Origin of the sequence: Marinomonas sp. NPDC078689, assembly GCF_044542435.1 — a bacterium.
In the GTDB taxonomy this organism is placed as follows: Bacteria; Pseudomonadota; Gammaproteobacteria; order Pseudomonadales; family Marinomonadaceae; genus Marinomonas; species Marinomonas arenicola.
In genome coordinates this window covers 216,307-273,977 of the sequence record NZ_JBITUJ010000004.1, presented here as the reverse complement: position 1 = coordinate 273,977, position 57,671 = coordinate 216,307, and the positions used below count along the sequence as shown (strand labels likewise).

Here is a 57,671-nt window from a genome sequence, read left to right as displayed (position 1 = left end):
CCTGATGTAAAAAGAGCCATGCTAACCTGTGGTTAGCATGGCTCTTGAGAGGGTTTGATGTGCTGTAGAGGGGGTGTTATTCGGCGGCGCTGTGTTTGCGAGCTCGAACATCTGATTGTGCGCTACGGTAAAATTTCCCCTGAGGTTTGGATTTGGCTTTGATGCCATCGTCAGTCTCTGCAGAGCGCAACAATAGAAAACTGGCCACTCGGGCTTCTTCCAAACGGCCTTGGGTGACGGCCTTGGCGATCGCACAACCAGGCTCACCTTGATGTTGGCAATCACTAAATCGGCAAGCTTCTGCAAGAGATAGAATGTCCGCAAAGCTTTCGATTTTACTGCCATTGTATTGGGCAACTTGTAAATCGCGCAGGCCTTGGGTATCCAGCAGAATCGCCCCTTTGGGCATGGGTTGTAAGGTATTGGATGTGCCGATTTTCGCGGATTGAGTGTCGCCGTTCTGCATCAAAGTGTTGATCAGAGAAGATTTCCCTGCCCCTTTTGTGCCTAGCAAAGCAATGGTTTTGCCTTTTTTAAGCCAAGGAGACAGGCATGCTGTGCTGTCTGAATCTAATGCATTGACGGTTTCAACGATCAAAATAGGGTCTAGTCGTTCTACTTGAGCGCGTTTTTCCTGAGGATCTTCACAGGCGTCAGCTTTTGTGAGTATGACCACCGCATCGGCTTGGGCTTCATGCACCAACTCAAGGTAGCGCTTGATCAGCCCCAGATTGAAATCGTGATCCAACGCGCAAACGATAAACACAGTATCGACATTTGCTGCGGTGTTTTCGAACACAGAGGTGCGGTCTAAACGACGTAAAAAGACATGTTCAGCATCGGTAATGACCCAATCACCCACCGTCATATCAGGCCTATCAGATTGCTCTGGTAGGTTAAACAAACCTGATTCGTCAATTAACTCGTATGTGTTGTTTTGATGGGAACAAATACGTGCAATGCGGTTAGATTCTAAGTCATCCAATGACAACTGTTGTTGAAAATAAGGCTGCCAGCCTAAATCCAATAAAGTGAACGTGGAATCCATTGATATTACCCTAGGCGTAAAACGCTATTATTTAAATAAGGAGCAAAACACCCTAATCAGTTTAATCGAGCGATAGCAAAGACCTTTCTTTGGTCGCTCTGGTCTAACAAGGGCCTAACAAAACACGCGTGATGTCCGAACGATGACATAACGACTTTTGCGAGATTAGCACAGAGAAGAGGAGGGACAAATCATTATATTGCTCTATAAAACGCTTTTTTTTAATAATAATTATGGGGCTGAAAGGGACGGGGCAATTAAACCAAAAAAACCATTTCTCAATGCCGTAAAGAGCGCTGAGAAATGGTTTGAATGGAGGCTATTTAAAGCATTTTTTATCGACATGCTTTGCCTACATAAGGGTGCCTAAAGGCGCTTAGGAACCTGCTGAGTGATGCAGTGAATGTTACCGCCGCCTAGGAGAATCTCTCTGGCCGGTACCCCAATGAGCGTATGGTTAGGGAAAGCGCTGGCTAGGATCTGTTGTGCCTGCGGATCGGTTTTTGTGTCCAATAAGGGAAAGATAACACTCTGATTACTAATCAGAAAGTTCGCATAAGACGCGGCCAATCGCTCTCCTGCGTGTCGTTCCATGGTCTCTGTTTGTTGAATGCCTTGGCTTTCTGTTTCGCTCATATAAAGCGGGCCAGGCATTGGCAGCTTAATGACCTCAATGGCACGGCCTTGGGCGTCCGTCGTTTGGCTTAGTACGTCATAGGCGGCACGGCTGATGGCATATTGAGGGTCGTTTTTATCGTCACACCAAGTGAGCGCAACAACGCCTGGGCGAATCACGTGCAGAATGTTGTCTATGTGGCCGTTGGTTTCATCGTTAAACAAACCGTCTTTTAACCAAACTACTTTTTTGATGCTCAAGTAATTGTCTAACAGTGTCTCGATTTCTTGCTTGCTTAAGTCTGGGTTACGGCTAGGGTGCAGTAAGCATTCTTCTGTGGTGTATAGGGTGCCTTCGCCATCGCAATGAATGGAACCGCCTTCTAAGAAAAGCGGCGCTTGGTAATAGTCGTCACCCGTGATGTTGGCCATTTGAGGCGCCATGGCATCGTCTAAATCCCATGGCGAATACAGGCCAGCCAGCTCGCCTCCCCACGCATTAAACTGCCAGCTTACGGCTCGGCGTTCGCCCTTGTTGTTCACCACATAAGAACCGCCGATGTCGCGCATCCAGCAATCGTTATAAGGGATTTCAAGCACACGAATGTGCTCGTCGAGAGATTGGCGGGCAATGTCGTAATGGCTATTAGGCACTACGACAGTCACTTGGGCAGATTGAGCAATGGCCAAAGCCACTGCGGTAAAGGCCTGTTGAGCGGGTTTACCAGACTCTCGCCAATTATCCCCTCGTATTGGCCAAGCAAGCCAAACCTGTTCTTGGGGTTCGTGTTCACCCGGCATACGAAAGCCATCTTGTTTTGGTGTTGAGTCCAGTTTATTGCTCATAATCAGTCCTATTTTTTACTCGCTAATGGAATTATCAAATTCACCGGAGTTACGAGTTTGCCGGCGTTTTTCCATCCAGTGTTTGAAGGGTTTGGTAATGGGTTGGGCGACGATCGCGATACAAGCCCCATGCTTGGCGTTGGAATTCCAAATGCGCTAAATCGAATTCATGCACCAATACTCCTTCGGTTGTGCGATCCGCTTCGGCAACTTTTGCCCCTGTGTCGTCGGTAATAAAAGACGAGCCATAGAAGGTCAAAGACAAGTCGCGGTATTTTGCGTTCTCGGTGCCAATGCGGTTAGACGCGATGACGGGAGTTTGGTTAGCGGCCGCATGCCCCTGCATAACACGTTGCCAATGTGGTTGGCTGTCTAATTCTGGCTGGCTTGGCTCACTGCCGATGGCGGTTGGGAAGAACAAAAGTTCTGCGCCTTGCAATGCCATACTGCGAGCCGTCTCTGGGAACCATTGATCCCAGCAGATGCCTACGCCAATTTTGGCGTAGCGGGTTTCCCACACTTTAAAGCCGGTATCGCCAGGGCTAAAGTAGTATTTTTCTAGATAGCCATCGCTGTCTGGAATGTGTGTCTTGCGGTAAGTGCCCATTAAGCTGCCGTCGGCATCGATCATGGCCACTGTGTTGTAACGCACGTTACCGGCTTTTTCGAACCAGCTAAATGGCAGCACGACTTCGAGTTCTTTGGCCAGCGCAGAAAGACGCTTAAAGGCGACGTTGCTCTCTAGCGTAGTGGCTAGGGCGTGATAAGACTCGCTGATCTCGATGCAAAAGTAAGGGGTTTCGAACAACTCTTGCAGCAGAATAATTTGCGCACCTTGTTCTGCTGCTTGCCTTACTAAGCGCTCAGCCGTGTCTAGGTTTTCTTCAATGTTCCAAGAACACGCCATTTGGGTCGCTGCAACCGTTACTTTTCTCATAGCATCTGTCTCTTTCGTCGATGATGTTAGTGGATTGTGTGTCATCAATATGCCCAGCAGGGCATGCCTCTGTGGCGCTAGTATAACAATATCTTATTTGTACGCGGAATTAGGTTATTATGGAAATGTAATATTTCGTTTGTTATATGAGAGATTTCGATAACCTATGGACATAGACATCAGCCAGCTACGTTTGCTCGTGGTGCTGGAGCGTGAACGAAGTTTGTCACGCGCAGCCAAGACCTTGCATTTGAGTCAGTCTGCGGCAAGTCATGTATTGGCAAAGCTACGGACCCGTTTCGATGACCCCTTGTTTGTTAAAACCAAATTAGGCATGGAGCCAACGCCAACAGCCCTGGCGTTGATCCCAGATGTGCGCAAAGGGCTGAGTGCATTGGATTTGGCGTTTAATAAAGTGAAGCCTTTTAATCCGCGCACTGAAGCCAAGACCTTTTACATTGGTGCGGTCGATTATTTTGAGTTTTATGCCTTGCCTAAGCTGGCGAGCCGGTTGCAAGAGGAGGCGCCTAATATCCGCATCGCCATTGATATCTTGCCGGAGAATTTGCGCATGGATCGAGTTGAAGAAGGGCGCTTAGATCTTTTTCTAGGGGTCGATAACTTGCAGTCTGTGCCAAGGTATTACCATCGTCAGCATTGGTTAACGGATCAATACGTAGGCATTGTGCGAAAAGGGCACAGCTTGCCAGATCAGCTTAGTCTGCATGCTTTTTTAGCGACACCGCACATTCATTTGCCACTGGTTAACTCAGGCGCGGACCCCATCGATCAATGGTTAATAGAGCAGCATCAATCGAGACAAATTTCGATGATAGTGCAGAGTTATGCGATTGGTGGCATGGTCGCCGCCAAGTCGGACAGCTTGATGTGTGTGCCGGCGAATATTGCCAAAGAGTTAACGGCCATGTTGCCGGTGCGAACTGTGTTGTTGCCGAAAGGTGTGCCTGAACTGTCGCTGAGCATTTTTTCACACCAACTTTACGATAGCCAAGAAAGCATCCAGTGGTTGATTGAAAAGATCCAGCAATGTGTGCCACCCTCTCAATAGGAGTAACCCCCCCGCGCGAAATGGGCTGTGTTTTATCTGCGTGATGTATCCTCCTAGTCAGGGCACAGTATAGTAGCGGGTGAACTTATGCTTTGTACCACCTTGGGGATATGGTTTTCTCAGTGTGGATTTTGTAGCTTGGCAGTATCTTTTATACGTCGTTTTGCAGAATAAGAAAGTCTCCTAATATTCGACGATTTACTCAAGGAAATTATCATGAATAGTTACGAACAATGGAAAGCGCAGGCCGCCTCCCTTTCTTTTCCAAGTCAGGCGTATATTAATGGTGAGTTTGTTCCTGCCGTGAGCGGCGAGACCTTTGACTGCATTAACCCAACCACGGAAGCCCTGCTCACCAAGGTGGCCAGTTGTGATAGCGCGGATGTGGATGTGGCGGTTGCGGCGGCAAAAAAAGCCTTTAAAAGTGGTGTGTGGTCAACCATGGCTCCCCGTGAGCGAAAAAATATCATGCTTAAATGGGCGCAATTGATTGAAGAGCATAAAGACGAGTTTGCGCTGCTAGACACTTTAGACATGGGCAAATCCATTTCTGAAATGGTCGGCATTGATATTCCAGATTCCATTGATTGCTTCCGCTGGACGGCAGAAGGCATAGACAAACTGTACGGTGAAATCGCACCAACAGGTGGGCCAAATCTTGCGTTGATCAGCCATGAGCCTATTGGCGTGATTGCGGCGATTACACCGTGGAATTACCCTTTGATGATGGCCTCTTGGAAAGTGGCGCCAGCGCTTGCTGCGGGCAATAGCGTGATTTTAAAACCGTCTGAAAAATCACCATTAAGTGTGTTGCGTTTGGCTGAACTAGCAACACAAGCGGGTGTGCCAGATGGTGTCTTTAACGTTCTGCCAGGCTTTGGTCATACTGCCGGTAAAGCGCTTGCTTTGCATAATGACGTACAGGTCATCGCCTTCACTGGTTCAAGTCGCGTCGCTGGCATGTTGATGGAATATTCAGGTCAATCGAACTTGAAGCGTGTCTGGATTGAAGCTGGTGGCAAATCCCCTTGTTTGGTGTTTGACGACTGCGAAGACATTACTGCGGCGGCAAAAGGCGCGGCGTCGTCTATTTTTACCAATCAAGGCGAAGTTTGCATTGCTTGCTCTCGTTTGTACGTGCAAAGCGGCATTAAAGACAAATTTATGGTGGCCTTGATAGAAGCGGCGAAAGGCTATGTGGCGGGAGATCCATTGAATCCGGCAACCAATATGGGGCCAATGGTAGACAAGACTCAGCTTGATACCGTTACGCGCTTTATCAATAGTGCGCAAGCGGACGGCGCGACATTGGTGCATGGTGGCGTACCTGAGTATCAACAAGGGAAAGGCTTTTACGCAAAACCAACGATCTTTGCTGACGCGAAAAACAGCATGGAATTTGTACGAGAAGAAATTTTCGGTCCTGTGCTTGCGGTTGCCACCTTTGAGACAGAAGAAGAAGGTGTTGCCTTGGCGAACGATTCTAAATATGGCTTAGGCGCTGCTATTTGGACAAGCAATTTGTCACGTGCTCATCGTGTTAGCCGCCAATTAGAAAGCGGAATGGTATGGGTTAATACTTGGGGAGATGGTGATTCAACCGTGCCATTTGGTGGTGTTAAAGCGTCTGGTAATGGTCGTGATAAATCGCTTCATGCGATGGAAAAATACACCGAAGTGAAAAACGTGTGGATTCGTCTATAACATCATAAGCGACAGCGCCTTTGCTGCTGCTTTTTATAGGGTTGCCATTTTTGCGTCATAGACGCACGCACACTGGCTGCGCTTGATCTTGTCTGATCATGATCAAGCGCAGACTCGCTGGCTAGCATCTCAATACTTTCTTTTCTCTGCTGCTTCCTTGTTTCTCTTTTCTGCCATTTCTGTGATACCCCTCGTGGCCAGTAGGTGTGCCAGTCGTTTTGATCTTTGCTTCTTGTCTACTGGATTTTGCCTTGAGTCAGTGACAAAAGCGTTGTGATTGCGTTGTGATAGGTTATCGATCGAAAATTTTTTCATTAGAATACGACCAAATGCACAAAAAATAATGAATATGAGAAGCGTTCTTGTTAAGATGTTTTAAACCGACATTAACGTGTGTGCTTGTGCTTTTTCAAATAACGTAATGAGAAGCATGCACGAACGGTATCAAACTAACGCATTGGATTCGTAAATGCGTTGGCTAAACGTAAGGAAGGGGCGAGTTCGTCGTCTCTGCTCCAATTGCTTAATCTATTATGGCTGGATGTTTTCAATGAAGTTGATCGGTATTTTCTTTCTTTCCCTGTTTTTTGCCCTGACGACAATGAAAGTGTGGGCAGCAGAGGGTGGCTCTCAAAGTAGCACTCAAAAGGATGCTAATGGCTTCAGTCAGCAAATACATGACCCTCGTTATACTAAATTACCCACTTACCTGATTGAAATTAAAGACGGTGAGTTGATTCCTGCGGAGTTGATTGTTCCTGCTAAAACGAGATTCCGCCTAGTGGTAAAAAACATTGGCAGCAAGCCAGCAGAGTTTGAAAGTAACCAGCTGCGCCAAGAAAAAGTATTGTTTATGGGCGCGAATACCAGCCTGGTTATTACGCCGTTGGATGTTGGCTCGTATGATTATTACGACGATTTTGCACCGACTGCTCGCGGAAAAATTACTGTTAAGGCTCAGGATTAAACAATGGGACAGATTATTTTTGTTGTTTGTCGTGAGAGTGTGGAAGCGCTCTTAGTGATAGGAATTTTATACGCCTGGATGAATGGCCGCCCAGACGCGCGACAAGGAAAAATTTGGTTGTTGGCTGGGATATTAGGCGGGTTTGCTCTGGCGGGTTTGCTGACGCTTACTTTGATCGGAGTGACCGATATTTTAGGTGGAGCTGGTCGCGATTGGTTTGAAATCGGCATGCTGACGTTTGCCAGTGCATTGATTGTGCAGATGGTGATGTGGATGCGTGCCCATGGCCGCACGATGAAAAAAGACCTTGAAAGTGGGCTAGAAGAAAGCGCCAAATCCTCCAACTGGTGGGGAGTGTTCTTCCTGGCGATGATCGCGGTTGGGCGTGAAGGTTCTGAAACCGTTATGTTTCTTTATGGCTCCTTGTTGCAGCTGGACTCGTTTGGCTCCTATGTGAACTTCTTTGTGGCGGCGGCCATTGGTTTGGCGCTGGCAATGATTCTGTTCTTCTTGCTGCAAATTGGCGGCAAATACATTTCTTGGAAATGGTTTTTCCGAGTCACGGAAACCATGTTGCTTTTCTTGGGCTCAGCCCTCTTTTTAACCGCCGCGGGCAAATTATTAGGTGGTCCACTGGCGGCAACAGATTTACCTGCTTGGCTGTACAGCACAGTATGGGATGTGTCTGGTGTGCTGAGTGACAGTTCTGTATTTGGTGGTTTGTTGGCGTCGCTTTTTGCTTATCGCTCACAGCCTATTGGTTGGGATTTGGTTATGGTTGCCATTTATTGGGCGTTGGTACTCTTGGTACTTAGATGGCAATTGCGTGGGCGACCACAGCGCACACAGAGATTAGAAACGGCAACAGAAACGCATTAATACAATGGATGATCAGGGTTTGCCCTAGCATTAGGGTAGATCCGCTATTTTAAAAAAAACACATTAGGAGTAAATAATAGTGAGAACGATTCTAAATACCCTCATCGTAGGCGCTACACTTAGCTTTTCTTTGCCAGCGATGTCTGCCGTCTCTCAGAGTGTGCAACGTGCCACCTTGAACACTTATGCAACGATTGCGACAGCGAACTATCAAGACGCATTAGAAGGTGCGAAAGCCCTTAAAGTCGCGATTGATACCTTTGCGAAAAACCCAACAGCAGAAACCTTACAAGCCGCAAAAAATGCTTGGTTAGCCTCTCGTGAAAGCTACGGAACAACAGAAATTTTCCGTCTATCTAACGGCCCTATCGATGCAGAAGATGGCTGGGTAGCAGAAGCTTACGGTGGATTAGAAGGTCAGATCAACGCTTGGCCGTTGGATGAAAACCTAATCGACTACACGGAAGACGCAAACTACCAGCGTACCAGTGGCAATATCATTGATACGAAAGGGGTATTTACTCCAGGTGGTGAAGACGCAGAGCCAGTAAATGTGGCCAAGATCACCCCTGAAGTGCTCACTGAATTAAACGAAAATGGCGGTGACGCCAACGTAGCAAGTGGTTACCACGCCATTGAATTTTTGTTGTGGGGCCAAGATCAAGACTACAACAACATGATCGAAGACAAGATCACGCACGGCCCAATGACCGCAGGCCAGCGTCCATTGTCTGATTTTACAACAGACAAATTGAAGCAACGTCGCTTGGATTACCTAAGAGCGGCAACAGACAAGTTGGTTTACGACCTAGCCAAAGTGTCTAGCGCGTGGAATACCAAGGTGATCGGCAATAACGGCCTTTACCGTGCCGCTTTATTGGATCAATTGACGGGCGCTGAAAAAGACAAAAACATCGCAACAGCGACGTCTTTGAAACAGATTTTCTCTGCAATGGGCGTGTTCTCTAAATCTGAATTGGCCAATGAGCGTATTGCGGTAGCCGTATTAACGCCAAGTGAAGAAGATGAGCATTCTTGTTTCTCTGACAATACTCACCGTGACATTGACTTGAACTACCAAGGCATCAAAAACGTCTTGATGGGCGAGTACAAAGGCAAAAAAGTCGGACCTGCTTTCTTTGACAACTTGCCAACTGAAGAGCAAGCGAAGATCAAAGCATTGATGGCTGACATTGAAATGCGCATCGCTAAGATCAACAAATTGGCGACAACAACGATGCATTTTGATTACCAGATTCACCCAGAAAACGAAGCCAGCGTACAGAACATTGTTACCTTGAAAAATGAACTACGTCGTTTGGGTGACCAAATGGTGAATGTTGCGAACGCTTACGGTATTTCATTGACTACGAATGATGTAACAGACGCTGAAGAAACTCAGATCTAAGTCAAGCAATAGGCAATAAGCGGATAGGAGCACGTTACCTTATAGTGTGAAATAAGGTAACGTGTCTTTCTTTTTTAATGGGTGCGAACTAGTCAAAATAGAGAACTATGAAAAGTAACGGTCGACGCGTCGCGAAAAGGATTTTTCGAGGCGCTTTTGTGTTTCTAATATGGCCTAGTTTGGTTCACAGCGCCGCGATTGAAATGTCTGGTACTGCTGATAGCGAGTTGTTTACTAATTCAAAAAGCAGCAAGCCTTTTTCGCAACCGCGAAACATGACAGACGCTGAATACGATCAGTTTATTCTCGGTCGCTCCTTTTTTTCTATTCCTTGGGTGGAGGCCCCCAGTGCCACAACGGCACGTGATGGTTTAGGCCCTCATTTCAATGCCAATACCTGTACCAGTTGTCATGTGGACAGCGGTGGTGCGCCGACCCTCAGTAAAGATGGGCAGCCGTTGCGCTCGCTGGTGTTTAAATTGACCCAGCCAAGTAAGCATGGGTTACGTTGGCAGTTAAACAATATCGATGCACCGGCGCACGACAGCGTGCCGGACCCAGTGTATGGGGTGCAGGTCGCCATTAACGGTAATGGCAAAGTGCTACCTGAAGCGCGCACTCGTTTGCGCATTGAATCGCTGCCTTTTACCTACCCAGATGGGCAAACCATTCTCTTGTCTAAATTTGACCCTTATTTAGATCAATTGGCTTATGGCCCGTTAGCGGATGATACGGTAATTTCCTTACGCCAGCCTCCCGCGTTGGTTGGCTTGGGCTTACTGGAGCAAGTGCCAGAGAGTGAGATTTTAGCCTGGGCGGACCCATCAGATCGCAATGGAGATGGTATTAGTGGGCGCCCGAATTGGTTAAATTCACCAGAACAGCAACAAAAAGTATTGGGACGCTTTAATTGGAAGGCGTCGGAAGCTAGTATTGTCAACCAATCCGCCAATGCGGCAGCCCATGACCTTGGTTTAACCAACCCAGCTTACCCTGAAGAGTTGTGTCAACCTGCGCAGTTGGATTGCTTAGCAGCGCCCCGGGGACGGCAATCACCCCATGGCCTTTTGGATCTTCCTGAGTTCCGATTACAAGCCATAGCTGCCTACATTCGTGGCCATAAAGTGCCACAACCTGTTGCTCTGGATGAGGAAGCTCAAAAAGGGCAAAAGCTCTTTCATGAGGCGGGGTGTGGCGGTTGCCATCGGTCAACATTAACGACCGAGAAAGGCCAAGTCTTTCACCCCTACAGCGACCTGTTGCTTCATGACATGGGTGCATCGCTAAAAGATGGACGGCCGGAGTTTTTGGCCAGTGAGCGCGAGTATCGTACCGCCCCTTTGTGGGGGATAGGTGGTCGTGTTCGTGCAGGAGAGCGCTTTTTGCACGATGCTCGGGCAGCAACGCCAGAAGAAGCGATTCTCTGGCATGGTGGTGAGGCACAAGCCGCCAAATCGACATTTATTGAACTGGGTCGCGCTCAGCGTGCGGCCTTGCTACATTTTCTGGAGCAACTATGAAAGCTTTTACTGGTCTGTCACTCATGCTACTGCTGGGCGCTCCTGCGCTGAGCCAAGCGGCAGAACAAGACCCTTATGCGGTTATTTATGACACTGTTATTCAGGCGAACGCGAACAATGCGGTGACCTATTGTGGAGATCTAAAACAGGCACTAGACAACCCATCGAGTGAGCAGCGGCATCAGGCTTTTGCGCAACTGACAGAAGGTTGGGGGCGTGTACAGGCGAGCTATATTCTAGGTGCGTATGACATGGACGCGATGGACTATCCCTTGATGGTGGATTATTTCCACATGGGCAAAGAAGACATTCATGAAAGCCTAGGTCGCATCATGAAGGGGGATCTTGCCGCCTCCAAAGCCTTGTATAAAAACTCTTATAAAACCTTGGGCGCATTGGACGATGTTATGTTCAGCGGCCCTTGGACAGAGCGTCGCAAAGAAATGGCCGAGGTCATTAGTTCGAACGTTTGTAAGCGCTTGACTCAGGTGCGTGATGGTTACCAAGAGCACCGTGCCGACTTCCTTGATGATCACGATAAAGCCTTGTCTTTGTTGATCAACGCAGAAATCGAAAACATTTATAAAACCCGTGATTGGCGCATTGCGCAAATCAGTGGTTTGACGAAGGCCACACTGGGTCAACCAAAGCCTGAGCATCAACAATACCCTTACAGCAAAGCGTCATGGGGCTTTATTGGCGCGATTTTAGAAACCAATAAGCAGCTTCTTGCTGACGATCAGCAGCCGAATGTCGCCACCATAGTGTATGCAAAACACGGCGAGGAAGGCATGGCTGCGGTTCAAGAGGCGCTCACGGCTTCTTGGGTGGCGTATCAAGGCGCACCGGCGGAGCACAATTACAACACAGGTGACATGATTCCTTTGTTTCAAGGCTTGTTGGATTTACAGAAAGCCTTTTACCGTCAATTGGTTGGCAGTATCGGTGTGACCGCGACTCTGATCGACGCTGATGGCGATTAGTTCACCGTTAGAGGCTTTTTTAAACGGCAGTGAGCGGGTCTTTTGGGGCTATTTATTGGTCAGCGCCATCATCGCATTGGTGTGGTACGTAAGGCAGGGTAATACCTTGTCTTGGGTACAGCTAAAACGATATTGGTGGAGTCTTGATGCGAGATTAGACTATCGCTATTTCTTGGTTAATTGGTTGATCAAGACACTGCTGATTTTGCCGGTGTTACTGTCGGGACAGACGGTGGCGTTATGGACGTTAAGTGCCTTGAATGCGGTTGCCGACCCTCTGTTTCTGCCTTGGTACTACCGAGACATTGTGTTGCTTTATACCTTGAGTCTGTTTGTGCTGGAAGACTTAAGTCGCTATGCCTTGCACCGCTGGATGCACAGTAATCCTTGGTTATGGAAAATCCATCAGGTTCATCATAGCGCTGAAGCGTTGAACCCACTGACTTTTTATCGATTGCACCCGCTGGAAAATATCCTCTTTGCACTGCGTCATGCGGTGGTTGCTGGCATGGTAACTGGGGTGTTTATTTTCTGTTTCGGTGCTCGGGTCAATCTGTATACGGTGTTGGGCGGCAACTTGTTCATCGTGAGCTTGTTTGCTTTTACAGGAAACCTACGCCATAGCCATATTCGTTTAGGCTATGGGCGCTGGTTAGAGCGTGTATTGATTTCGCCAGCACAACATCAAGTCCATCATCAAAGGCGCCATATGCGACATAACTTTGGCAGTGCGCTAGCCATATGGGATGGCTTGTTTGGCACGCTTAAAGTGTCTAGAGAAGCGCCCGATGATCGTAGCTTTGGTTTGGGTGACGGTAAGAGACGGCACTTTGACAGTGTGCGAAAGCTCTTAATGCAGCCATTTTTTAGTATTTATTCAAGTATCCGACGGACATTAAAATGATTAAGAATTTTGTTTTTCTGGTTGCCGTATCGCTTATTAGTAGCCAAGTCGTGGCGGGCGAAGGTCTCACTGAAGCACAATTAGGGCAGGTGCTGTTTTTCGATCCTGTCTTCTCTGTGAACGGCACTATGTCGTGTGCAACCTGTCATGCGCCTGATCAAGGTTTTACGGACCACCGTCTTACTCGCGCCAATGGCTTTGTCTCATTGGGCGACGATGGGCATGCTCTGGGGTCGCGCAATACGCCGATGGCCGCTTACGCAAGCACTTCCCCTGATTTCCATTTTGATGAAGCGCTAAAAGAATACGTTGGTGGACAGTTTTGGGATGGGCGGGCCAATTCATTGGCAGATCAAGCATTAGGCCCACCATTGAATCCAGTAGAAATGGGCTTATCGAATGAAGAGCAGGTGGTTAAAAAACTACAGCAAAACCCACTTTATCATGCGACTTTCACCCGTCTTTATGGTGCCAATGTGTTTGCCAATCAAGCATTGAAAGAGGGGGCCGTTGCCCCTGCGTATGCGGCCTTTGGTAAGGCGCTGCAAGCGTTTGAAAGCACCGCAGCGTTTAGCAGTTACGACAGCAAATACGATCGATTCCTGAAAGGGGAATATCAGCTTACGGTATTGGAGGATTTAGGTCGGACACTCTTTTTCTCTAACAATAATGTCAACTGCAACAGCTGCCACCGCTTGAAAACAGAAGACAGTGAGAAAGAGCCTTTTACCAATCACCAATACCGCAATATTGGTGTTCCTGCTAACACAGCTTTGCTGGCGTTAGGGCATTTAAAAGCCGATTTTATTGATCATGGTTTGTTGGACAATCCAGCGGTCACAGATCCGAAATACGACGGTAAATTCAAGAATCCATCGTTACGAAATGTGGCGGTAACGGCGCCTTATATGCACAACGGCGTGTTCAAAAATTTGCGTACCGTGGTGGAATTCTACGATCATTATAACAACCCGAAGCGTTCAATTAACCCAGAAACAGGCAAGCCTTGGCGTGCTCCTGAAGTACCAGGAACCGTCGACAAAGAAGATCTAAAGGCGCATGCCTTATCGGAGCGTAAGATTGATGCCTTGGTTGCCTTTATGAAAACGCTAACGGATAAGCGTTATGAGCCTCTGCTTAAAGCTCAAGAGCAAGCGGCGGCGAAATAAGTTCGTATTGATGGCTTTGTCTATGAGTGACATTGGTGGCGAGTAAGCCACCAATGTTGTTCTTTCCCTTCTTAATTTCTGTCCTTGTCCATCTCATCTAAGTGATTCAAAAACAGCGTAAATATCTCAGATTGTGTTGAGGTATCGAGGCGCGCATGGATGTTTTTTCTGTGTACTTTTACCGTTCCCGCACTAATGCCAAGCGTTTCGGCAATGGCTTTGGAAGAGTGGCCACGAAGGATTAATCCCAGTATTTCCTGCTCCCTTTGGGTTAACACCCCACAAGCAAAGGTTTTCAACGCATATTGAATGGGACCATGGGAAGGCACGTATTCTAGGTAGTCGCGAGACTGTGCGAGCCAGAACTGTTTGATTAAGGCTTCTAAAAGAGGGTAAACGGCTTTGAGCTTGATCATTTCGCCACGTTTGATTGACCCCATGAGCCTTTTTCGGCCTAAAGAGATGGCGCATGTGGTGCTGTCGTCCAGTGCAATCGTTAGGTTTATCTCGTCCACTAGGTCAAATTTTTTATAGCAGGTTTGGTAATACTCAGTGTCTTCAAAGGAATCAGGCGCCATATCCGCCAAGCGACTAATATTGGGCGTAGTGCCTTGTTGGATGCTGTTAAATAAAGGATCGAGTATGTACGCCTGATTAATGTACATATTCAGTGTAGGGCTGTGTTCTGAGCGGTTTTTAGGGTGAAGGATAATGGGTTTAAAGGATTTTTTGTAAGTCACCATAATAATGGTGTCAAAATGACAAAGTCCACTTAGGAAGTTTTCGAGCATGTTTGGAAAGCTGGGGACACGTAAGTGGTTGACTAGAATGGCAAGTTCTTTAAACGTCTCAGGAGATATTAACTCAGTATTTGCTTTGCTGGCCACCATGGACGTTTTCCTCATCTTAGTCATCGGCTTTAATTGCACAGTGATTTTTGTGATCACAAAAATGCAATTTATCATCTTCTTTCCTCGGTCGCCAATAATTAATCAGCGGCTCAAATTACCAAGGCGTTTTGTCTTTTAGCCGAAAAGCTGAAAAAGTAAGCTGAGTTTTTATTCGGTTTGATCTTAACTTTTAAGAATTAGAGGATGCTTCGATAAATTGATGTAATAATTCTGGAGTGCCAGCGAAAGCAATCCCTTCTCTAATGTCTGCTGCGATGGCCAGTTGCAGCGCTAAGGTATCTTTGTTTTTTATCGCTAAGAGGGCTTCTTGGTGGCGATCAACAATGTAGTGTTCTTCTAGCTGGCTGTTGGCAAGGCGTAAGAAGGGCCCGAGTTGTAACCATAAGCTTTCGATCAATGGCAGGCTTACCTGATGAGGGTTAGCAGAGTAAAGGCGGCGATGAAAAGCTTGGTTGCTCTGAATGGTCGCTTCAGCGTTTTTCATAGCACGAGCGTGATCAATCGCTAAATCCAGCGTTTTCAGCTCTTCTAATAGGGTATCCGTCATGTAAGGTAGGGCACGGACTGCCGCGTGGGACTCAAGTGCAATCCGCGTATCACACAATTCATTGAACTTCATAGCCGTCATTTTCGGCACCATTATACGGCGATTCTCCCTGACTTCTAACGCACGCTCCGTGCCAAGCTTTTTTAACGCCTCTCGTATTGGCATCGAGCTTACATTAAGTACTGCAGCCAATTCGCGGATAGTAAGGCTTCTTCCGGGCAGGATCTGACCGCTCATAACCGCATTGCGTAATACTTCATATACCCACTCGGTGATAGTTACACCGTCCTTTCTGTCGGTTAAGGTAATGTCTAAAGGTGAAGGATTGTTCAATTAAATGCCCTTTTCTAAAAATTATAGAGTTAAAGCGTCCTTTTTCTTGCAAAAAACTGGCTGTCATTGTTTGATCACAATATGGATTAGCTCATATTGATAATACGGCTCAAAAGAAAAATCAAAGATTATCGAAAATTATATAAATTTCTTTTGTGATCACAAAAGAGGTTGGACGTTTTAGAGCAAATAACACAATAAGTAACACAAATTATCACGAGAGTACTGGTTATGCCGGATCATGGAACAAGCAATAAAGAATTCGATCTTTTTATTACCGATTTAAATGGCAACTTACGAGGCAAACGCATTCCGGCGTCTGGTTTGAAAGGGGTTTTAAAAGACGGTGTGAAACTTCCTCAATCCGTTATCGGTTTTGATAACTGGGGCGATGATGTTTTAGAAAATGGTTTAGTGTTTGAAACGGGTGACAGTGATGGCGTTTGTTTGCCCGTTCATCCAACACCGATACCGGTTCCTTGGTCTGAATCTCCGCGAGACCAAATTCTTGCCATGATGTACAACCCAGACGGCACACCTTTCTTTCCTGATCCACGCCAAATTTTAGCCAATATTGTTGAACGATTTAAAGCGCTTGGCTATACCCCAGTAGTGGCAACCGAATTAGAGTTTTATCTATTAGATGGCGAATCTGAAGCAAAACAACGCCCAGAAGAGCCGTTAATGACAGAAGGCAATGGTCGTCGATTGACGGACACGGATTGCTATTCAATTGAAGAAATGGATGGCTTATCGAACTTTTTTGCGGATGTTCGAAGTGCGTGTGAAGTGCAAGGCATTCCTGCTGACACCATTATTTCAGAATTAGGCCCCGGCCAATTTGAAATCAACATGAAGCACGTAGACGACGCCATGCTGGCCGCCGATCATGCCAATATGTTTAAGCGTTTGGTAAAAGGCGTAGCGCGCAATTATGAATACGGTGCGACCTTTATGGCGAAACCATACGCTCAAAAAAGCGGTAATGGTTTCCATGTTCACTTTAGCTTGCTCGATAAAGACGGCGTCAATGTCTTTGATAATGGTGGCGAAGAAGGGACACCTTTATTGAAGCACGCAGTGGCTGGCTTGTTGGCTAATATGGCTGACAGTATGTTGGTATTGGCGCCACACCTTAACTCTTATCGCCGTTTTCAAAATGGGGCCCATGCGCCAACGTTTGCAAGCTGGGGTTATGAGAACCGTACTGTTGCGGTACGTATTCCTGAAAGCCCAACGGTTGCTCGTCGTATTGAACATCGCGTAGCAGGCGCTGATGCTAACCCTTACTTGGTGTTGGCTGCGGTATTAGGCGGTGCATTGGATGGTATTGAGCGAGGGCTTGAGCCGCCAGCACCAATCGAAGGCGATGCTTACTCGGTCAGTGACGATTTCCCAATATTGCCAAACCGCTGGGAAGCGGCGACCGAGGTTTTCAAAGAAAGCCGTTTCATGCGCGATTATTTGGGCGATGCGTTCGTAAAAGTATTTAGTGCGGTCAAAGCGCAAGAGCAAGAAAGAATTTATGGGCGTATTTCGGATGTTGAGTACGAAGCCTATTTATAGCGAAAGAGTAGAGCGAGAAACCATCACAAGAAAGTTCCGTTAGAAGCAATAAAATTATAACAAGCAATACAATAAAAATGCCCCAATGAGGGCATTAAGAAAACACAAAAGAATGTCATTTATCACGGGATTTATAATCCAAGGGGAACACAGAATGAAAATTAGTCATGCTTGCTTATCAGCCGTTTGCGCTGCCGTTATCTCTGGTAGCGTTGTGGCAGAAGATAAGGTCCTGAATATTTATAATTGGTCTGATTACGTCTCGCCAGATACCGTTGCGAATTTTGAGAAAGAGACCGGTATCAAGGTGAATTATGATGTATACGACAGTAACGAAGCACTAGAAGCAAAATTGATGGCAGGCTCATCAGGTTATGACTTAGTGTTTCCTTCTAACTCTTTTTTCGAGCGCCAAGTGAAGGCTGGTGCGTATCAAGCAATCGATAAAAGTAAGTTGTCGAACTACAAAAATATCGATCAGCAATTGGCCGGCAAAGTAGCCCGTCACGATGAAGGCAATAAGCACAACGTGCCTTATGCTTGGGGAACCGTCGGTATAGGTTATAACGTAGACATGGTGAAAGCGCGTCTAGGTGAAGATTTCCAACTAGATTCTTTGGACATGCTGCTAAAACCTGAAGTGGCGGCCAAATTACAAGACTGTGGTATTGCCGTGTTGGACTCGCCTGCGGAAGTCATGTCGATTGTTAATAATTACATTGGCGAAGACCCAAATTCAGAAAGCATGAGTGACCTAAAAGCCAGCGCCAAAGTACTTGCAGAGGCGCGTCCGTACTACAAATACTTCCATTCTAGTCAATACATTTCCGATTTAGCGAATGGCGATATTTGTGTTGCATTAGGGTATAACGGCGACCTTTTACAAGCCAAAGATCGTGCTGCAGAAGCAGGACAAGGGGTCAACATCAGCTTCTCAATTCCTAAAGAAGGGACCTTGCTGTGGTTTGATTTAATGGCCATTCCAGCGGATGCGCCTCATCCTGAAGCGGCAATGCAATACATCAACTACATTCTACGCGGTGATGTCGCTGCGTCCTTGTCCAACTATGTGTTTTACGCGGTACCGAACACGGCAGCAACGCCTATGTTAGATGCAGAAATCTCTGAAAACAAAGGCATCTATCCAATACAAGCGGTGAAAGATAAGCTCTTCATTCAAGTGGCACACACGCCTAAATTTGACCGTTCTTTAACTCGAGCTTGGTCAAATATTAAGACAGGCCGCTAGAAACTGGGCCCACTAAGTCATCTCGATTTAGTGGGTCTACAGCTTTAATCTGGGGTGACTTTGTTCTCTATATGGAATCGCTCAGTCTTTCCCCCCGTGATGTATTTAGAAAAGGGTAGAGTATGTCTACGACTTCAACCTTGGCTCAGCCAAAATCCATTGCCGTTCCCTCTTGGCGTGAAGAAGGTGCGCAGCCTTTTGTTCAAATTGATCAATTAACCAAGCAATTTGGCGATTTTACCGCCGTGAATTCGGTGTCATTGGACATTTATAAAAACGAACTGTTTTGTCTTTTAGGTGGTTCTGGTTCCGGTAAAAGTACTTTGTTGCGAATGCTGGCGGGTTTTGAACAGCCGACCAGCGGTCGAATTTTGATCGATGGTGTTGATATGGCAAACATTCAGCCATGGGAACGCCCGGTTAATATGATGTTTCAATCTTATGCCTTGTTTCCGCACCTATCGGTAGAAGCAAACGTGGCGTTTGGTTTACGCCGTGAAGGCATCAAATCGAGTGAAGTGAAAAAACGTGTTGCCGACATGCTTGATATGGTGCAAATGGGACATTTAGCAAAACGTAAGCCGCATATGCTGTCTGGCGGCCAGCGTCAACGTGTTGCGCTAGCTCGTTCCTTGGTGAAGCGTCCTAAGTTGTTGCTATTGGATGAGCCATTAGGCGCATTGGATAAAAAACTCAGAGAAGAAACTCAGTTTGAATTGATTAATATCCAAGATGAGTTAGGTGTGACCTTTGTTGTGGTAACCCATGACCAAGAAGAAGCGATGACATTGGCCACCCGAATCGGTGTGATGGATCAAGGCATCATCACGCAGATAGACGAGCCGCATCAAGTGTATGAATACCCAAATAGCCGTTTTGTGGCGGAGTTTATTGGTAATGTAAACTTGTTCGAAGGCACCGTCATGGGTGACGAAAGAGACAGCGTAACGATTCACTGTCCAGACACAAATAGTATGATTCGAGCGGATCATGGTATTAGCTGCACTCCAAATCAAACGGTTTACGCGGCAATACGCCCTGAAAAAATTCGCATATCGCGTGAAAAACCCGTTGAGGAAACAAACTCTACTTGTGGTGTGATCGCTGAAATCGCCTACATGGGAAGCCAGTCTATCTTCAAGGTGCGTTTGGCCAGTGGCAAAGAAGTGCGTATCACGCAACCAAACTTTGCCCGCGATATGGGCGACCGATTAACCTGGGATGAGACGGTTTATTTATCATGGGATGCTGACAGCAGCGTGGTATTAATATCATGAATAATCCAGCCTCTCCTCAGCAAACACCAAGGCCTGTCACGCCAGGAAAGGCGAGTCGTTTATCGCGATTATGGAACCGCTTGAGAACCATTAATATTGGTCGTGGAGCGGTGATTACTATTCCTTCTTTATGGTTGGGGATTTTCTTCTTCATCCCCTTCTTGGTGGTGTTTAAGATTTCATTGTCCGATGCGGCGATTGCGATTCCACCTTATTCTGCGATGTTTGATTGGAACCCAGAAGAGGCCTACCTCTCGATCAAAGCGTCATTTAGTAACTATTTGTTTTTGTTCCAGAATGACTTTTACTTAGACGCTTATTTAAGCTCTATCCGCATTGCCGCGGTGTCGACGGTATTCACCTTGATCTTAGGGTTTCCCATTGCCTACATGATTGCCCGTAGTCAGCCAACAATGCGTACTTTGTTGTTGTCTTTGGTCATTCTGCCTTTTTGGACTTCTTTCTTATTGCGGGTGTATGCCTGGATTGGCTTGCTCAAGAAAAACGGTGTAATCAATGACTTTTTGATGAGCACAGGGTTGATTGACCATCCTATAACCATGCTACAAACCGACTTTGCTGTGTACATCGGGATTGTCTACACCTACCTTCCTTTTATGGTGCTACCGCTTTACACCACGTTGGAAAAAATGGATTTGACCTTGTTGGAAGCCTCAGAAGATTTAGGCGCCAAACCTTATCAAACCTTCTTTCTTGTGACCTTACCTTTGGCAATGCCAGGGATTGTTGCAGGCTGTTTGTTGGTGTTTATTCCGGCGGTCGGTGAATTCGTTATTCCGTCTTTGTTAGGTGGTTCAGATACTCTGATGATAGGTCGAGTGCTGTGGGACGAGTTCTTCTTAAACCGTGATTGGCCGATGGCATCTGCGGTCGCGATCGTCATGTTAATTGTATTGGTCGGCCCCATTATGTTTATGCGTAGCCGTAACAAGCAGGAGGATGTGTGATGAAGCGACGTTCTTGGTTTCTTAAAGGTTCTGCTTTATTTGGCTTTCTCTTTTTGTATGCGCCAATATTATCTCTAATTATCTACAGCTTTAATGAATCTAAGCTGGTGACCGTGTGGGGAGGCTGGTCACTAAAGTGGTACAGCTCTTTGTTCCAAAATGATCAGATTATGGACGCAGCACTGCTAAGCTTTAAAATCGCCATTATTAGCGCCACATTGGCGGCCGTTTTAGGGACCATGGCAGGCTTTGTGTTAAGTCGTATGGGGCCATTTCGCGGCAAAACCATTTTAGGTGGTTGGGTAACCGCTCCTTTGGTGATGCCTGAAGTTATCACCGGTTTGTCCTTGTTGCTGTTGTTTGTGGCCATGGAAAGTCTCTTTGGTTGGCCTGCTGGGCGTGGTGAAATTACCATTATCATTGCTCACACGACCTTCTGCCTCGCTTATGTGGCTGTGGTTGTGCAATCGCGCTTGTCGTCGATGGATGAAACCTTAGAAGAGGCGGCAATGGATCTGGGGGCCAAACCTGGCACCTTGTTCTTCTTGGTGACCTTGCCATTGATTGCCCCTGCGATTATTTCGGGCTGGTTGTTGTCTTTTACCTTGTCGCTAGATGATCTGGTCATCGCAAGTTTCGTATCGGGTCCTGGTAACAGCACATTGCCGATGGTTATTTTCTCTAAGGTGCGCTTAGGCGTAACCCCTGAGGTGAATGCCTTGGCAACCTTGATGATTCTGGCAGTGTCCATTGCGGTGATCGCGGCGATTGTGATCATGCGCCGACAAACAAAGTTTCAGCAACCGTAAGTCTCTAACCTCGAGTCGCTTAGTAGGTTAGTGCTGTGTTCTTTTTAGGTTTCCCCCAAACCCTTCATTTGAAGGGTTTTTTATTGCCTGTGTGTTACCAACTCTTTGCCGTGCGGTCACATTATTTGCGTCTTTACATTTATCCGACGGAAACGATTACCTGCCGACTTTGTAAGAATTTCTTGTTTAGCCTTTAAAAAAGCGCGCTTAAAAATCACTATCAAATAAAAACGCCTTAAAAATCAGTGGTTTACTATCTTCTTTACAAACTGGCACGACCTTCGCAATACCATTAGGGAAGACAATGAAAACGATGAAAATACGTTAAGGAGAATAGCATGTTGGTTTGGACCGTTATCTTTCTAATGATTGCATTGGTTGCCGCTGTACTGGGCTTTACTGGTATTGCAGGCGCAGCGGCAGGGATCGCTAAAATCATCTTTTTCATTTTTATTGTTTTACTACTGATTTCTTTGGTTGCGAACGCCCTACGTGGCAAATCACCAAGAAAATAATCTAAACTGAATGGAGATTATCTTTATGAATATGAAACGTGTATTACTAAAAAGCGCATTGGTTATGGTCGTTGCTGGTTCATTGGCAGCGTGTAATGACGAAACATCAAACAGTGCAGATGACACGGCTTCAAAAGTGGGTGATCAGGTTGAGCAGACCATGGACAAAGCCGGTGACGCTATGGATGACGCAGGTGATGCGATTTCAGATCAGGCGACGGATATGGGTAACGCAATTGAAGATACCTGTGAGAAAGCCAAAGAAGGCGTGAACGCCGAAGACACAGATTGCTAGTCACAGCGTTTTATTACTTTGCCCAGATCTCGTATAGATTTCTGGGCAAAGTAAGTGCTATGTTGATTGAATAGCGTTGCTTTTGAGGACAGTGTTGGTTTTCTGGATGATGTTAGTTTATTAAGATGAGTTGAGTTTTAGTAGAGTGACGAGGAGGCGTGCCTTTGTTTCAGCCACAATATTATTTCTACATCACAGTGGTGTTAGCACTGCTGACAACATTGACTTCTAACGTCTATTTTAAGTTGGCATTGGCGTGGTTTACCTTGTCCTATCTGGCTGTCAGCTTGGCGTATTTATTAAACAACCCCACCATTTTTCGAAAACGCTCCGACGGCAGTGTGCCCGTGTATATCCGCTGGGTATTTCATCCTTTCCTATGGACGACTCAGCTGTACAATTCTTGGCAACGTAGCCGTGATACCGTGCCAGCCTTGCAAAAAATCGACGAAGGTTTGTACCTTGCCCGTCGTCTTTTCCCTTCTGATGTGCATCACCTTAAAAGTGAGAATATAGCGGCGATCCTTGATGTGACCGCTGAATTTACTTCGTTGAATTGGGTGTCCAGTCAACAGCATGTGGATTATCTAAATATTCCTGTGTTGGATCATTCGACGCCCTCTAACGTGCAAATATACAAAGCCTTAAACTGGATACACACACATCGAAAAACAGGCCGTTCGGTGATGATTCATTGTGCGTTAGGTCGCGGACGTTCGGTTTTTGTTATGGCGGCGTATTTATTGAGCCAAAATCCAAACTGCTCACCCGACGACGTGATGGAAAAAATTCGCACCATTCGTCAAACGGCACGCCTGAATAAACGTCAGTTTAAGGCGCTAAAGCGCGCCCATAAAAATGGTTTACTCACGGTGCGTAATACCGCTTGGCTGATTGCTAACCCCGTTGCAGGAAAGCGCCAATGGGAAGCTGAAAAAGCGTTTATTTTGCGTTATCTGAGTGCCTATTATGATGTGACTGTGAAAATAACGTCCCCTGAGAATAATGGGACGGTTTATGCCAAAGAGGCGGTAAACGCTTCTCCAGACCTTGTTATTGCTTGCGGAGGAGACGGTACCGTGGCGGAAGTGGCGAGCGCGCTGGTGGGCAGTGATATCAAGCTGGGTATCATTCCTTTTGGTACCGCAAATGCGTTGAGCCATGTGTTGTGCGGCGTCTTGTCCAAAGTGGCGCCAGTGGAAACCGCGTGCATTAATTTAGTGGAAGGGTGTGAGCAAAAAATTGATACCGCCGAGTGCAATGGTGAGCTAATGCTGCTTATGGTTGGTGTGGGCTTTGAACAACAAATGATTGAAAAAGCGGACCGTGAGAAGAAAAACACCAGTGGGCAACTTGCTTATTTACAAGGTTTACGAGAAGCCATCAGCCAAAATGATGTGCATGAGTTTCAGGTGTCATTAGACGATGAAGAGACGTTTATGATTAAGACACCGAGTCTCACAATAGCCAATGCCGCTCCCATCACTACCTTGTTGGCGCAAGGTAGGGGAATGCCAAATATTATGGACGGTGAGTTGGATTTAACCTGGCTTGATCCACATCGTTTTCAATTGTTGAATTTGGCGGAATTGGCTTTGTTAGGGTTAGGGGATGCCAACGCTGATAATGGGTCAGAGCATGACGAAGAGGCGCGAGAGTCAGGGGTGTTCCATCGTGCGGCTCGACAAGTCACCGTCGATATTAGTCAGGTAGGGCGCTATGTGATTGACGGCGAGGAGCGAGAGGCTGATACGATTAATATTAAGGTCAATCCAAATTCACTGAATGTGGTGGTGCCTGAGTCTGCTTTAAACAATGCGCTAAAAGAAAACTCTGGCACCAAAGAGGCTCAAAAAACAGCGCAATGAGTACTTTCTCTGCGGTCTCCTGATCTACTGAGCAGACGGAGACTCGCCATAGTACATCGAAGGTTGGTTAATTAGAGTTGTCGTATTTGTCCAGTTTGTTATAAAGCGTTTTCACACTGATGCCGAGCTGTTGAGCGGTATCTGTTTTATTGCCCGCGTTTTCTTTTAAGGTTTCGGTGATGGCAATTTTTTCGATGTCATCGAGGCGCATACCGACGGGCACTTTTTGACTGTCATCGGCTTGGTCATCGTCTCCTAGGCTATTGATAATCAAATGTTCTGGCTTAATCACATCATTTGCCAGTATGCAGGCGCGTTCAATGGTGTGCTTTAATTCGCGCACATTACCAGGCCAAGAATAGCTTTGTATTTTATCAAGGGTGCTTTTTGAGAGGCTTTTATGGGTGTTATCTTGGGCATTACGATACGCCAAGAAGTGTTGCGCTAGGCCGCTAGCGTCTTCTTCACGGTCTCGCAGTGGCGGAACGCTAATAGGGAATTGAGCCAATCGAAAATACAGATCTTCTCGGAAGGTTTCCTCTTTGATTGCATCGCTAAGGCAGCGGTTGGTCGCCGCAATGATACGCACATCTGCGATTTTGACGTTTTGTCCTCCAACGGGTTTGTATTCCCCGCTCTCTAGTACCCGCAGTAATTTTACCTGATGTTCGTAAGGCATCTCGGTGATTTCGTCTAGAAACAGAGTGCCTCCTTCGGCTTGTTCAAAAACCCCTTCATGGTCCTTGTAGGCGCCAGTAAAAGAGCCTTTTACGTGACCAAACAATTCACTGTCAATAAGTTCTGGGCTTAAGGCGCCGCAGTTGATGGCGACAAATGGCGCTTCAGAGCGCTCGCTAAAGATATGCAATGTGTTGGCCACTAGCTCTTTACCAGAGCCGCTTTCGCCAATAATAAAGGCGTTGGTTTTGGTGGCGGCGACTTTGCGAATGGTGCGGTACAAAGAGTGCATAGCGAGGGAAGAGCCCACTAATTGACCAAACTGGTCTAAATTACTGGTGTTGCTTAATGCGCTGCTTTTGCTATCACTGAGTTCGATAAAAGACTCTCGTAACGAGGCTTCGATTAATGAGTAATTAAAGGGTGCGCGATAATGGAACCCAGCCCCTTTATGCATCAGCTCATCCAACAAGGTGTCGGGTTTGCCTTGGCTGAAAAATGAAAATTCAATGCAGTTCAATAATTCGCTATTTTGCAAGGCGAGGAAAGAGGCTTTTTCTACGCCGTCAACTTCAATTATGGCGACCTGACATTGCGAGTGTGTTAGTTGTTCTAACCAGCATTCAGCTTGGTTACTTATCATTAGCTCAAATTGTCGAACGCTGTCTAAAGACAATAGAGCAGAGGCTAATGATGGATCACGAGTGTGTATAAAAAGCTTTGGTGATGGCATGTTAGCTCTCCTTAAGAATCCTGTTGAATCATCTTACGCTGTGTAAGGCTGACAAGATAACGTGTAATTTCTTCCTGTTTTCATCCAGTTTTCACCCAGTTGAAACATCAAATTGCTAGGTTAGCTCCTATAACATCACAGGTTGGCTAAGTTGGCATAGCCTTTGTAAGAGACTTTTCAGTAAACAGATTCGTTTTATAGGTTATTTACACAAAACACGCCATATCGAGAGGGGATAAATCATGCAACCGAGTAACAATAATACCAAGGCCTATTGTGACGCCGACTCGCGACTGATGGTTGATATTCTTTCTATTAGTTTCGATGGCAGTGTTGCCAATTCCAATCTCTATAAGCGCGCGACCAATACGGCAGAGCAGCATTTTTTCCAGCGGGTGTCTACTCAGTATCGAACGCTATGTGACAGCTTGTTGGTAAGCTTAGCACCATTGCCGAAAGACAGTGGTACGATGAATTTAGAGGCAGGTTACATTGCGAAGGCGTATTTGATGGCTTTAAAGTCCTCTGACAAACATGCACCAAGTCGAGTCATGAGTGTAAATCGCCAAGCGCTAAAAAGAATCAGAAGGATGGTGGAGCGAATTAGCGACCGTCTCTTTGCCAGTTGGATTAGCCAGTACCTAGCGTGGATTCAAATGACGTTGGATCATGTTCAGCAGCAGCGTTCCGCCATGCTAACCCTAGAACCAGGTTGTGGGAACCGAGAACAGCTGAGTCAGCATTAAACGAAGCACGCTGGATGTGCTTCGTTCTTGCCGTAGCCGTGTTGCTAACCATGTTTGTTATAACAGCGCATTGCGAGGGGCAATGATGCGTTAGTGGCTGCCAGTTACTTGGCGGTAATCTAAAGAGCCGATAATGGTGCCATTGTTTTCGCTGGTATCAACGTCAAATGTGGCATGGCTTTTCTCGTTGTTAGGATTAACAATACTGATCACCTTATCATTGACCAACAACTGATAGCTTTCTGAGTAAGTGATGCGCAGATCTTCAGAGTGTTGAGCGTCGAATAATAAACCATCTTTCAAGCGGATAACTCGACTTTCGCCGCGAACCCATTGGCCTATTAACGGTTGTGTGACAAAGCTGGAATCGGCCAGTGTGATGTTCGTTTTAGACACCAATATTTGAATGATGTCTCCTGGTAAGGCGGCTTTTTTACGTTGCTCTACGCGGCTGTCGATGGCCATAAGTTGCTCACTGGTCTGATCGTTGTAAGCACGCAGTTGTTGAATGGCTTCAGAGGTAAGCAGCTGTGTGGTCATACACTCTTTGTCTATGGATGGAATGCTGGGCGCTGTCCCAGAGCGAGCCAGAAGCTCTGAATGATGAGCTGCGGCTTGTTTCATTTCCTCGTCAAGTGTCTCAAGCAGGGCTTGCGAACGCTCACCACTTGTTTGTGAAGACGTAACGGCTTGCTCTTTTGAGCTTGCTTGATGTGTTGTTTGTTCAGTCTCTGATGGCGTTGTTTTGTGCAAAATAGGTAAGGAGCATGCACTGATGAAAAGCGGCAAAAGTAAAAAGCCTGCACGGAATAGCGACATTGAATAATCCTAAGATTAGATATAAAAATAAGTGCAGCTAGTATGCGGCATGGACCCGGTGATGTCGAGATCTCGTGCTCGAATCATCTGCGTCAATACTATCAAAAGAACTGTAAAAGGACTGTCTGAAGAAGCAAATGTTTGTTTGAAGGTTTTGTCGGTTTGTCTCTGACTGAAATGCCCTTAAATTAAGCACTTGATGAATTAAGATGCCTTCATTGGTGTGGTGATTGAAGGCATCTTGAACGAGTCATGTCGGCATCATAGAAGCAAAAAAGGTTAGGCTTTAGTCTGATTCCAAAGGATGCATTCGTCTAAGGTAATTCCTTGTCCGCCGAAGATATCAAGCGCGCTGCCAATGGTCAGATCTACCTTGCCATTAGAGAGTTGATTGACGCGTTTTAAATCGTCTAACGAGCGCGCGCCGCCAGCGTAAGTCACGGCAACCGGACAACCTTGGCCAAGCAGTGTCACCAGCTCTTCATCAATACCACTTTGTAAACCTTCGACATCGGCCGCATGAATCAGAAACTCATCGCAATGGTCAGCAAGTTCAATAAGGTTGGCACTATTCACTTCTGTGGAGGTAATGGTTTGCCAACGATCAGTGGCAATGTACCAGCCATTGGCAGTACGGCGGCAGCTGAGATCAAGAACCAAGCGATCTACGCCTGTTTCACGTTTTACTTTATCGAGACGATCCCAAGAGAATTCACCGTTTTCAAACAAATACGATGTAACAATAACGTGTGATGCGCCGGCTTCAAGATAGCTTTGTGCATTGCGTGCGGTTACGCCACCGCCAAATTGAAGACCATTTGGGTAGGTTTTTAGCGCGCTGATCGCTTCGTTATGATTGCCTTTCCCCAATGCAATAACATGACCGCCAGTTAAATTGTGTTCACGGTATAGGGCGGCATAATGCGCTGCGTCGTAATCACTAATAAAGTTTTCTTTGGCGCCTTTGTCATTGAGGCTGCCGCCGACGATTTGCTTAACTTTGCCTTGGTGTAAATCAATACAAGGACGAAACTGAGTCACGAAAAACTCCCTACTTAATCTGAGACAAGAGACGGATTGTAACTGATAATGTAGCTTGAAACGATCCATCAAAGCAAAGCCTGACTAAGACTGTTACAATCTTGGCCAGATTAAGCTGACGAGTTATAAAATTATCCCAATGTTGCAAATTTCCATTGCTGTTTCCATTCCCGATCACGAAATTGAATTAACAGCTATTCGAGCCCAAGGCGCGGGCGGTCAAAACGTTAACAAAGTCTCATCGGCGATCCATTTGCGCTTTAATGTTGCCAACTCTTCCTTGCCTGACTTCCATAAAGAACGTCTGCTGGCGTTGAGTGACAGCCGTCTAACGAAAGAGGGTGATATTGTCATCAAGGCGCAGCAACATAGAACCCAAGAGTTAAACCGAGAGGATGCTTTAGCGCGCTTAAAAACGCTTATTCTTGACGCCATTAAAGTGCAAAAAGCGCGTCGAGCGACCAAACCTTCGCGCTCTTCACAAAAGAAACGCGTCGACAAGAAAAAACAAAAAGGTCAGATTAAAAGCTTACGAAAAAGCAATTGGGATTAACAAACGCGAAGTCGACGAGTTACTCCTAAAGGGCTAATTCGTTGCGTATATCTGACGAGGGTATTCTTTTTGCAGTTGTAAAATGAGTGTGCCTAACACCTCAAGGCCTTTTTCTATTTTGTCTTCAGGTATCGCCGAGAACCCCAGTCGTATGTAATTCTGTGGAGAAGGCGCTTGGGCAAAAAGGCTGTCTCCCGATTCCACTAAAATACTGTAATTAGACGCTAAACGAACTAAGTCTGAGCTTTTTAAGGGGCTGGGCAATTTTATCCAAAAGCAGAAGCTACCTTGGGTTTCTGTTATCTCACATTGTGCTAAGTGTTTTTTCAACCCACGAGACATCAGTCCCCATTTTGTTTCATACAAGGTTTTCATCCGGCGCAAATGGCTGTCGTAGTACCCCTGACTAATAAAGAGCGCGGCCACGGTTTGGTTGTTAGCGGGCGGATGGCGATATTGCAAACGACGCAGCTCTCTGAGTTCTTTGATTAATTCCGCGTCCGCCACTAAATAACCTAACCTAAGTCCCGGTGATAAAGACTTTGATAAACTGCCTGCGTAAATAACCCTGCCTTTATCATCCATGCTTTTTAACGATGGCAAAGGGCGCTCATGGAAATTCACTTCGCTTTCATAATCGTCTTCGATAATGATGAAATCGTCTGTTGATGCTTGCTCTAATAGTGCGATACGCCTATCCAATGGCATGGTGACCGTCGTGGGGTATTGATGGCTTGGGGTCACGCAAACATAATCACAGGGGCTAAGCTGTGGTCCTGTGACCACGCCTTGATCATCGAGTTGCAAAAAGGTGAGTTGTGAACGCGAGGCATGAAAAATATGGCGTTGGTCTGGATAGCCAGGGTCTTCTAATCCAACCAAGGTGTCTTCATTGGTGAGTAAACCAGCCAAAAGAGAAAACGAATTTTGCGTGCCCATGGTGAGAAGTATCTGGTCGGCACTGGCGGTGATGCCGCGTTTGGGCAAAATATTTTGACGTATTTGGCTGATTAGTGCCTTTGAGTCCACATCCACATAGTCTTCAATCCACTCATGAACATTCCCGCGACTCTGCGCAATGCGAGTGCATTCACGCCATTGATAAAGCGGAAAGTGCATGGGCTCTATTTGGCCGTAAATAAATGGATATGAGTAGGTGATCCAATTTTTGTCCTTGTTCAAGGTGTTAAAAGAAGAGGGGATTTTTTTGAGTCTTTTGCTCCAGCCTAGGTCACTTTCTGGCGTCTTCTTTAAAAGGTGCACTGTATCGGGGAGTTGATCGTCTAGTTCCGGGTTCACAAAGTAGCCACTGCGCTCTTTAGAAATTAAAAAGCGTTCATCAACCAAGCCTTCGTACACCAGCATAACGGTATTTCTGGACACGCCTAACAGCTGAGCCATCTTACGGCTGGAAGGTAAACTAGATTCGCCAAAATAATCTTTCTTAATTAAATCAACGAGTTTCTCTCTTATTTGTTGTTGAAAGCTTTTGCCAGGTTGGAATTCAACATTAATTAGACAGTCCGTCATTGTTATTACCTTTCTCGAATTAGCACAGGACTTGAAAATCTAGTGTTCATTTATGCAAAAAATACTCCATGTTTTCTTATGTTTTTCTCTGGACCATAAAATTTGTGGGTTGGCTCTATGGCTTTGGAGGTCAGATAAGTAACTTGAATAACAAGATTTAACGAATTGCCTTACACGTCGTGAGATGAGTTAGGCAGAACAGGAGTGGAAAAATGAATACATTAGACATTCGGGATGTATCGGTAGTTTACCCTTCCTCTCAAGGGGGAGAAGCGGTCACAGCGCTGTCTGATATCAATTTGACGATAGAGCAAGGAGACCTAGTGGTTGCCTTAGGCGCTTCAGGTTGCGGTAAAACCACTTTATTAAGTTTGATTGCAGGATTTATTGCCCCTAGCAAAGGGTATTTAACATTGGGTGATAGCTCAATAAAGGGCTACCCACGCATTGCTTGTGGTTTGGATCTGGGCGATGAAGTGATTGGTCCTGGAGCAGATCGTGGTGTGGTGTTTCAAAAGCACGCGTTGTTGCCTTGGCTTGATGTGATTGAGAACACGGAATTTGGTCTTAAGCTACAAGGTGTTGGCAAAAAAGAGCGTCGTGAAAAAGCCGCAGAATTTCTAAAGCTGGTGGGGTTAGAAGACTTTCATCATCACCGCGTTTATCAATTGTCTGGTGGCATGCAGCAGCGTGTGGGGATTGCCAGAGCGTTGGCGAATAATCCAGAAATGCTACTTCTTGATGAGCCTTTAGGAGCCCTAGACGCTTTGACACGAGAGTCCTTGCAAGAGCTGTTATTAGATGTCTGGCAAGAGACCAATAAAATGATGTTTTTCATCACACACAGTGTGGATGAAGCCTTGTTGTTAGCCACTCGTCTGATTGTGATGTCACCTCGTCCAGGGCGTATTACTCACCAGTTTGATCTGAACTTTAATAGAGAGTTTTTGGCGTGTCGTGACGCTCGTAAAGTGAAATCTAGCGAAGCATTTATCAGTACAAGAGAAAAGATACTATCGATCATTCATGGCGATGAAACGGGTCAAGAAGGGGCTTAATATGAACATTAAATCAACCACAGCTTTAGCTGATACAAATGCAAAAAACGAGTCGAAAGCACCGGTTTTAGCAAACAAAGAGTTCACCCCATTAATACAAAAACTCATGCTTTATTCGAAATTGAAAATCAGCAAACCTTCGATTAAAAGTGGTGAGTTCTATGGCGCGCCTGGGGCAGGCGACAGCCGCCTTATTTCTGTCGTGTCGACGCTTTTGTTTATTGGCATTTGGGCTTTGGTCACCGAGATGGGGTTTATTGATCCTTTGTTCTTACCGTCGCCGTTTGATGTGTTTCAAAAGTTTCTCGACATTGCCAATAACGGGTTTGCTGGTGCGACGCTAATAGAGCATTTATCGGCCAGTTTGACGCGAATTTTCGGTGCCTTTTTCTTTGCCTGTTTGATTGGTATTCCGCTCGGGATTTTAATCGGTTGCAGCTACATCTTACGCGGTATTTTTGATCCACTGATCGAGTTCTATCGCCCATTACCACCATTGGCTTACTTACCGCTCATCATTATTTGGTTGGGGATTGATGAAAGCAGCAAGATGACGTTGATCTTTCTGGCCATGCTCGCGCCGATTATTTTGAGCGCTCGTGCTGGCGTAACCTCGGTGCGTATCGAGCAAATTCAAGTGGCTTACTCTATGGGGGCGAGTCGTTGGCAGGTAATAACCCAAGTGATTGCGAAAGGTGCGTTACCTGATGTGTTAACAGGCATGCGCATCGCAATTGGTTTTGGGTGGACAACCTTGGTGGCGGCAGAAATGGTCGCGGCGCAACGAGGTATTGGTTTTATGGTGTTAAACGCGTCTGAGTTCTTACGTACCGATGTGGTCATTGCTGGGATCATAGTGATTGGTGTGATTGCGTATTGCTTTGATCTACTGATGCGTTATTTGGAAAGAAAGCTTGTTCCATGGAAAGGTCATAACTAATAACAGGGCGACTGAGTTATAGGTTGAAAACACATAATTCATTAAAACTATTAAACTATCATGCAAGGAATAACTATGAAATTTGTGAAAAAAGTAGCTTTGTTCGCGGGCGCTATGGCGATTTCATTTAGCGCTATGTCAGAAGAAATCACCATAGGTTACCAAGGGATTTTTAACCCTTATAAAAAGGTAATTGATGAAAAAATCATAGAGAAAAAGTTGGGTGTGACCATCAATTGGCGGCGTTTTGATTCCGGTGCGAAAGCCATGACCGCATTGGCATCAGGCAGTGTAGACATTGCGACTGCAGGCTCTAGTCCTATTGCTGCGGCGGTGAGTAATGGTGTGAAAGCAGAGGTCTTTTGGATTTTAGAAAACATTGGTGATGCCGAGGCTATGGTGGTTCGTAATGGCTCCGACATTATGAAACCCTCTGATCTGAAAGGTAAAACCATTGCCGTCCCGTTTGTCTCGACAACGCATTTTCATATGATGTTTGCCTTAGAGCAATTTGGCATTAAGCCAAGTGAAGTGAAACTGTTGAACATGCAGCCGAGCGCTATCGCTGCTGCTTGGCGTCGTGGTGATATTGATGCCGCGTTTATTTGGGATCCAGTGTTAGGCCAAATCAAGCAAAATGGACATGTGCTTATTACCTCGAAAACATTAAGCTCTTGGGGCAAACCAACGTTTGATGGGTTGGTGGCAAACAAGAAGTTTTCGGAAACCCATAAGCAATTTCTAGTCGATTTTGTCAAAATTGTGGCCGCGGTAGACAAAGAATACAACGATCATAAAACAAGCTTTACAACGGACAACCCGATGGCCAAATCCATCAGTAAAATCACTGGTGGTGATATCAATACTGTGCCAAGTGTGATGGCGCTATACGAATACCCAACGCTTAAAGAGCAAGGGTCTTGCGCTTGGTTAGGCTGTGGTGACAAAGGGGGCGTTGTTTCGGCTCTGAAAGCCACGTCTGAGTTCTTATTGGAGCAGAAAAAAATCAGTGGTTTAAAAGAGGATTATTCTGTCTTTGTGAACCCTGAGTATGTGAAAGCAGCGATGCAATAAGCGCTATCGATTTACGTAATCGTATCTTTTAAACCGCTCGTTCTTCTCAACCAAAGCCAATGCTTAAAGCGTTGGCTTTTTTATGCCCAGACGGTCTTCAGAATAGCGCTGGGCTTCTAGGTGATATTATTTTGGGAATATTAGAGCGAGGTGTTTTAGTGTCGTTTAATCCGAATGTCAGCCGCTGCTAAAGCCTCGGTAACACAGGGGAATACGTGGTTTCGTGATTGACCATATACGGACATAAGGGTGGGACAAAGGAGTGAAGGGCGACAGTAGAAAGGGGCGTGTCAGCGCAGCATAGTACCTCACTTAATGAGGTTACTTACTCCGCGCTGTTTTTTTACATAGAACGAAAGGCTTGGCTAAACCCAACGACCGCAACGAGGACCATTAACGGTAGAGAGATGGACTTAAAGGATGTTGGAGGGCGTTTGTTAAAAAAGAATTGACCAATTTTAACGCCTATCATAGTGGGCACTAACAAGCATGCGATAGTAAGATACACCTCATTACTGGAGGATTGGCTTAACCCTAGGCCAATTAGCGCAACCAATTCACTGACGATAAAAAATAAAATCATGGTAGCCCGCTGTGCTCTGACATTCAGAGGGCTGGATAAAATGTAATAAAGGATCATAGGGCCACCAATAGAGGCACTAGAAGTGCCAACGCCTGAAGCGACTCCTGTTAATAATTTTTTACCGAATGAATCGTTCTGAGACGGTTTGGCTTTTTTGATTAATAGCATCACCAGTATCAAGACAAAGGAACAGATCGCCAGTTTCAACCAGATAGCAGGCAGTAAATACAATAATAAGAGGCCAATTGGAATGCCTAATATTGAGCCACTAGCCAAAATGCGAAACGTTTTTTTATCCGCGTGTTTAGTCGCTTCTCTAATCAGGCTGATGCTGCAAATGAAATCCAGTGCTAACACAATAGGCACGCTTTTAATCGGGTCTAGAAATAGGTTTAAGCCAATAACAGCAATCACGGCAAAGCCAAAGCCAGCATAGCCGCGAACAATACCGGCAAAAAAAACAATAGGAACTAAATAGACTAGATTTTCCATAGAGCACAGCTTCCTAAAAAGTAAATAGGGCAGAAGTATGCTGCCTAGAGCGCACTCTGAGTAGAGCCAGTTAAGACTCCCCATAGCGCCAGGTATCGAGTGAGTAAAATTATTGGCTATTGCTACCTTGTGGCTGCTGGATCTTCGTTTGGCTGTCGTCAATGGCATAAACTCAGGCCTTAATAAGGCTCTATGCTCCCTGCTAAGGTGTTGTTTGATGATTCGGTGTCGCTCGCCCATTCATTCCTCATTTTAATTTCTTCTGTTGCGCTTCTTTCCCTCTCTTTTGTTGTCCGATTTGTGTGTTTTTCTTCTAAGTAAGCGTTTTTATCTGGGTGGCAAGGAAGCCATCGAATAAAAAGCCAAAGAGCCTTCATGGAATAATGAAAAAAAATAGCAAGAAAGTAGCATGTTGGTCTTGCAATCACGTGTTTTTTAGTGGCTAAAAAAGCGTTTTTAATGGTAAAGGAACTGTAACGATGTGTATAAGGTGATTAAGGTATCTGTAAACATTAACCGATTGTTTAATTTTTTTTCAAACGTTGTGCTTGCTCTATGTGGTTTTATGTTTACCTCATGTTTACATTTTGTTCTTCTTTGTGACCTTTTGTAAGTCTTTGTTATGGCATCAGAAAAGCCAGAAATCTTGATTTTTTGTTTATCTCTTAATTTATTTAGTTATGAAAATATTTAGTTGTAAATGTTGGTGTATTTAAATGATACGGCTTTATTCGATATGAAAGTAAGCAAATAGAAACGTACTAAACAGATTTTTATTATCTAGGATCAAATGGTGTTAGCGAGGCTGGCAAAAGGAAGTAAAGGAAATGAGAAAAAGTATTGCAATTATATTATCTGCCTACGCCTTCAATGCTTATAGTAGTGATGACGTAAGTTTAACATTAATTGGGTATATTCCTGAAAAATGTGGCTTTACAGCAGAGAGCAATAACTTGTCTCTTTCTAATAATGGTTTAGCTAGCACAGAACTGGTGATTGATTGTAATTCACCCATGCGAGTATCGATGCAATCTGAGAATGGTGGTTTGCGCCATCAGAAAGGTACTCAAATAAATGATTATAGCGTGACATTGTCGATAGCGGATGCAAATTACAGTACGTCTGTATTGGCGCATCAACTAAAAAACACAAAGATGTTTAACGTAAATGAGATTTTATTTAAAAGCATAGCGACATTACAGCTTAAACTAGTGGACCCTTTGATTTATGCGGGGAATTACCAGGACGTTATTCGCATAGAAATGACCCCATCAGCAATATCCGGTGGAGTATGGTAAAGCATTAATTTTTAGATATTAAATATTATATAAGGAATATCAAGATGAAAAAGTTAATAGTATTATCAGCAATCGCAGCCCTTACTTCTGGTGTCGCATTCGCAAGTGATGTAGCAGTGGGTGGTCATGTACCATCTGTTTGTAAAGTCATGCCAGGTAGCGAGTCCTCTGTTACTTTCCCAGACTTAATTGACGGTGAACAAAGCACTTTTGGCTTTAAAATCAAATGTAATGATTATGATGGAGCGACTGTAACATTAACGTCTTCAGAAGGTCATATGCAAACCGTTGATGGCTTGGATGCAACAGGTGTTGGCTATACTGCGGCGTTAACTGCATTACCATATAACTTCACCCTAAGTGCAACTACTGGTGTTGATGATTTGAGTATGTCTCAAAGCGAGCCTGGTTCTACAGACTTGGCTACTGGCATTCCTGGAACGGTTACACTTACTGTTGTAGGTAATCCAACTTTCTCAGGTTTCTATACTGATCAATTAAGCTTAACAATTGCAGCTAACTAATATTTAAATGAAAAAAGGCAGTGCTATCACTGCCTTTTTTATTAGGAAGAATATTATGAAATATATTATCAGTTTTCTTTTGTTCGTTGTTTCTTATTCAGTATTTGCATTTGAAGTTAGGCCGATGGTCTCAGAAATAAAGCCATCTGGCAGTCAATCTCAACAAACTATGCGGGTTTATAATAGTACTAAAGATCCGTTGACTATTGAGATAGAAGCGTTTGATTTGTTGATAGATGCTAATGGTAAAGAAAGCTTAAAAATAAATGGAGAAGATTTTTTAATTATCCCTATAACCAGTATTGTTCAGCCTGGAAAGAGTCAGTCTATTATTGTTCGTTATATTGGTGATCCTGTATTGTCCTCCTCTAAAGCTTACCGAATTGCGATTAATCAAATACCCTTGTCGTTAGATTCCTCTTCAAGTTCTGGGGTAACTATGGCTATGAATTTTCATACACTATTAAATGTGGTTCCTGACAATGCAGAGGCAAATGTTTCTATTAAAGGGAAAAAGCAAGTTTCTAAAGGGGTTTGGAGTGTCGATTTAGAGAATACAGGGAATAAATTTATTCGCCTGACTCAATCGAAATGGAAGATACATAATAAAGATGGAGAATTTGTCTTAGAAGGTAAGGAGCTTAGCCAGTCTTTAAGTGGGAAGATTATGCTCCCTAATTCAAAAAGTACCGTTTTGGTTAGAGTGCCATCACAATTTAATGCCTCTGATAGTGATTTGGAAGTGACTTTATAATGTTGTGGCGAATTGTAATGACATTATTCCTGTATAGCCTGGTGACAGCACCAGTTTATGCAGTAGAAGTAACGCCCATGGTCATTACTTTTTCGCCTTATGATTCGGTAAGAACCCCCTTTAGTTTGGTTTACAACCAGCTACCCAGAGACATTGCTTTTGATATTCAAATTTATGAAGTGGATTTTGATCCAACTGGTGCCACCGAGCCTAAATTGATCCCTGTGGATGATGCTCCGTTATGGGTTTTTCCGCCGTCTTTGTATTTAAAAGCAGGAAAAAGCCAACGAATACAATTTAGATGGGTTGGTAAGAATGTCCCCTCTGTCGATAAAACTTATCAAGTCAGTTTGATTGAACAGCCTATTGCGAATTTACCGATAGAAAAACAGTCGAAGTTAACCATCCTATTGGACGTTAATTTGATTGTTCATATTGACCAAGCGGTACTTACTCCAGACATAAGCGTAGGACCATCTAATATAAAAAATGGCGTCTTAATCGCTAAGGTAATGAATAAAGGCGCTGGGGCGAGCCGATTAAGTGATTACGATATTGATATTGTTGAAGATGGCGTCGAGTTAAAGCACATTGCCAAACAGGAATTAAAGTCTCAGGGCTACGACGTTTTTTTTCCGCCTAAGAGCGCTATGTTCGTAAAAATCCCTGTGTCAGATCTAATAAAAAAGAATAAAAACAATGTAAAACTAGAGCTGATGGAATAGTTATGCGAATTTTTTTATGTCTAATATTGTTTTTTTTTCGACATTGAGTATGGCGAAAATCAACCCATCTAATCGAACTATTGATTTGAGAGTGGAGGCTGAGTTGAATAAAACCTCGATAGGTCAGCTGACATTAAGCGTAACACCAGAAGACGCGTTATTGCTCAAATGGAGCGAGTTAGAACCCAGCCTTGTGAAAATGTTGTACCCAAGCGCATTAACTTCGCTTAAAAGCGAGTTAGATGGGGAACTAATTTCGCAACAATCATTGGAGTCCCAAGGTTTTTCCGTCACGTTCGATTTAAGCGACTTTAGTTTAAAAATGTCTGCACCATTAGAGCTAATTCGTCCTCAAACCTTAAGTGTCAGAACGGATAGCGCAAGACCTAAAAGTGATCAACCTGCAGACATCAGTGGTTATTTAAACTTGTATTCGAGTTATTTGTACCAGCGTGATGAGGTGGAAGAAACCATCAGTGAACAATTGGATATTCGCTCTGAAATGGTGATGAACTGGCAAGGTTGGGTAATAGAAAACGAGAATGAATACAGCTCAGTCAGTGCCGCTGGTGAGTCTAGTATTACGCGAACTGGATCACGCTTAGTCCATGATTTACCCCTAGATGGCGCCCGCATAGAGATTGGTGATAATTACAGTTTTGGCAGTTATTTTCAGTCTTCAACTCGCATGCTAGGGGTGTCGATTACCCATGATTATTCATTGGTATCAGATCGTATTATTCAGCCCAGTGCATCCAGAAGTTTTACCTTAACCAGCCCATCGTCAGTTGAAGTGCTGGTAGACGATCAAGTTATCAGACGATTGAATTTAGCTTCGGGCGTTTATTCCTTAAATGATATCCCGCTTAATGAAGGCAGTAACGATATCACTTTGCGCATTACCGACAATGTGGGTGTGGTGACGTATGTGAATTTTGATGTCACAACGGGGTTGGATTTATTTGCGAAAGGGGAGTTTGAATATGAGCTTCATGTGGGCGTGCCCGCCGAGCTGCAAGATCAGCTAGAGTATCAATATAGTGAACCCTTTATCAGTGGTTATTTAGACTATGGTGTGACAACGGATTGGACGGTAGGCGCCAATGCCCAAGCGGATGAATTTGTGCAGCAGGTGGGGCTTAAAAATATTTACGCTTCGCCCATTGGGCAAATTGCCTTTGAAAATGCCTTTAGTAGCAGTGATGAAAATGGCCAAGCCTATCGAGTGGTATACAGCAGTTTTACCGATAATAGTCCAGCCCACAAAGACTTTAGTTTGGGCTATGAGCACGCCACACGATATTTTAGGCGGTTAGGCTATCGACCTGATACAGATGATACAACTGTGAACAGTGAACACCAGATTTTAGCCAACTACAGTTTTTTTGTTACGCCCACTTTCCAGACCTCTTTATCCGCCAACTTATCTAGAAATTATGACCAAGAAGAGCTCAATAAATCGTTTGCAGTACTCTTCTCTCAGGACTTGGCAAAGGGGCAGTTTCGTTACAGCGTAGGGGGGCAATGGGAAGAAAACCAAGGAGAAGATGATTGGAGTGTTAGCTTGTCTTTGAGTTATAAACTGTCGAGTCAGAGAAAAGTGAAATTATCCCACCAGTCTTCTCGAGATAGCACGCGTCTGGAATTTAGCCAAGAGAATGACCAGAGGTATGTGGGTGCTTTAAATGTACGAGCCGGTATTGAAAAGAACGATGAAAACGAAGCCGCATTGGACTTAACGACGCTGTATAACGGCAACCGTTTTACCGCGAGCTTTGACCAAGCCAGTTATTACGACCAGCTTAATGCTCAATCCGCCCAGCATCAAAGCCGCTTAAGCCTTTCGTCCAGTGTGGCATTTGCCGGTGGCCATTGGGCGGTCGGAAAAACCATCGATGACAGCTTTGCGGTGGTGGATGCGCACCCAACATTAGGGGATAAAACCATCGTATTAGGCAGTTATGACGATGAGTATCGGGCGAGTAACAAGGACTTTGACAGTATTTTAATCAACGACTTAAGCTCATACAGTTATTCATCCGTTACTGTGGATGTGAATGATTTAGCACCAGGCTATGACATTGGCTCAGGTGTCTTATCTTTCTATCCGTCTTACCGCAGTGGTTATGGGGTTGTGGTGGGAACTGAAGCCAATATCTCTGTTATCGCCACTTTATTAGATGAGAATAAAGAGCCATTGGCATTACAAGTAGGTACCGCGGTTTGTACTACGGACAGCAATAAAAAAGAGAGCACATTCTTTACTAATAGGTCTGGGCGATTTGCCATTACAGGTTTAAAGCCTTGCCTCTACGAAGTCACCCTAAAAGACGCTAAAAGCTCCTCCTTTAAAATTGATGTGAAAAAAGGCGAGCAACTGCAAAGGAAAGGAGAAATTTATGTACACTAAAAAGCTATCTCTATGGATTGCGGGTGTTGTTTTCTTAGGTTTGTCTCAAATGACTTATGCAAACTGTAACGCAAAAATTGGCACTATTAAGCATTTGTCCGATGATTTTGAACATTATCATGCGCAGCAGCCCAATGATGCTAAAAAACGTTTGCATATTAGTGTTCGTGACACACAAGACTGCCAATTGTATATGGTGCTCACCAGTAACAATCAAAACCAACTGAAAGGCCAATTTCAGGCCATTCCTTATTATGTTAAAAGTGATATCCAGCAAACGATTAGCTCCTCTGTGACCCGCTTGAATTTTGTGGACTCCTCTGCCGACATTGAGTTACGGATTCGAGCCGGAACGCCAGTAAAAGCGGGAGAGTATTCAGATCGACTAGAGCTAAAACTCTATGACATAAATAACAGTTTATTGGATGAGCGAGAGTTCGAAATTAAAGAAACGATCCTACCAAGAACCAGTTTGTCTGTCGTTGGGTACAGCTCTAGCTCAAATGTAATTAACCTTGGCGAACTCGTTTCGGGCAAAGAGTACAATATGTTGCCGACCTTTAAAGTGGTCACAAACGCCGATGTTCAACTCAGTGTGAACTCAGAAAATAGAGGCCGATTAATCCATTCCTTATATAAAAATAAATACACCATTGATTATTTTTTAAGCTTGGACGGCGACAGAGTGAATTTAATAGGCGAATCAAAAAGAACCTTTGCGTATAAAGGACAAACGGTTTTCTTATTGAGATTAGGCATGCAATTAGGTGAATTTCAAAGGCAGGCGGCAGGTGAATACAGTGACACGATTCGATTTCATGTGACACCGCTTAACTATTAGATAAATAAAATAGAACTCTAAAATAGACAACGGAATGAGATCTGAAAAGCAGAGGAAATAGCGGAATAACCGTTGAACTCTGTGTTATTGGCAGGAACCTTATCAAGGTTCGTTGTTAAACTTACTGAGATTTTGTTTGCACCATTCTCGTGCTTGTTGTTTATTTTTCACTTCAATTTTGTGGTAGATTTTGTGCAGATGGACCCGAACGGTCGCTTCACTGATAAAAAGATTGTCGGCAATAGCGCTGGATTCTAAACCAGAGAAAAGCAGGTTTAGTACTTTCACTTCTTTACGAGTAAGGTTATTAGAGCGCAACATACTTTGTTGCTCATGGTGAAGCATTTGTCGCATCCAACAATCCGTTACCGCTCTAGGAAACCATAACTCTCCACTGTTGATGGCTTCAAAACCTTTTTGAAACAAAGCTTCATCAGCATCGTCATAAAAAATGCCTTTGAGATTAGGCCATTCTTTAAGCGCTAAGATATCACCGTCTTTAGGAACATCAAAAATGACGAGTCCTTGGTGATCTTGCTCTTGCATGAACTGATTAATGAATTCGTAATTTGTTATGCCATTAAGCGTCTTATAATTAATGAGTAATAAATTATAGTGATTCACAACATACAGTAGTGGGCTGTAGCTATTTTGGCTTAAAAACTCGATGTGCTTATTTGCTGAATCTTCAATGCTCATAGAACTTTACCTACAATGTAATACCTTTACATAATAGTACATTTTTTGCACACACTTTGACACATATTTACGCTTTTTCTCGCCGTTTTTTGTACCAAAAAATCGATTAATTCTTCAACTCTATATTGAAAAATCAAATCAGTAAAATAGCGCTGAAGCGCAGTCTTTATGCCGTGATTGGCCTAAAAAGGCAGTGCTGGGGTAAGTCGTGTTTATCGTGATTTTATGGCGTTAGGAAAAGCGAAAATAGCAAATTAAATAATGGTTTTTTTATGACAAAGAAAAGATAAAAAAATACCCCCTAATGGTTAGGAGGTACATTGTGTTTTTGCGCTAGAAAGCACGTTTTTTGGGCGTGCAGTACGTCGCTTATTTAGGCTGCCAAGCGAACTGTTCAAAGACAGAATCAACAGGCGTTTCTGCTAGATGGTTTGTGTAATTACTCATTACTTTTTGAGATAGACCTAAAACAATTTCCAGCAATTGACGCTGAGCATAACCCGCTTCAAAGAAGCGTGTTATTTCTTCTTGAGTTAGAAAACCACGATTGCGAGTCATCGCCAATGTGGTTTCATGCAGCACTTGTAATTTCTCTGTCGGCATCGCTTCTTGATTACGCAATGCTTCGGTTAATGCTGGGTCTACCTTCATCATATGCGCAATGCCGGTATGGGCAGGAACACAGTAATGGCAAGCATGTTCAACGTTAATGGTTTGCCAAACAACGGTCAGTTCTTCTGCGTTGAAAGAAGACTCGGTGAACAATTTGTGCAATACCTGATAGCCTTCAAGTAGCCCTGGTGCTTCCGCCATTACACCGTGTAAACCAGGTAAAAAACCATTGCCTTTTATAGAGGCCTCAACGGCTTCTTTGCTCGCTTCTGGTGCGCTTTCTAGAGTATGGATGGTAAATTCGCTCATGGTATATCCTATTAAACAATGGATGATTTTGGTGGCTGATTGTTCGGCCTTGTTTTCAATAAAACGAATAATAAGTGGTTTTGAACGTTCGTTCAAGTTAAAATTGAGCGATCGTTCAAAAAGTTTTTTTATAGAAGAGTGACAATGAGAAAAAATGCCAAGTTTGACCGCGATCAGGTGGTGAATAAAGCGACTGATTTGTATTGGGAAAAGGGGTTTCATGCCACCTCAATGCGTAACCTCCAGGATGTAATTGATATGCGACCAGGCAGTATTTATGCGACTTTTGGTAGCAAAGAAGGCTTGTTTAAAGAAGCGTTGAAATGTTACACGCAGCAGGGAATCGCGGCCTTACATGCTTGCCGACGTGAAACCTCATCGCCGATTAGTGCGCTGCAAAGCTTTGTCAAAATGCTGGTGATTGACTCACAAACCAAGGCGCCGAATGGTATGTGTATGTTGGCGAAAACCGTCGCTGAATTAACCGAAGACAATGCTGAGTTATTAGAAGAAGCAAAAAATTCACTCAAACAAATAGAAACAGAATTTGCTTTGTTAATTGCAGACGCTCAGGCATTAGGTGAAGTGAAAAAAAACCAAACACCGAGAGAATTAGCCCGTTACATACAAATCCAAATTTCTGGTTTGCGAGTATACGCAAAAACCTACGGACAAGAAGCGCCGCTTGATCAGATGATCGAGGACATGTTCACTCAATACCCTTTTTAAAGAACCCACCATCACAACAGGCTGTTATAAAATCAACCAAATCACGAACTTATCGCATGGCCTACGGTTATTTGACCTAGGTCTATAAAAAGTGTCCAAACACCATTGAATGGTTTTCTCTGTCTTTCTCTTGATCTAACGCAATGTTTCTAAAGACAAGCTCACTCATAATTCACGCTTATAGTTAGCTCCAATGGCTGGAGCGGCGGCGGACGTAAAACAACAAGAGCATTGAGTTTAAAGAAAAGTGCCTGTGAACGTCTTTTCTCAATCAAGTGAATGGGTTGAAGTCATTATGATCAATGAAACGGTAGTGGACTTATCGAGGTTCCAGTTTGCTCTAACTGCTTTGTACCACTTTTTGTTTATTCCTTTAACACTCGGGTTATCTTTTATTCTTGCCATTATGGAGTCGGTTTACGTCATCACAGGCAAGCAAGTTTATAAAGACATGGTGAAATTTTGGGGTAAGTTATTTGGTATTAACTTTGCCCTGGGCGTGTCGACAGGTCTTACTATGGAGTTCCAGTTTGGTACCAACTGGTCTTATTTCTCCCATTATGTCGGGGATATTTTTGGTGCGCCGCTGGCGATAGAAGGGTTAATGGCCTTCTTCCTAGAATCTACTTTAGTGGGGCTGTTCTTTTTCGGTTGGGACCGTTTGAGTAAAGCCAAACATTTGGCGGTGACTTGGTTGGTGGCTTTCGCCTCTAATATGTCGGCCTTGTGGATTTTGATTGCCAATGGTTGGATGCAAAACCCAGTGGGCTCTGAATTCAATTATGAAACCATGCGCATGGAATTGGTCGACTTTAGTGCTTTGTTATTTAACCCAGTGGCTCAGGTGAAATTTGTTCACACTGTGTCAGCGGGTTACTGTACTGGCGCGATGTTTGTCTTAGCGATCTCAAGTTATTATTTGCTAAAAGGTCGTGACCTGGCTTTTGCTCGTCGTTCTTTCGCTATTGCTTCAGCCTTCGGTTTAGCCGCCACATTAAGTGTAATCTTATTGGGTGATGAGTCTGGTTATGAAATTGGCGATGTTCAAAAAGTGAAAATGGCCGCCATTGAAGCCGAATGGGACACACAGCAAGCGCCTGCGGATTTCACCTTGATCGGTCTTCCGAATCAAGATATTGAAAAAACCGAATACGCGATTAAAATTCCCGGCGCCCTCGGCTTGATCGCCACTCGCTCGCTGGACAAACAAGTGACTGGTATTGATCAGCTTAAAGAGCAAAACCGTCAGCGTATTATCAACGGCATCTATGCGAACCAGCTGCTTCAGAAATTGCGTGATGGATCAACAGATCCTCAAGTGAAAGCCGATTTCGAAAAAGTGAAAGGGGACCTAGGTTATGGCTTGTTGGTAAAAACCTTTGCCGACGACATGAACAACGTCACGGCGGCTCAAATAGATCAAACCGTGGAATACAGCATTCCGCATGTGGCGCCTATCTTCTTCTCTTTCCGAATCATGGTCGGTCTTGGCTTCTTTATGTTGCTGATTTTTGCCGCCGCTTTCTACCAAAACGCACGCCGTCGAATTGGTCAGAACCGTTGGTTCTTGAAAGTGATTCTATTTAGTTTGCCGGTTCCTTGGATTGCATGTGAAGCAGGTTGGTTGGTTGCTGAATATGGTCGTCAGCCATGGGCGATTGGTGAAATATTGCCTGTGAACTTAGCCGCTTCTGGTTTAACAGAAGGCGAGCTTTGGACCACTATTATCGGCATTACGTTACTTTATACCGCCTTCTTGATCGCAGAAATGTATCTCATGATTCGTTTCTCTAAACAGGGTCCTTCTAGCTTGCACACCGGTCGTTATGCACTTGAAAACGAAACGGCTCAGATAAAATCGCAGGAGATTTAACATGGATTATGATGTCTTAAAATTAATCTGGTGGGTATTGGTCGGAGTGCTATTGATTGGCTTTGCCATCACCGACGGTTTTGATATGGGCGTGGGTAGCTTGGTCAATATTATCACTCGTGATGACAGCGAACGCCGCGTGATGATTAACTCCATGGCCCCTCACTGGGACGGTAACCAAGTATGGTTTATTACGGCGGGCGGGGCGTTATTTGCGGCTTGGCCTGTGGTGTATGCGGCTTCGTTCTCAGGGTTTTATATGGCGATGATCTTGACCTTAGCCGCGATGTGGTTTCGCCCAATTGGCTTTGATTACCGCTCGAAAATTGACTCGCCTCGTTGGAAAAGAAACTGGGATTTATGCATAGGTTTTGGTTCTATCGTGCCACCTATTATCTTTGGTGTGGCCTTTGGTAACCTACTACAAGGTGTGCCATTCCAATTTGACGAGTTCTTGCGTGTAGATTACACCGGTTCTTTCTTTGGGCTATTGAATCCCTTCGCTATTTTGTGTGGCTTGGTGAGTCTGATGATGATCATTACCCAAGGTGGTGCTTGGTTGCAGATGAAAACAGAAGGGGACTTGCTGAAACGCGTTCGCAAAGCCACCATAGTGACCTCATTACTTGGCGCTGTGTTGTTCATCTTAGCGGGTGTGTGGTTAGCGTATGGTATCCAAGGGTACGTCATTACGAGTGCCATCGATGGTGGTCAAGTCCTTACTCCATTGATGAAAGAAGTGTCTATTGAGCCAGGCGCTTGGTTGGCGAACTACGATAAGGTGCCTTTATTAATGCTGGCTCCTGTATTGGGTGTATTAGGTTTGTTGGTTGCTGCGTTTGCGAGTCGTGTGAACAAAGGCGCCTTGGCTTTCTTAAGTTCCTCTTTGGGTATCGTGGGTATTATTGTCACTGCGGGTGGGTCTATGTTCCCATTCCTAATGCCATCGTCTACTTTTCCTAGCATGAGTTTGACTATGTGGGATGCGACTTCTAGTCAACACACCTTGCAAATCATGTTTATCGCCGCGTGTATTTTTGTGCCGATTATCTTGTGTTACACCATTTGGTCTTACATTGTGATGTTTGGTCGTATCAGCAAAGAGCATATCGAGAAAAACGCACATTCTCTTTATTAAGCACATTCATTAAGAAGGGGGGCGCTCCACCTGTAGCGCCCCACAAAGGAGACAGTATTATGTGGTATTTTGCTTGGAGTCTAGGGGTTTTACTGGCTTGCGCATTCGGTATTGTAAACGCGATTTGGCTAGATTTTAGCGGTTACGAAGGCGAAGAGGAGCAAAAGTAAGCGCATGTCTAAACAAGAGAAAGCGCACAAGTCGCCACGAAAGGCACGGCTAACTACGCCAGAATTGCAGTTTCTTAATGAATGGGCAAAACGACAAACGAAACGTTATCGTCTTGTTCAGCTGCTGGGTATTCTTTTTACCGTCGGTTTGGTTGCCCAAGCTTGGTCTTTGGCTAATGTCTTTTCTGACTTGGTCATTGACGGCGCTTTTTCTGTTTCATTGTTGTTAATCGCATTTTCTGCATTGCTTATTCGCGCGTTGGCCAGCTTTGGTCGCGAGCGATTAAGTGCCGCAGCCAGTCGCAGTATTCGCTATACACTGCGCAAAAAATTACTCTCACATTTGACTCATCTTGGGCCTTCACGCTTAAAAATTGACGAAGATGCGGCCTTGTCGACACGAGTCTATGAACAAGTCGACGCCCTCGATGATTATTTCAGTCGCTATAAACCTCAGTTGTTTATGGTGTCCTTGATTCCCTGTGTTATTTTGCTTGCGGTGTTGCCTGTCTCTTATATTGCCTTTGGGGTGTTTATGATGACGGCGCCATTGGTGATTATTTTTATGATCTTTGTGGGCCATAAAGCCGCGCAAGCGAACCGTCGACAGTTTCGAGTGTTGGCCATGTTATCAAACCAGTTTATGGATTTAAGCCAAGGGCTGGCAGAACTAAAACGCCTCGGTCGTACCGGACAAGCCAAACAGCGTTTGTCGGACAGCGCCAGTGCGTATCAAAGAACGACCATGGGCGTGTTGCGTTTGGCATTCTTATCAACCGCAACGTTGGAGTTATTCGCCTCCTTGTCCATCGCGATGATCGCCTTGTATCTGGGGTTGGGCTTGTTAGAGCAATTGCCTTGGGACAAAGGACAGGCACCGGTCACGTTAACTCAAGCCTTTTTTCTCTTGTTACTCGCGCCAGAGTTTTATTTACCGTTGCGCCAATTAGGCAACGATTATCACGCCAAACAAAAAGCCGAAGCCGCAGCGACCGCGTTATTGGAAATATTCAATACTCCGACACAAGACGCGCAGACCGCGAGCAAAGACGACGCCATTCAATCGCATTTATCGATCGTCAAAACACAATCTACCTCCTTGTTGACCTTTCAAGCATTGAGCTGGCAGCAAGCTGGCCGGACTCGTTTAGCGCCGATCAGTAATCATATTCGTGAAGGTGAGCGTATCTGGCTTAGTGGCGAATCTGGTGTCGGAAAGTCCAGTTTGCTGCATTTGCTATTGGGGTTTGAAAAGGGTTATCAAGGCGAATGTTTTGTTTACCACGAGCCATTTTCGACGCTGGATATTGCGCAGTGGCGAGGCCGATTGGCCTGGTTGCCACAAACACCAGAATGGGTAAATGGCAGCATTCGTCAAAATCTATTGTTGGGCATACAGCCTCCAAGTGAACAAGAAATACAAACCGCTTTAGAGAAAAGCCAGTGTGCGGATTTCATTAAGGCCTTACCGGCTGGGCTGGAGACCAAGCTTACCGAATTAGGAACCGGCTTATCAGGAGGGCAAATGCAGCGACTTTCCATTGCTCGGGCGCTGCTCTCCAATGCCGATGTTTGGTTGCTAGACGAACCGTGTTCTGGGCTTGACGAAGACACGGCTAACGCCGTACTTGAGACACTAAATAGCGTTTCAAAAGGCAAAACCTTGCTAGTGGTCAGCCACGATACACACCCGATTTCTTGGGCTGACAGACATTGGAATTTAACCCACGGAGGTTTGCATGAGCAAAGTATCCAAGCTATCGCTTAAGCGCCTGTTATTGGCGAACCCATGGGGCTTTGCAATACCACTATTTTTGGGTGTCATGGCCAGTGTGGCTGGCGTGGCATTACTTGGCATCTCTGGTTGGTTCTTGTCGGCGGCAGGGCTTGCTGGCGTACTGGGATTAGCACAAGGTTTTAACTATTTTACTCCAGGCGCTTTGGTGCGTTTAATGGCTATTTTGCGAACTGCAGGCCGTTACGGTGAGCAGGTAACCGCTCATGATCATCTTCTAAGTTTGCTTAAAACCTTACGCTTATGGGTTTGGGATCAACGAGTTGAAAAAGACCCAGCGAACCTACATCAGCAAAGCCGAGGCGACTTATTGCAACGGTTGGTGAGCGATCTAGACCAAATTATTCGTTGGCCATTGGTCGTGATGTTACCGTGGATTTACGCTTTATTAGCGTACGCTGGCGTGAGTGTGGTGGCGTACCTTATATCACCCACATTATTGCCGCCATTGCTGGTCGCCGCCGTGTTGCACTTAATCCTTGTACCACTTCTATGTGGGCGTTATGCCAGTCATAGTGTTCATGTTGGGCAGATCTTAGGCACGCACCGTCGAAGCCGCTTTGTTAGCGTGTTTTCAGCCCTAATCACCTTAACCATTCGTGGCCATTGGCAAGCATACTCAGCGCGTTTAGAACAATTGGACGAACGTCAGAAAAACACCGAAATTCGCATTCAACAAGCCATCAGCCTAGGTCGTTTAGCCTCTTATGCGATAACGATTGGATTGCTCGCGAGCTTCTTCATCTTGTTAATGGATAATCAAAGTCAGAGTGGTGCGCTTACCTTAGAGCAAGGAGTGCAGGGCACCTGGGTCGTTGCATTAGTGCTTTGTATACTAGCGGTCAACGAACTGGTTTTGCCTTTAGCCCAGTCTTTTGTCGCTCAAGGGCAATCCCAAGTGGGGATTCGTCGATTAAACCAATTGCGCTCAGAAAAACAGACCTCAGAAAAGTCAGAGGCAACCTCGTTAGCGACTATCCAGCGTATAGAATTAATCCAATATCGTGGTTACCATAGCGCCTCAGGGCTCGGAAATGCACCGATTAACATGACAGTAGAAAGTAACGACTGTGTCTGGCTACGCGGAGAAAGCGGTTGTGGTAAATCGACATTATTAGCCTCGCTAGCAGGAGACTGCTTGAGTGAAGGCCAAGCCTTGATAAACGGCGCGCCAAGCGATCTATACGGCAACGAACATTATCAATCCAAACTCAGCTATTTGCCTCAAAACCCTTATGTCTTTCAACAATCACTGCTAGCCAACCTACGCCTTGGCGCAGAACACGCCAGTGAAGAAGCACTCTGGGAAGTACTGGACGCCGTTGCATTAGGCGACTGGGCTCGTAGCCTACCTAAAGGGCTAAATACCTTAATCGGAGCACAAGGACGAGACCTCTCCGGCGGCCAACGAAAACGCCTCGTACTAGCGCGACTACTATTAAGAAACACCAGCGTACTGCTACTCGACGAACCCTTCGACGGACTAGACAGCGAAAGTATCAAACAAATTTGTCATTCACTGCAAAACGAATACAAACCAGACATACTCCTACTCATCAGCCACATCCCCAGCCCCCTCAGCGACAACGCCAGAGTCATCCAACTATAAACAATGCCTTTTATCTAGGGCAGTCGTAGGCCGGATGAAACGAGGCACGAGTGAGAACCCTGCGTTCACACATCTCCCGGCACGGTGAAAATTAACCAGAACATGAAAATTAACTAGGACAGGCACATTAAAACCCCCGTGGTTGCTGGGTTCGTGAAAATTAACCAGGACAGGCACGTTAAAAAGCCCGTGGTTGCTGGGTTCGGTGACTTTTTAATTTGTGGGCTGGCCTTCAGGCCAGTGACTCATGAATCGATGAGTTTAACCAGTAATTAACCAGGACTAATTAACCAGGACAGGCACGTTAAAAAGCCCGTGGTTGCTGGGTTAGGTGACTTTTTAATTTGTGGGCTGGCCTTCAGGCCAGTAACTCATGAATCGATGAATTTAACCAGAGGTCAGAGTCGAGAATTAACCAGGACAGGCATGTTAAAAAGCCCGTGGTTGCTGGGCTTGATAGATGTTTGATACGAAAATGTGATGTGGGCTAAATGATGAAAACTCCATTTTTATCGCCAGATTCCCATTGTGCCTGCGTCCATGCAGGCCTAGGAGTGAGTCATAAATTTAAATTGGCAGGGCAAAAATCAAAGTGAGTCCGCCGCATAAATACACAGCTCGTTTGATGTATTTAAAAGGGGCAATGAGTGCCATGGATATAAAATAGAGTGCGAGGGCGATTTTTAAGGCGCTTGCGATGGCTAACAATGGGCTGCTGCCTAATAAAATAAGCGAAGGGTTAGCGATCATCGCCAACGGGATTAAATACAAACCTACTCCCAACATCATGGCAATGCCTGCGACTTTGAGCCAGTTTTCTTTGACCATCCCTGCAGCGATGAAAACACTGCCACACACAGGGGGCGTGATCGTTGACAGCAAGGCAAACCAGAAGACAAATAAATGGGCTTGAAGTGCAGATAAGCCCAATTGCGCCAACGCAGGACCCGCTACCGAAATACAGATGACATACGCTGCGGTAGTGGGTACTTCCATGCCAAGGATTAAGCAGGCAATGGCAGTTAAGAAAATGGCAGGCCAAAGCATTCCCGCAGAGCCTGAAATAATGAGAGACGTTATTTTTACGCCCAACCCTGTAATTGCCAGTACACCAACCACGATAGAAGCACACAATATGATGGCGGCTATCATAGCGATTTGTTTGCCTGCATTAATGCCGACATCTTCTAATCGTTCAAGCAGTTGTTTTTTATTCGATACGCCTTTGGAATTGAAGAAAAGTAAAATAGCCGCACCAAAAATAGCGATACTGGCGGCAAATTGTGGTGTATAAGCAGGGCCAAACATTCCCCAAAGCAATATCCCAAATGGAATCATGAAGAAGCTACAGGTAATGAATAGCTGACGATGGCTAGGTTGCTGGTCTTTACTGACGGCTTTTAAATCATAGCGTAGTGCAAAAGCATCGATCCCCACCCAAACTGCCCAAAAATACAAGATAGCGGGTAAAATGGCGGCCATCATGATGCTTTGATATGGAATTCCTGTCAGCTCAACCATCACAAATGCGCCGGCGCCCATTAATGGTGGCATGATTTGCCCTCCAGAAGAGGCAACGGCCTCAGTCGCTCCGGCTAATGATTTAGGGTAACCAAGCTTTGTCATAGCGGGTAATGTGATTGCGCCAGTTGATGCGACATTAGCAGAAGCGGAGCCTGAGATAGAGCCAAATAGAGCTGAAGAAATAACTGACACTTTTGCTGCTCCGCCTCGTAGTCTGCCAGCCGCGGTAAGTGCTAAATTCATGAAGCCTTGTCCTGCTTCGCCAGCATTGAGCACGGCGCCAAAAATAACAAAGATAGCAACGATACTGACAGAAACCCCTGTGAGTTTCCCCCAGATTCCCCCTTCAGCTATGGTTAATGTACCCAAAAAGCTGCCTATCGGGGTGCCAGGGTGACCAAATTCACCTGGAATATATTGTCCGAACATCCCATATGCCAGTGCGAGAACCGCTACCAATGGCAATGGCCAGCCAATACTGCGTCTTGCCATTTCTAAAACACTCATCAACAAAACAGCGGCAATCCATAGCTGGTAGTTTTCACTGATATAACCGTATTGGTCGCCTAAAGAGTCGGCATTGTAGGCCACCCACATGGTTGCGATTAAGCCTAATATGGTAAATAAGTAGCCAGTATAGCGTTGGAAGGGTGTGCTACTCATAAAGATAAAAGCCCATGGTAGGGCGAGTGCCATATGAAGTGGGCGACTAACTAGATTAGGCACTAAACCAGAAAAAATAAGTGTTAAATGGAAAATGATACTAACGAAGCCAAAACCGGCCCAAAAATATTTGCTAGGCATAAAGCGTAATCTGTTTAAGTAAATGGAAGATAAGAAAGTGAGTGAGTGTATTAGGTATTTTAAGCAGAACCTAGAATATTATAATAAGTTCTGCTTAAGGGAAGCGGTATAAAAGGGAGATGTGCGCTTTTATACCGCAGGGCAACCGTGATTAAACATCATAGCTTATAGTTGATTGGCATTTAAACGGACGCCCATTTCACGGTAGTACTTAGCAGCACCTGGGTGAATCTTTCCAGTAATGTTGCTGAGCATGTCTGTTGAAACACCTTTCCACCAAGGGGAGTCATTTCCCATTCGTTGTTTTTGTTCCCAAAAAGCTTTTGTTAATGTGTAGGCGGTAGCCTCGTCCATAGCGGTGCTGGTATAAACAACAACAGGTAACGAAGTAGTGGTTATATCGGTTTCTTGTCCGCTATAAGTGCCAGCTGGAATCGTTAGTTTGGTGCGTTTTGATTGCGCTATTTGCTCATCCGTTAATGATAGGATTTTTATTTTTGTGCCAGCAGACGCTTCAATGACGTTCGGAGCGGGGAAAGAGCCTGAGGTAACAAAACCATCGATTTGACCATTTTTCAAGGCTGGTACAGCATTGGAAAGTTCAACTTGAGCAAAGTCTATTTTACCTTCTAAGCCAAACAGTTTGATGTATTTAGCGCCTTCGTTAGCGCCAAATGTTCCTTTGCCCAGTAATATTTTCTTGCCTTCCATCTCAGAAAAATTGTGAATGTTGCTCTTCTCTGAGACAACAAAATGCATGGCTAAAGAGGGAATTGGGAAAAGTGCTCTTATGTCATTAAACTTAGGATTGTTCCTATTTTTAAACATGGCCTTGCCGTTCTGTGCCAGGCTTACCAGCGCAGGAGGCGTTGTGAATACGTAATTAGCTCCCCTAAAAGCCGACTCCATCACGTTTTGAACAGAGCCTTGGCTTTCTTCAACAGTAACAATCACATCGCTATTCGTGTCTTTTTTAACCGCTTGGGCGATTTCTACAGCCATTTGATAATAAGACGAGCTGGTCTTGGCTGACTTAAAAGTGATTTGAGTTTGCGCGAAACTTAATTGTGCCACGCTCAAACCGATGACAGTAGCGACTAAGGCTTTGTGAAATTTCATCAAAATGATTCTCTATGTGATTATTTGTTTTAAATTTATCGCCAAATTATAACCAATGAAATTGATATTAAGAAGCCACTACCTAAGATAGCCGATTAAAAAGCCATAAGATTAAATCAAGGGAAGCACATATAACCTCGAATGAAAAAGGTGTCATGGCATTAGAGTAGAGAAAGGAATGAAAAATAAAAGGGTATTATGCGGATGGAAAAGTATTTTAGCTGCGTCCTTGCAGCGCTGGGTTCGTCATGAAAGATAGACAGAGCCTCCGTCCTGGAGGCTGAAGCAAATCCCTTGCTCTCTGTCTAGATTCAAATTTAGACCCGCTTTTTCGTTCACGCAAATATCAAAGTGTAACAATATGTTTCTTATGTCTTATCGCAGGCTTTAGCAGCATAGGATTTATCAGGGGTTTACTAGGACAGGCACGTTAAAAAGCCCATGGTTTCTGGGTTCGATGACTTTTTTAATTTGTGGGCTGGCCTTCAGGCCAGTAATTCATGAATAGATGAATCTAACCAGAGGTCAGAGTCGAGGGCATCAGTGACGCTCCGCTGCAATAAGATCACTTTAATCACATGTGTCTCGCTCTTCTGATATCCGGAACCCGCAGATTTACTAGGACAGGCACATTAAAAAGCCCATGGTTTCTGGGTTCGATGACTTTTTTAATCTGTGGGCTGGCCTTCAGGCCAGTAATTCATGAATAGATGAATCTAAAAAGGATTTACCAAGACAGGCATGTTAAAAAGCCCATGGTTTCTGGGTTTTAGACCAATTCTCAGAGATTTATCTCGGTATGAATTTCAAGGCTTACTAGGACAGGCATGCATATAGGAAGTTGGTTTTAGATATTTGTGGGACGTTGCTGCATTCGGGCTAACCCGTTATTATGTGCGGCTATAATAGGGTGGTTGTTATGCCGCCTTAGCTAACTTTCTAGGATTCTAATGAAAAAGACGTTTGCGTTATCCCACCCTAAAATTTCCTACCAGCGCTTAATTGAGATGGCAAAACACGATGTTAAAAAATACATCAAGCAAGAGCGCGCTAAAGCATTGCCTGAAGGGGCTGATTTCTGGGGATTCAATTGCAAATTTGGTCAAACAGCAGATAAAGCAAGAACTGTTCATGAAGGCGATATTAATACCAATATTAGTGCTGCGCAAAGTCAGCATTGGAAGTCTTTTTACCTTGAAGTAGTGGCGGTTCCAAAGACGCGAACTAAGCGAGATGATGCTGAGTAAAACCTTATTTTTTGTTCTGCTTACCTGAGGTGGGTAACGGTAAAAAGCGCGACTTAGGTCGCGTTTTTTTATGGTTTTCCGTCTGAATATTTTTACCAGGACAGGCATAGTTAGAAACGTCTGTCGCTCTAAAGATGAGCCATAAGAGTGGTTTGTTAGCGTGTCTCTGAGTAGTGGCTATACTCAGTGAAGTATGTTTAGGTAATCAAATAAGAAGTGCAAAATATGAGGTAAGGTATGTTTTCTCGATGGATGTGTGTACTTACAGTGTTGTTGTTATCCGGGTGTGCGTCGCTACAAGAAACAATGGATGTTAATAAGCCCACAGCGTCGGTGGCTGACGTGTCCATTGGTAGCTTATCGACAGATGCCGTGACGTTATTGCTGGATGTTGAGGTGAAAAACCCGAACGTATTTCCATTGAAAACGGCGGGATTTGATCTGGGATTATTGGTAAATGGCAATAATATTGCAAAAGTGAATCAACCAGACTCGAGTTTGTCTCTGCCTGCGAAGGGAAGCAATAGCGTTCGTTTACCCGTGACGTTAACATTTGACCAGCTTATTAAAGGTGTTGGCAGCCTTAAGGATAAAAAGCAATTTGATTATGCCGTAGAAGGTGATGTTGCTATTAATTTACCTGTGTTGGGTGACTTGAAAATGCCTGTAGCCTACGCCGGACAGTTGCCGATTCCTCAAAAGCCAGAAGTCGCGTTTAAAGGCGTTAAAATGGACTCTGTTGGTCTGAGTGGTGCTACATTTAATGTTGATTTAGAGGTAACCAACCCAAATGACTTTGATGTGAATTTAAGTGATGTTCATTATAAGCTGGCATCGAAAGGTGCGTCATTAGGTGGTGGCGAAATCAAAAAAATAGCACTAGGAAAAGGCAAAACTCAGCGTCTTACCATTCCGTTAACACTCGGTTTTAGTGAGATGGGAATGAGTTCCTATCGTATGCTGACCAGCTCGGACCCTGTTAGTGTCGACATGAGTGTTGGTGCCAATGTAGAGACGGATATTCCTGGTTGGAAGTCTAGTCCTATGACGTTTGAAAGCCAGCAAGTACTGACCCGATAGCCATCTTGTTTCCATTATGACTCTTTTTAAAACATGATGTTGAATGTCTTTGTTAACGCTTAGACATTCGATATTATTCTTTTAATGATAAGACGAATTTCAAAACATTCTTTGTGAGATTTAAGATGACTGAGTCACCCATCCAATTAATTTGTCCAAGTTGTAATACAAAAAACCGCCTGCCACACTCGAAACTTAAAGATAAGCCTATTTGTGGAAAGTGTAGAAAACCAGTTCTTGCAACAAGTCCTATTGTGGGAAACAGTGATAACTTCAGTCGCTTTGTTACCTACAATGATTTGCCTGTAATTGTGGATTTTTGGGCATCCTGGTGTGGGCCGTGTAAGCAATTTGCTCCTATTTTTGAAGAATTGGCAGGGGAAATGTCTAATCAGGTCTGTTTTATAAAACTAGATACTGAAAACAACCAAGGTATCGCTGGTGGCTATCATATTCGTTCGATTCCTACTCTGATGATATTTCATCATGGCAAAGAAATTACGCGCATGTCTGGAGCTTTACCTAAGGCGCAATGCAAACAATGGATAATGCAAAACTTGCCTTCTGTTTAACCGCAAATATTAGCAGGACAGGCACCATTAAAAGCCAGTCATACTGAGGTTTGAGCGTTTAATTGGCGAAATTAATTATACTGTATATAATTACAGTATAATTCTTAGTCAAGAGCGTGATCTATGCCTATACCAAGAAGTCAGCAAGTCAGTTTAGAAAGTACGCCTTATTATCATTGTATTTCCCGTTGTGTACGCCGTGCTTTTTTATGTGGTGAAGACCCCGTCACAGGAAGCAGTTATGAACATCGGCGTGGCTGGATCGAGAAACGTTTATTGTTTTTAGCCAGCGTGTTTAGCATTGATATTTGTGCCTATGCAATTATGAGTAATCACCTTCATGTGGTGTTGCACGTTGATCCTGAGAAAGCGCAAAACTGGTCCGCACGAGATGTTCTCGAAAAATGGCATCGGCTGCATAAAGGAACGCCCTATACACAACAATATGTTAAAGGAGAAGCCTTATCGCCTTTTGCATTGAAGTTGGTGGAGGCGTCAGTAGAGTCATTTCGGCATCGGTTGATCGATATCAGTTGGTTTATGAAAGAGTTAAATGAGCCAATTGCTCGACATGCGAATGCTGAAGACAAGTGTACGGGGCACTTTTGGGAAGGGCGTTTTAAGTCTCAAGCATTGTTAGATGAAGCGGCTTTAATTGCTTGTATGGCCTATGTGGATTTAAACCCAGTGCGAGCCAACGTGAGTGATACTCCGGAAACGTCAGATTTTACCAGCATCAAACATCGTATCGGTTTTTTGAAGAGAAATAGTCAGCCGAAATTCCTCTCTCCCTTTGTTGGTAACCCTAGACAAGATATGCCCAATGGGCTGCCTTTTCAGCTAAACGACTATTTAGAATTGGTCGACATGACGGGTAGGGTGATAAACAGTCAGAAAAGAGGGCTAATAGACGTTTCATTTCTACCTATTTTACAGCGCTTGGGTATTTCAGCCGATAATTGGCTCTGCATTGCGACGCAATTTGGTAAGAAAACAGAGAATGTTGTAGGTCGTGCTTATTCGGTCGCTCGCTATTGTGAATCAAAAAATAGGAAAAGGCAGCTTAAGCGGCAGAATGCTTTGCTTTTTGCATAACAACATTAATGGCAAGAAAAGCTCAGTTAAGTGTAACTGATTGCTTTAGCTTGCCTTAAATTTACTATCCTTCCTTTCAACCCCTTTTCAACCCCTTTTTAAGCCCACTT

At 44.8% G+C, this 57,671-nt stretch carries 52 protein-coding genes; 38 read left to right on the top strand and 14 right to left on the bottom strand.

Annotated elements, in window-relative coordinates:
- Positions 1-76: 76 nt before the first annotated feature.
- From rsgA to aguB, 3 genes are all read right to left on the bottom strand, one after another.
- Positions 77-1,048: a ribosome small subunit-dependent GTPase A gene (gene rsgA, locus ACIGBN_RS09680; protein ID WP_133001488.1), complete on the bottom strand. Its 972-nt coding sequence runs from the start codon at positions 1,046-1,048 to the stop codon at positions 77-79.
- Positions 1,049-1,414: 366 nt separating this feature from the next.
- The gene (aguA, locus tag ACIGBN_RS09675; protein ID WP_396665108.1) at positions 1,415-2,509 is read right to left on the bottom strand and encodes an agmatine deiminase; all 1,095 of its coding nucleotides are present in this window, start codon (positions 2,507-2,509) and stop codon (positions 1,415-1,417) included.
- Between the two features lie 49 nt (positions 2,510-2,558).
- Positions 2,559-3,446 carry an N-carbamoylputrescine amidase gene (gene aguB / locus ACIGBN_RS09670; protein ID WP_133001486.1) on the bottom strand — a complete coding sequence of 296 codons (888 nt, stop codon included), beginning with the start codon at positions 3,444-3,446 and terminating at the stop codon, positions 2,559-2,561.
- 166 nt (positions 3,447-3,612) lie between these two features.
- Here aguB and ACIGBN_RS09665 point away from each other — a divergent pair, with 166 nt between their 5' ends.
- From ACIGBN_RS09665 to ACIGBN_RS09625, 9 genes are all read left to right on the top strand, one after another.
- Positions 3,613-4,515: a LysR family transcriptional regulator gene (locus ACIGBN_RS09665; RefSeq protein ID WP_396665106.1), complete on the top strand. Its 903-nt coding sequence runs from the start codon at positions 3,613-3,615 to the stop codon at positions 4,513-4,515.
- Between the two features lie 216 nt (positions 4,516-4,731).
- Positions 4,732-6,219 carry an aldehyde dehydrogenase gene (locus tag ACIGBN_RS09660; protein WP_396665104.1) on the top strand — a complete coding sequence of 496 codons (1,488 nt, stop codon included), beginning with the start codon at positions 4,732-4,734 and terminating at the stop codon, positions 6,217-6,219.
- 469 nt (positions 6,220-6,688) lie between these two features.
- Positions 6,689-7,186, top strand: coding sequence for a cupredoxin domain-containing protein (locus ACIGBN_RS09655; RefSeq protein WP_133001483.1), 498 nt, complete (start codon positions 6,689-6,691; stop codon positions 7,184-7,186).
- A 3-nt stretch (positions 7,187-7,189) separates the two neighbouring features.
- Entirely contained in the window at positions 7,190-8,065 is an 876-nt protein-coding gene (locus ACIGBN_RS09650; protein ID WP_396665102.1) for an FTR1 family protein, read from the top strand.
- Positions 8,066-8,144: 79 nt separating this feature from the next.
- Entirely contained in the window at positions 8,145-9,473 is a 1,329-nt protein-coding gene (locus ACIGBN_RS09645) for an imelysin family protein (protein ID WP_207923304.1), read from the top strand.
- A 158-nt stretch (positions 9,474-9,631) separates the two neighbouring features.
- Positions 9,632-10,993, top strand: coding sequence for a di-heme oxidoredictase family protein (locus tag ACIGBN_RS09640; RefSeq protein WP_396665100.1), 1,362 nt, complete (start codon positions 9,632-9,634; stop codon positions 10,991-10,993).
- Positions 10,990-11,976 (top strand): imelysin family protein, encoded by a 987-nt coding sequence (locus ACIGBN_RS09635; RefSeq protein ID WP_133001480.1) that lies wholly within the window; start codon positions 10,990-10,992, stop codon positions 11,974-11,976. Before ACIGBN_RS09640 ends, ACIGBN_RS09635 begins: the two co-directional genes overlap by 4 nt.
- Positions 11,966-12,880, top strand: coding sequence for a sterol desaturase family protein (locus ACIGBN_RS09630; RefSeq protein WP_396665097.1), 915 nt, complete (start codon positions 11,966-11,968; stop codon positions 12,878-12,880). The genes ACIGBN_RS09635 and ACIGBN_RS09630 overlap by 11 nt, the downstream gene beginning before the upstream one ends.
- On the top strand, positions 12,877-14,049 hold the full coding sequence (locus ACIGBN_RS09625) for a cytochrome-c peroxidase (RefSeq protein WP_396665096.1): 1,173 nt from the start codon (positions 12,877-12,879) through the stop codon (positions 14,047-14,049). Before ACIGBN_RS09630 ends, ACIGBN_RS09625 begins: the two co-directional genes overlap by 4 nt.
- A gap of 71 nt (positions 14,050-14,120) precedes the next feature.
- On the opposite strand, the gene ACIGBN_RS09620 is transcribed toward ACIGBN_RS09625, so the two are convergent.
- Positions 14,121-15,014, bottom strand: a complete 894-nt coding sequence (locus ACIGBN_RS09620; protein WP_396665094.1) for a response regulator transcription factor — start codon at positions 15,012-15,014, stop codon at positions 14,121-14,123.
- Positions 15,015-15,129: 115 nt separating this feature from the next.
- The gene (locus tag ACIGBN_RS09615; protein ID WP_396665092.1) at positions 15,130-15,840 is read right to left on the bottom strand and encodes a GntR family transcriptional regulator; all 711 of its coding nucleotides are present in this window, start codon (positions 15,838-15,840) and stop codon (positions 15,130-15,132) included.
- 231 nt (positions 15,841-16,071) lie between these two features.
- Between ACIGBN_RS09615 and ACIGBN_RS09610 the strand changes: the two genes are divergently transcribed.
- The 8 genes from ACIGBN_RS09610 to ACIGBN_RS09575 all read left to right on the top strand — a co-directional run bounded on the left by ACIGBN_RS09610 (position 16,072) and on the right by ACIGBN_RS09575 (position 24,387).
- Positions 16,072-17,406, top strand: a complete 1,335-nt coding sequence (locus tag ACIGBN_RS09610) for a glutamine synthetase family protein (RefSeq protein WP_133001476.1) — start codon at positions 16,072-16,074, stop codon at positions 17,404-17,406.
- 154 nt (positions 17,407-17,560) lie between these two features.
- Positions 17,561-18,655, top strand: a complete 1,095-nt coding sequence (locus ACIGBN_RS09605) for an extracellular solute-binding protein (protein WP_133001475.1) — start codon at positions 17,561-17,563, stop codon at positions 18,653-18,655.
- 122 nt (positions 18,656-18,777) lie between these two features.
- Complete coding sequence (locus tag ACIGBN_RS09600) at positions 18,778-19,932, top strand: ABC transporter ATP-binding protein (RefSeq protein ID WP_396665089.1); 1,155 nt, start codon at positions 18,778-18,780, stop codon at positions 19,930-19,932.
- Positions 19,929-20,900, top strand: coding sequence for an ABC transporter permease subunit (locus ACIGBN_RS09595; protein WP_133001473.1), 972 nt, complete (start codon positions 19,929-19,931; stop codon positions 20,898-20,900). Before ACIGBN_RS09600 ends, ACIGBN_RS09595 begins: the two co-directional genes overlap by 4 nt.
- Positions 20,900-21,709, top strand: a complete 810-nt coding sequence (locus ACIGBN_RS09590) for an ABC transporter permease subunit (protein ID WP_133002087.1) — start codon at positions 20,900-20,902, stop codon at positions 21,707-21,709. Before ACIGBN_RS09595 ends, ACIGBN_RS09590 begins: the two co-directional genes overlap by 1 nt.
- 338 nt (positions 21,710-22,047) lie before the next feature.
- A complete protein-coding gene (locus tag ACIGBN_RS09585) occupies positions 22,048-22,224 on the top strand; it encodes a DUF1328 family protein (protein WP_133001472.1) in 177 nt (58 codons plus the stop codon).
- A 25-nt stretch (positions 22,225-22,249) separates the two neighbouring features.
- A complete protein-coding gene (locus ACIGBN_RS09580) occupies positions 22,250-22,519 on the top strand; it encodes a hypothetical protein (protein ID WP_133001471.1) in 270 nt (89 codons plus the stop codon).
- Between the two features lie 164 nt (positions 22,520-22,683).
- Positions 22,684-24,387: a diacylglycerol kinase family protein gene (locus tag ACIGBN_RS09575; RefSeq protein WP_396665086.1), complete on the top strand. Its 1,704-nt coding sequence runs from the start codon at positions 22,684-22,686 to the stop codon at positions 24,385-24,387.
- 67 nt (positions 24,388-24,454) lie between these two features.
- Here the strand turns inward: ACIGBN_RS09575 and ACIGBN_RS09570 are convergent, their stop codons facing one another.
- Positions 24,455-25,798 (bottom strand): sigma-54 interaction domain-containing protein, encoded by a 1,344-nt coding sequence (locus ACIGBN_RS09570; RefSeq protein WP_396665084.1) that lies wholly within the window; start codon positions 25,796-25,798, stop codon positions 24,455-24,457.
- 242 nt (positions 25,799-26,040) lie between these two features.
- Here ACIGBN_RS09570 and ACIGBN_RS09565 point away from each other — a divergent pair, with 242 nt between their 5' ends.
- A complete protein-coding gene (locus tag ACIGBN_RS09565; protein ID WP_133001468.1) occupies positions 26,041-26,544 on the top strand; it encodes a hypothetical protein in 504 nt (167 codons plus the stop codon).
- Positions 26,545-26,634: 90 nt separating this feature from the next.
- On the opposite strand, the gene ACIGBN_RS09560 is transcribed toward ACIGBN_RS09565, so the two are convergent.
- Entirely contained in the window at positions 26,635-27,363 is a 729-nt protein-coding gene (locus ACIGBN_RS09560; protein ID WP_396665082.1) for a hypothetical protein, read from the bottom strand.
- Between the two features lie 279 nt (positions 27,364-27,642).
- On the bottom strand, positions 27,643-28,404 hold the full coding sequence (hisA, locus tag ACIGBN_RS09555; protein WP_133001466.1) for a phosphoribosylformimino-5-aminoimidazole carboxamide ribotide isomerase: 762 nt from the start codon (positions 28,402-28,404) through the stop codon (positions 27,643-27,645).
- A gap of 139 nt (positions 28,405-28,543) precedes the next feature.
- Here hisA and arfB point away from each other — a divergent pair, with 139 nt between their 5' ends.
- Positions 28,544-28,957 carry an alternative ribosome rescue aminoacyl-tRNA hydrolase ArfB gene (gene arfB / locus ACIGBN_RS09550; RefSeq protein ID WP_396665080.1) on the top strand — a complete coding sequence of 138 codons (414 nt, stop codon included), beginning with the start codon at positions 28,544-28,546 and terminating at the stop codon, positions 28,955-28,957.
- Positions 28,958-28,990: 33 nt separating this feature from the next.
- Here arfB and ACIGBN_RS09545 read toward each other — a convergent pair whose 3' ends face one another.
- Entirely contained in the window at positions 28,991-30,487 is a 1,497-nt protein-coding gene (locus ACIGBN_RS09545; protein WP_396665078.1) for a PLP-dependent aminotransferase family protein, read from the bottom strand.
- Positions 30,488-30,699: 212 nt separating this feature from the next.
- On the opposite strand from ACIGBN_RS09545, the gene ACIGBN_RS09540 reads away from it, so the two are divergent.
- The 3 genes from ACIGBN_RS09540 (at position 30,700) to tauA (ending at position 33,559) form a co-directional block, all read left to right on the top strand.
- Complete coding sequence (locus ACIGBN_RS09540; RefSeq protein ID WP_396665076.1) at positions 30,700-31,545, top strand: taurine ABC transporter ATP-binding protein; 846 nt, start codon at positions 30,700-30,702, stop codon at positions 31,543-31,545.
- Between the two features lies 1 nt (position 31,546).
- Complete coding sequence (locus ACIGBN_RS09535; RefSeq protein WP_396665074.1) at positions 31,547-32,485, top strand: ABC transporter permease subunit; 939 nt, start codon at positions 31,547-31,549, stop codon at positions 32,483-32,485.
- Between the two features lie 75 nt (positions 32,486-32,560).
- Complete coding sequence (gene tauA, locus ACIGBN_RS09530; protein ID WP_133001462.1) at positions 32,561-33,559, top strand: taurine ABC transporter substrate-binding protein; 999 nt, start codon at positions 32,561-32,563, stop codon at positions 33,557-33,559.
- A 343-nt stretch (positions 33,560-33,902) separates the two neighbouring features.
- Here tauA and ACIGBN_RS09525 read toward each other — a convergent pair whose 3' ends face one another.
- Complete coding sequence (locus ACIGBN_RS09525; protein WP_396665071.1) at positions 33,903-34,634, bottom strand: sulfite exporter TauE/SafE family protein; 732 nt, start codon at positions 34,632-34,634, stop codon at positions 33,903-33,905.
- Between the two features lie 827 nt (positions 34,635-35,461).
- Here ACIGBN_RS09525 and ACIGBN_RS09520 point away from each other — a divergent pair.
- From ACIGBN_RS09520 to ACIGBN_RS09495, 6 genes are read left to right on the top strand one after another with little or no spacing between them, the layout of a single operon-like run.
- The gene (locus ACIGBN_RS09520; RefSeq protein ID WP_133001460.1) at positions 35,462-35,932 is read left to right on the top strand and encodes a hypothetical protein; all 471 of its coding nucleotides are present in this window, start codon (positions 35,462-35,464) and stop codon (positions 35,930-35,932) included.
- 44 nt (positions 35,933-35,976) lie between these two features.
- Positions 35,977-36,456 carry a hypothetical protein gene (locus tag ACIGBN_RS09515; protein ID WP_396665069.1) on the top strand — a complete coding sequence of 160 codons (480 nt, stop codon included), beginning with the start codon at positions 35,977-35,979 and terminating at the stop codon, positions 36,454-36,456.
- 55 nt (positions 36,457-36,511) lie between these two features.
- Positions 36,512-37,210, top strand: a complete 699-nt coding sequence (locus tag ACIGBN_RS09510; RefSeq protein WP_396665067.1) for a fimbria/pilus periplasmic chaperone — start codon at positions 36,512-36,514, stop codon at positions 37,208-37,210.
- Between the two features lie 17 nt (positions 37,211-37,227).
- The gene (locus tag ACIGBN_RS09505) at positions 37,228-37,935 is read left to right on the top strand and encodes a hypothetical protein (RefSeq protein WP_396665065.1); all 708 of its coding nucleotides are present in this window, start codon (positions 37,228-37,230) and stop codon (positions 37,933-37,935) included.
- Positions 37,936-37,951: 16 nt separating this feature from the next.
- A complete protein-coding gene (locus ACIGBN_RS09500) occupies positions 37,952-40,345 on the top strand; it encodes a fimbria/pilus outer membrane usher protein (protein ID WP_396665063.1) in 2,394 nt (797 codons plus the stop codon).
- Entirely contained in the window at positions 40,335-41,186 is an 852-nt protein-coding gene (locus tag ACIGBN_RS09495; protein WP_396665061.1) for a hypothetical protein, read from the top strand. The genes ACIGBN_RS09500 and ACIGBN_RS09495 overlap by 11 nt, the downstream gene beginning before the upstream one ends.
- Before the next feature lie 102 nt (positions 41,187-41,288).
- Here ACIGBN_RS09495 and ACIGBN_RS09490 read toward each other — a convergent pair whose 3' ends face one another.
- Both ACIGBN_RS09490 and ACIGBN_RS09485 read right to left on the bottom strand, forming a co-directional pair.
- Entirely contained in the window at positions 41,289-41,885 is a 597-nt protein-coding gene (locus ACIGBN_RS09490; RefSeq protein ID WP_133001455.1) for a LuxR C-terminal-related transcriptional regulator, read from the bottom strand.
- 369 nt (positions 41,886-42,254) lie between these two features.
- Positions 42,255-42,806 (bottom strand): carboxymuconolactone decarboxylase family protein, encoded by a 552-nt coding sequence (locus tag ACIGBN_RS09485; RefSeq protein ID WP_396665059.1) that lies wholly within the window; start codon positions 42,804-42,806, stop codon positions 42,255-42,257.
- A gap of 144 nt (positions 42,807-42,950) precedes the next feature.
- Here ACIGBN_RS09485 and ACIGBN_RS09480 point away from each other — a divergent pair, with 144 nt between their 5' ends.
- From ACIGBN_RS09480 to ACIGBN_RS09455, 6 genes are all read left to right on the top strand, one after another.
- Positions 42,951-43,535, top strand: a complete 585-nt coding sequence (locus ACIGBN_RS09480) for a TetR/AcrR family transcriptional regulator (protein WP_396665057.1) — start codon at positions 42,951-42,953, stop codon at positions 43,533-43,535.
- A 295-nt stretch (positions 43,536-43,830) separates the two neighbouring features.
- On the top strand, positions 43,831-45,408 hold the full coding sequence (locus tag ACIGBN_RS09475) for a cytochrome ubiquinol oxidase subunit I (protein WP_133002085.1): 1,578 nt from the start codon (positions 43,831-43,833) through the stop codon (positions 45,406-45,408).
- Position 45,409: 1 nt separating this feature from the next.
- A complete protein-coding gene (gene cydB / locus ACIGBN_RS09470; RefSeq protein WP_133001452.1) occupies positions 45,410-46,546 on the top strand; it encodes a cytochrome d ubiquinol oxidase subunit II in 1,137 nt (378 codons plus the stop codon).
- 59 nt (positions 46,547-46,605) lie between these two features.
- Complete coding sequence (gene cydX / locus ACIGBN_RS09465) at positions 46,606-46,716, top strand: cytochrome bd-I oxidase subunit CydX (RefSeq protein ID WP_133001451.1); 111 nt, start codon at positions 46,606-46,608, stop codon at positions 46,714-46,716.
- A gap of 4 nt (positions 46,717-46,720) precedes the next feature.
- Positions 46,721-48,484, top strand: coding sequence for a thiol reductant ABC exporter subunit CydD (gene cydD, locus ACIGBN_RS09460; RefSeq protein ID WP_396665054.1), 1,764 nt, complete (start codon positions 46,721-46,723; stop codon positions 48,482-48,484).
- Entirely contained in the window at positions 48,456-50,120 is a 1,665-nt protein-coding gene (locus ACIGBN_RS09455) for an amino acid ABC transporter ATP-binding/permease protein (RefSeq protein WP_396665052.1), read from the top strand. Before cydD ends, ACIGBN_RS09455 begins: the two co-directional genes overlap by 29 nt.
- Positions 50,121-50,687: 567 nt before the next feature.
- Here ACIGBN_RS09455 and ACIGBN_RS09450 read toward each other — a convergent pair.
- Complete coding sequence (locus ACIGBN_RS09450; protein ID WP_396665050.1) at positions 50,688-52,448, bottom strand: TRAP transporter permease; 1,761 nt, start codon at positions 52,446-52,448, stop codon at positions 50,688-50,690.
- Between the two features lie 165 nt (positions 52,449-52,613).
- A complete protein-coding gene (locus tag ACIGBN_RS09445; RefSeq protein WP_133002084.1) occupies positions 52,614-53,567 on the bottom strand; it encodes a TAXI family TRAP transporter solute-binding subunit in 954 nt (317 codons plus the stop codon).
- A gap of 950 nt (positions 53,568-54,517) precedes the next feature.
- Between ACIGBN_RS09445 and ACIGBN_RS09440 the strand changes: the two genes are divergently transcribed.
- The 4 genes from ACIGBN_RS09440 to ACIGBN_RS09425 all read left to right on the top strand — a co-directional run bounded on the left by ACIGBN_RS09440 (position 54,518) and on the right by ACIGBN_RS09425 (position 57,561).
- Positions 54,518-54,814 carry a DUF6172 family protein gene (locus tag ACIGBN_RS09440; protein ID WP_133001447.1) on the top strand — a complete coding sequence of 99 codons (297 nt, stop codon included), beginning with the start codon at positions 54,518-54,520 and terminating at the stop codon, positions 54,812-54,814.
- A gap of 237 nt (positions 54,815-55,051) precedes the next feature.
- On the top strand, positions 55,052-55,894 hold the full coding sequence (locus tag ACIGBN_RS09435; protein WP_396665049.1) for an LEA type 2 family protein: 843 nt from the start codon (positions 55,052-55,054) through the stop codon (positions 55,892-55,894).
- Between the two features lie 125 nt (positions 55,895-56,019).
- Complete coding sequence (gene trxC / locus ACIGBN_RS09430; protein ID WP_396665047.1) at positions 56,020-56,466, top strand: thioredoxin TrxC; 447 nt, start codon at positions 56,020-56,022, stop codon at positions 56,464-56,466.
- A gap of 123 nt (positions 56,467-56,589) precedes the next feature.
- Positions 56,590-57,561: a transposase gene (locus ACIGBN_RS09425; protein ID WP_396665045.1), complete on the top strand. Its 972-nt coding sequence runs from the start codon at positions 56,590-56,592 to the stop codon at positions 57,559-57,561.
- Positions 57,562-57,671: the final 110 nt, after the last annotated feature.

What these genes read in the sequence shown, in the direction of transcription:
- rsgA (WP_133001488.1), bottom strand. Translation starts at nt 1,048, where the DNA reads ATGGATTCCACGTTCACTTTATTGGATTTAGGCTGGCAGCCTTATTTT.
- aguA (WP_396665108.1), bottom strand. Translation starts at nt 2,509, where the DNA reads ATGAGCAATAAACTGGACTCAACACCAAAACAAGATGGCTTTCGTATG.
- aguB (WP_133001486.1), bottom strand. Translation starts at nt 3,446, where the DNA reads ATGAGAAAAGTAACGGTTGCAGCGACCCAAATGGCGTGTTCTTGGAAC.
- ACIGBN_RS09665 (WP_396665106.1), top strand. Translation starts at nt 3,613, where the DNA reads ATGGACATAGACATCAGCCAGCTACGTTTGCTCGTGGTGCTGGAGCGT.
- ACIGBN_RS09660 (WP_396665104.1), top strand. Translation starts at nt 4,732, where the DNA reads ATGAATAGTTACGAACAATGGAAAGCGCAGGCCGCCTCCCTTTCTTTT.
- ACIGBN_RS09655 (WP_133001483.1), top strand. Translation starts at nt 6,689, where the DNA reads ATGCGTTGGCTAAACGTAAGGAAGGGGCGAGTTCGTCGTCTCTGCTCC.
- ACIGBN_RS09650 (WP_396665102.1), top strand. Translation starts at nt 7,190, where the DNA reads ATGGGACAGATTATTTTTGTTGTTTGTCGTGAGAGTGTGGAAGCGCTC.
- ACIGBN_RS09635 (WP_133001480.1), top strand. Translation starts at nt 10,990, where the DNA reads ATGAAAGCTTTTACTGGTCTGTCACTCATGCTACTGCTGGGCGCTCCT.
- ACIGBN_RS09630 (WP_396665097.1), top strand. Translation starts at nt 11,966, where the DNA reads ATGGCGATTAGTTCACCGTTAGAGGCTTTTTTAAACGGCAGTGAGCGG.
- ACIGBN_RS09625 (WP_396665096.1), top strand. Translation starts at nt 12,877, where the DNA reads ATGATTAAGAATTTTGTTTTTCTGGTTGCCGTATCGCTTATTAGTAGC.
- ACIGBN_RS09620 (WP_396665094.1), bottom strand. Translation starts at nt 15,014, where the DNA reads ATGATAAATTGCATTTTTGTGATCACAAAAATCACTGTGCAATTAAAG.
- ACIGBN_RS09610 (WP_133001476.1), top strand. Translation starts at nt 16,072, where the DNA reads ATGCCGGATCATGGAACAAGCAATAAAGAATTCGATCTTTTTATTACC.
- ACIGBN_RS09605 (WP_133001475.1), top strand. Translation starts at nt 17,561, where the DNA reads ATGAAAATTAGTCATGCTTGCTTATCAGCCGTTTGCGCTGCCGTTATC.
- ACIGBN_RS09600 (WP_396665089.1), top strand. Translation starts at nt 18,778, where the DNA reads ATGTCTACGACTTCAACCTTGGCTCAGCCAAAATCCATTGCCGTTCCC.
- ACIGBN_RS09595 (WP_133001473.1), top strand. Translation starts at nt 19,929, where the DNA reads ATGAATAATCCAGCCTCTCCTCAGCAAACACCAAGGCCTGTCACGCCA.
- ACIGBN_RS09590 (WP_133002087.1), top strand. Translation starts at nt 20,900, where the DNA reads ATGAAGCGACGTTCTTGGTTTCTTAAAGGTTCTGCTTTATTTGGCTTT.
- ACIGBN_RS09585 (WP_133001472.1), top strand. Translation starts at nt 22,048, where the DNA reads ATGTTGGTTTGGACCGTTATCTTTCTAATGATTGCATTGGTTGCCGCT.
- ACIGBN_RS09580 (WP_133001471.1), top strand. Translation starts at nt 22,250, where the DNA reads ATGAATATGAAACGTGTATTACTAAAAAGCGCATTGGTTATGGTCGTT.
- ACIGBN_RS09570 (WP_396665084.1), bottom strand. Translation starts at nt 25,798, where the DNA reads ATGCCATCACCAAAGCTTTTTATACACACTCGTGATCCATCATTAGCC.
- ACIGBN_RS09565 (WP_133001468.1), top strand. Translation starts at nt 26,041, where the DNA reads ATGCAACCGAGTAACAATAATACCAAGGCCTATTGTGACGCCGACTCG.
- ACIGBN_RS09560 (WP_396665082.1), bottom strand. Translation starts at nt 27,363, where the DNA reads ATGTCGCTATTCCGTGCAGGCTTTTTACTTTTGCCGCTTTTCATCAGT.
- arfB (WP_396665080.1), top strand. Translation starts at nt 28,544, where the DNA reads ATGTTGCAAATTTCCATTGCTGTTTCCATTCCCGATCACGAAATTGAA.
- ACIGBN_RS09545 (WP_396665078.1), bottom strand. Translation starts at nt 30,487, where the DNA reads ATGACGGACTGTCTAATTAATGTTGAATTCCAACCTGGCAAAAGCTTT.
- ACIGBN_RS09540 (WP_396665076.1), top strand. Translation starts at nt 30,700, where the DNA reads ATGAATACATTAGACATTCGGGATGTATCGGTAGTTTACCCTTCCTCT.
- ACIGBN_RS09535 (WP_396665074.1), top strand. Translation starts at nt 31,547, where the DNA reads ATGAACATTAAATCAACCACAGCTTTAGCTGATACAAATGCAAAAAAC.
- tauA (WP_133001462.1), top strand. Translation starts at nt 32,561, where the DNA reads ATGAAATTTGTGAAAAAAGTAGCTTTGTTCGCGGGCGCTATGGCGATT.
- ACIGBN_RS09525 (WP_396665071.1), bottom strand. Translation starts at nt 34,634, where the DNA reads ATGGAAAATCTAGTCTATTTAGTTCCTATTGTTTTTTTTGCCGGTATT.
- ACIGBN_RS09520 (WP_133001460.1), top strand. Translation starts at nt 35,462, where the DNA reads ATGAGAAAAAGTATTGCAATTATATTATCTGCCTACGCCTTCAATGCT.
- ACIGBN_RS09515 (WP_396665069.1), top strand. Translation starts at nt 35,977, where the DNA reads ATGAAAAAGTTAATAGTATTATCAGCAATCGCAGCCCTTACTTCTGGT.
- ACIGBN_RS09510 (WP_396665067.1), top strand. Translation starts at nt 36,512, where the DNA reads ATGAAATATATTATCAGTTTTCTTTTGTTCGTTGTTTCTTATTCAGTA.
- ACIGBN_RS09505 (WP_396665065.1), top strand. Translation starts at nt 37,228, where the DNA reads ATGACATTATTCCTGTATAGCCTGGTGACAGCACCAGTTTATGCAGTA.
- ACIGBN_RS09500 (WP_396665063.1), top strand. Translation starts at nt 37,952, where the DNA reads ATGTCTAATATTGTTTTTTTTTCGACATTGAGTATGGCGAAAATCAAC.
- ACIGBN_RS09495 (WP_396665061.1), top strand. Translation starts at nt 40,335, where the DNA reads ATGTACACTAAAAAGCTATCTCTATGGATTGCGGGTGTTGTTTTCTTA.
- ACIGBN_RS09490 (WP_133001455.1), bottom strand. Translation starts at nt 41,885, where the DNA reads ATGAGCATTGAAGATTCAGCAAATAAGCACATCGAGTTTTTAAGCCAA.
- ACIGBN_RS09485 (WP_396665059.1), bottom strand. Translation starts at nt 42,806, where the DNA reads ATGAGCGAATTTACCATCCATACTCTAGAAAGCGCACCAGAAGCGAGC.
- ACIGBN_RS09480 (WP_396665057.1), top strand. Translation starts at nt 42,951, where the DNA reads ATGAGAAAAAATGCCAAGTTTGACCGCGATCAGGTGGTGAATAAAGCG.
- ACIGBN_RS09475 (WP_133002085.1), top strand. Translation starts at nt 43,831, where the DNA reads ATGATCAATGAAACGGTAGTGGACTTATCGAGGTTCCAGTTTGCTCTA.
- cydB (WP_133001452.1), top strand. Translation starts at nt 45,410, where the DNA reads ATGGATTATGATGTCTTAAAATTAATCTGGTGGGTATTGGTCGGAGTG.
- cydX (WP_133001451.1), top strand. Translation starts at nt 46,606, where the DNA reads ATGTGGTATTTTGCTTGGAGTCTAGGGGTTTTACTGGCTTGCGCATTC.
- cydD (WP_396665054.1), top strand. Translation starts at nt 46,721, where the DNA reads ATGTCTAAACAAGAGAAAGCGCACAAGTCGCCACGAAAGGCACGGCTA.
- ACIGBN_RS09455 (WP_396665052.1), top strand. Translation starts at nt 48,456, where the DNA reads ATGAGCAAAGTATCCAAGCTATCGCTTAAGCGCCTGTTATTGGCGAAC.
- ACIGBN_RS09450 (WP_396665050.1), bottom strand. Translation starts at nt 52,448, where the DNA reads ATGCCTAGCAAATATTTTTGGGCCGGTTTTGGCTTCGTTAGTATCATT.
- ACIGBN_RS09445 (WP_133002084.1), bottom strand. Translation starts at nt 53,567, where the DNA reads ATGAAATTTCACAAAGCCTTAGTCGCTACTGTCATCGGTTTGAGCGTG.
- ACIGBN_RS09440 (WP_133001447.1), top strand. Translation starts at nt 54,518, where the DNA reads ATGAAAAAGACGTTTGCGTTATCCCACCCTAAAATTTCCTACCAGCGC.
- ACIGBN_RS09435 (WP_396665049.1), top strand. Translation starts at nt 55,052, where the DNA reads ATGTTTTCTCGATGGATGTGTGTACTTACAGTGTTGTTGTTATCCGGG.
- trxC (WP_396665047.1), top strand. Translation starts at nt 56,020, where the DNA reads ATGACTGAGTCACCCATCCAATTAATTTGTCCAAGTTGTAATACAAAA.
- ACIGBN_RS09425 (WP_396665045.1), top strand. Translation starts at nt 56,590, where the DNA reads ATGCCTATACCAAGAAGTCAGCAAGTCAGTTTAGAAAGTACGCCTTAT.